Origin of the sequence: Psychrobacter sp. 16-MNA-CIBAN-0192 (assembly GCF_040309565.1) — a bacterium.
In the GTDB taxonomy this organism is placed as follows: Bacteria; Pseudomonadota; Gammaproteobacteria; order Pseudomonadales; family Moraxellaceae; genus Psychrobacter.
On the sequence record NZ_JBEOOX010000017.1, the window covers coordinates 1 to 54,258 of the forward strand.

Consider the following 54,258-nt stretch of genomic DNA (forward strand, 5'->3'; position numbering starts at 1 on the left):
CTCGGGGGTATAGTTTCGTGTTTTCATTGTCGTATTCTCTCAGAAAGTTGAGCCTCCGACAATACCGGGGCGGTTCAACCTTGGGCACGGGGTTTTTATCGGCGATTACTGCTTCAATAATGAACAATATGCCAGCAACGCTAATTGGCGCACTAGCCATTGACCACGCACAAGTTCCTGCTGTAACGCGTGAGCTGATGATTTATGCCAACGTTATTGGCAATGATCTAGGACCTAAATTCACTCCCATTGGCAGCCTTGCCACTTTGTTATGGTTGCATGTTTTGGCTGAAAAGGACTATAAAATCAGTTGGGGACAGTATATGAAGGTTGGCTTACTCATTACGCCTCCGGTGCTGTTAGTGACCTTATTGGCTTTAGTATTTTGGCTGCCAATAATAAGTGGTTAAATTGTTAATGAACAAGTAACGAATCAACCAAACAGAGTGTTTAGGATAATAAAGAAGCTTGCCGATAAATATCATTTTATCGGCAAGCTTTTTTATCTTAAAGGTACCTAACGCTTATGTTTTGCTTTAAATGGGTCTGAGAATTGTAGGATTAAAAAGTTAACCACCGATAATATAATTGCAATCTCATAACGCCCATATGCCACAGAAATACCAATAGCGGCGGTATTCCATAAACTTGCAGCCGTCGCCGTTCCTTTAACACTATCGTCACCCTTAAAAATAGCGCCACCACCAATAAAGCCCATACCCGTAATGATAGCGTACATGATTCTCGCTTCTGGCTGTGAGCCATGGTAGATATCTACAGCGACCAGCATAAAAGCACAGGATGCAATACTCACTAAAGGGAAAGTTCTGAGTCCTGCACCCTTATCTTTCATTTCACGGTTTAGGGCAATCGGTAGTGAAAGAATGAACGCAATACCTAATTGAATCAGGTGATACAACATTAGTTTTAAGCTTAAATCAAAGTCGAACATGATGAAGGGCACTCTTAGCAATTGATGTGATCATATTAAATGCTAATGATAATTCAAAGGATGATATTTACAAACAATAATTTATATATATTAGGGCTATTATCGTTTATATTTCTATATTTGGAGTAAAATGATTAGACGGGGAGAGATGCTTTTTTACGAGGGTTTAAGGGAGCCTGATTGTGAAATATATACTTATTTCTCTTTACTGCTTTATACTTATATCTTGTGTCACTATCCCTGATCAGGCTTATCATAAAATTGCTTGTGCTACGCCAATATCTTGTTCTGAAAGAGAATTAGATGCGCATATTAAGCCTGTTACCAATATGGTTATTGTGAACGGTATCTCTACCTTTCGCCAAGATCAGGTAATAGCAAAAGAGGGCGATATTATTGACCCCACCACGTTTCAGCTGCTATATCTAGAGTACGCAGAAACGGGGGAGAAGTTTGAGGGTAATAGACAGCTAGCGCTTATTAAACGAGCCATAGCAACAGCGGAAAAACCCATTTACCTGATAGTTTATATCAATAGTTGGAACAATAATGCCAGTACAATGGCGCCCAGTCCAGATGTGGTTAGTTTCCCTTATTTGCTAGCGCGGCGTAGCTTTCAGAACCCCAACATGAACGTGATAGGGGTTTATATTGGTTGGCGTGGTAAAAAATATGAGCATTTCCCAGCGACTCTTTTATCGGTTAAAGATAGAGCAAAGGCGGCTGATACTATTGGTGGGCGGGGCGAAATACGTGCTGATATCATTGCTATGGTCAATCATGTACAGCAGAGTGAACACTCTGGATATACGCTGATTGTGGGTAAATCCTTTGGTGGCAGGATATTATCTCGCGCATTTTTAGATGACTTGGCGCAGACCACCACGGTTAAACAATGGCCACTGGGTGAGCGCTCTTTGCTAGTCACTTTAAACTCTGCTATAGGCGCTGATGCCTTTGACAGAATTTATCAGAAAATGCCAGCACCTGACCCCAGTACTGGCTTAGCATTGCAGCGTCCTCTATGGATAAACCTAACTTCAAAAGATGACTGGATTACCAAAAGTATTTTTCCAAAAGCACGTTTAATTGGACAAAAACTGTCCGATTGGAGCAAAAAAAACACGATAGGGCATCACATGCCTTATATTTCTCATTCAATTACCATTGAAAGAAGCCGCCTACCTTACAGCGCTTATGAATGTACATTCATACAGGATATTTTTATGCAAGGTCCTCCGAGGGCGAGAAGTAGTGCCACCTGGTTCAGACGACCTATAAGCGACAGTAATCAAGCCAATCAAGCAAAAAGTACTGAAAAAACTCGCTGTCCCGAAACCCGATATTTATATGAAAACAAAAATGCCAAAGGAGCAGAAAGTCGCTATTGCACCACTATTTTACGACCTTTGCACCCGCATTCAGACGACACATTGGGCTATATGTGGAACTTTCAAACTGATGAGAGTGTGATAGGCTATAGTGCTGAAGAAGCGAGAGTGATAAAAAATTCAGGAAAGCATAATTCTTATGTACAAACCACACTTGGACGTATGGCAGATGATATGTTATTCACTACGCCAGAACAATAGCGCATATAATTGATTTGAAAGTAAATTATCAAAGACTGCGCAAAGGTTGTAAAGGGGTAGTAGTACAAAAGAACAAGTGCTTAATCCAATTTATAGTCACTATTATTTATGCTAATGTAGCGATGGTAATGAGTAAAAACGTAAATTATGATAAACGAATAAGATTTAACTAACATATAATGGCTGTTCACCTGATACATTAAGGGAAACCAATGGCTAGATACACCTATAATGAGAAATAAATAGCGCCGCCTCTTTGACAGAATATAGGTTGTAATGGTAAAGTACAGTGGTTTCTACGATTGTTAGATTTCATGCTCAGTCTATAAACAATTTGGGTCCGTTATAATAAGATGAAGTTAAAACGGACTTGTAATAAAGTAAATTTGCCTGTATCTTAATAAATAAATTTTTGCTGATACTGTGTTTTAGGTAATGGATAAGTCTCTATACTTTTTCAACTGAAATACAGCTCACTCACTCGTACAACCGTTTACCGCAACAAACACCATAAAAAAGAATGCAGTAAGTAGAAAAATGATAAGTCATCTGCAACTCCTTTCTTTTAACATGGTTAATTTTTAAAGCCTATAACCAATAACAAAACTGTATGAGTCAGGAAGACTCTAGCTTAAACCTGCCTATACAATTTTTATGTAAACTTTATTTACACTTAACAAGGATGTGAATCATGTCACTGCAAAACCCAATTTTTATTCCTGGTCCAACTAATATCCCTGACAGACTACGCCGCGCAATGAATGTGCCGAGTCAAGATCACCGTGCGCCTGATTTTTCAGATACATTTTTGCCTGTACTATCTGGTGTCAAAAAAGTAATTGGTACGCAAGATGGTGAAGTTCTGTTATTTACTTCTAGCGGAACAGGCGGTTGGGAAGCAGCTATTAGCAATACTCTATCACCTGGTGATAAAGTTTTAATTGCACGCTACGGTATGTTTTCGCATCGCTGGATTGATATGTGTCAACGTCACGGACTTGATGTGCAAATTGTTGAATGTCCTTGGGGTACTGGCGCACCTGCCGATAAATTTGAGGCTATCTTAAGTGCCGATACAGCGCACGAGATAAAAGCAGTTATGGTCACGCATAACGAAACAGCGACTGGGGTAATGAGTGATATTGGTGCCGTCCGTAAGGCAATGGATAGCGCCACTCATCCCGCTCTACTATTTGTAGATGGCGTTAGCTCAATTGCATCTGTACCTTTCAAGATGGATGAGTGGGGCGTCGACGTTGCTGTTGCCGGTTCACAAAAAGGCTTTATGCTTGCAACAGGTATGGCAGTATTAGGCGTTAGTCAAAAAGCTTTGAGTCATATGGATGAAGCTAAACTACCACGCACTTATTTTGACTTCCGCGATATGTTGAAAGCAAATGCCAATGGCGGCTTTCCATATACACCACCGTTAAACTTAATCTATGGTTTAAGAGAAAGTCTTGAGATGTTGTCTGAGGAAGGGCTTGAAAACGTCTATGCGCGCCATTATCGTTTGGCTGAAGGTGTACGCCAAGCCGTGAGCGCATGGGGTATGAAATTATGTGCAAAAACTCCTGATCTTTATTCTAATACGGTAAGTGCTATCTTTGTTCCTGAAGGCTTTGATAGTAATGAGCTGACCGACCATGCCTTTAATAAATATGGTATTTCTTTTGGTATCGGTTTAGGTGAAATGAATGGTAAGGCGTTTAGAATTGGTCATCTAGGTTCATTGACTGAAGTGATGGTACTATCAGGATTAGCAACTATTGAGATGGCGATGGCTGACTTGAACTATCCTATCACGCTAGGTCAAGGTGTTGCTGCTGCGCAAGAATACTTCCGCAACAATTAATCCCTAAAAAAATGAATAACCGAATAAGAACAAGTTAAGAAAAAAACCACTTAACAAATTAACAAAAACCTCTAAGGTGTATTTTTTATGATAACAAATGATGATGGATTAGTGATTCCAACTCTTGATGATATGTTAGAGGCTCATGAGCGTATCAAGCCGTATATCCATCGCACGCCTGTTTTAACCTCATCATTTTTGAACGAGATGGCTGGCTGTGAGATGTTCTTTAAGTGTGAAAACTTTCAAAAAGCAGGCGCTTTTAAAGTTCGTGGCGCATCAAACGCCGTATTTGGCTTAACTGATGAAGAAGCCAAAAATGGTGTCTGTACGCATAGCTCAGGTAACCATGCATTGTCTCTATCTTATGCAGCAGGTCAGCGCGGTGTACCTTGTAATGTGGTCATGCCTTATAGCGCACCAGAAGCCAAAAAAGCGGCAGTGCGTGGTTACGGCGGGATTATCACTGAATGCCAGCCATCAACGACTTCACGCGAAGAAGTATTTGCTAAGATTCAAGCAGAAACTGGCGGCGATTTCGTCCATCCGTATAATGACCCACGCGTAATTGCAGGGCAAGCGACTTGCTCACGTGAGTTTTTAGAGCAAATGGAAGAAAGAGGCGTGAAGCCAGATATGGTTGTTGCGCCAATCGGTGGCGGCGGTATGATATCTGGTACTTGCTTAACGTTATCGAATCTTGCGCCAGACGTTAAAATATACGCGGCTGAGCCATTAAATGCTGATGATGCTGCACGTTCATTCAAAGCAGGTCATATCATCGCTGATGATGCGCCAGATACTATTGCTGATGGCCTAAAGGTTCCATTAAAAGATTTAACGTGGCATTTTGTTAGCAACTACGTGACCGATATTTTGACAGCGACTGAAGAAGAAATCATTGCTGCAATGAAGTTAACGTGGACGCATATGAAAATCGTTATTGAGCCAAGCTGTGCTGTGCCTCTTGCGGTCATTCTAAAGAACAAAGACGTTTTTGCAGGTAAAAAAGTTGGCGTTATTATCACTGGTGGTAATGTTGATCTTGATAAGTTGCCTTGGAACTAATTGCCAGCAACTAAGTATTATTCAATAAGTTTAACTTAAGCGTTAACTAAGTATAAAAATGCGCAAGTTCAAACGCATTTTTGTACTATCAAGTACAATCAATGAAAACAAATGGAGCTTGAATATGATTACTGAAGAATTAGAAGTTGGTTTTAACGTCCCTGCTGAAGTTGGTATGGATGAAGCTGATATCCAAACTCCTTGCTTGATTTTGGATCTTGACGCTCTTGAGCGCAACGTTAAAAAGATGGGCGACTATGCTAAAGATCATGGCATGCGTCATCGTAGCCACGGTAAAATGCATAAATCAGTTGATGTACAAAAACTGCAAGAAGAAATGGGCGGCGCAGTAGGCGTATGCTGTCAGAAAGTTTCTGAAGCAGAGGTGTTTGCACGTGGCGGTATCAAAGATATCTTAGTGTCAAACCAAGTACGTGAGCCTGCTAAACTTAAGCGTCTTGCTAACTTGCCTAAACTAGGTGCAAATATTACCGTTTGTGTTGATGATGTTGATAGCGCTGCTGAGTTATCAGCTGCTGCAACTGAAGCTGGCACTGAACTGAACTGCTATATTGAAATTGACTGTGGTGCGGGTCGTTGTGGCGTAACTACCACTGAAGCTGTTGTTGAAATCGCTAAAGCAATTGATGCTGCTAAAAATATCAAGTTTACTGGTATTCAAGCATACCAAGGTGCGATGCAGCACATGGACAGCTACAGTGATCGTAAAGCTAAAACCCAAGTGGCTATCGATCAAGTACAAGAAGCTATTGATGCATTGACTGAAATCGGTCTAAAGCCAGAATTCGTTTCAGGTGGCGGTACTGGTAGTTACTATTTTGAAAGTAATTCAGGCGTTTTCAACGAATTACAGTGTGGTTCTTATGCCTTTATGGATGCCGATTACGGTCGTATCTTAGATGAAGACGGCAACCGTATTGATGCTGGTGAGTGGGAAAATGCGTTATTTATCCTAACGTCTGTAATGAGCCATGCAAAACCTGACAAAGCTATCGTTGATGCGGGCCTAAAAGCTCAGTCAGTAGATAGTGGCCTACCATTCATCTACGGTCGTGATGACGTTGAATACGTTAAGTGTTCGGATGAACATGGCGTAGTAAGTGATCCAAATGGCGTACTAAAAATCAATGAAAAACTAAAACTAGTACCAGGTCATTGTGATCCTACTTGTAATATTCATGATTTTTATATCGGTGTTCGTAACGGTAAAGTTGAAAAAGTATGGCCGGTATCTGCACGTGGTCGCGCATACTAGTCAATACAAGATTAATTAGTTTAATCTTAGCAATTTAGTTTAAAGGGGCTGTTGTAGCTTTAGCCTACAACAGCCTTTCTTATTTAAACGTCTCTAAGTTTAGAAATATTGAAGAATTTGATAATAAAAAGGAATTTACAATGAGTGAAGCAAACAGTGCTAATAATGAAGGCCTAATCATCGTATCGGAAGACGCTTGTAAGTCAGTGATTGATCGTGATTCTGCTTTTACTGCGGTTGAAAATGTTTTTGCATCAATGTCGAAGGGTGACGCGTACAACTTTCCAGTTATTCGCGAAGCTATTGGCTATGCTGATGCACTATATGGTTTTAAATCAGGTTTTGACCGTGCGGGCAAATCACTAGGTCTAAAATCAGGCGGCTACTGGCCTGGTAATGCAGCTAAAGGCTTGACCAACCATCAGTCAACCATTTTCTTGTTTAATCCAGATAATGGTAAATTACGCGCACTAGTAGGCGGTAACTATTTAACAGCGGTACGTACTGCAGCGGCATCAGCAGTATCTATCGCCCATTTAGCGCGCCAAGACAGCAAAGTTATCGGTATGGTTGGCGCAGGTCATCAGTCGACGTTCCAGCTACGTGCTGCTCTTGAACAACGTAGCTTTAAGAAGGTAGTTGCTTGGAATAAAGATCCAGAGCATTTAACTAACTTACAAGCTATCGCAGAAGAGATGAATATCCCATTCGAATCTGTTGATCGTGAGCAGTTATGTGCCGAGGCCGATGTCATCATTACTATTACCTCAGCGTTTGAGCCATTATTGATGAAAGAATGGATCAAGCCAGGTACGCACATCGCTTGTATGGGTACTGATACCGTTGGTAAGCAAGAAGTTGATCCAGCTTTAATAGCTTCTGCTACGGTATTCACTGATGAGATCGCACAGTCGATCAGTCTTGGTGAAGCCCAGCATGCCATCAAATCTGGCGCGATTAAAGAGTCTGATATTACCACGCTTGGCGATGTCATCAATGGCGATCATCCAGGTCGTAGCTCAGATGATGAAGTTACTTTGTTCGATGGTACCGGTGTTGGCTTGCAAGATTTAGCGGTTGCGTCTGCTGCTGCAAGACTTGCTGTCGAAAAAGGCGAAGCTCAGCATATTTCTTTGTAATTTTACGTGCGAGCTATTTTAAAGGTTATATAACCCAAAACTTAGCTTACATTAGCTTTTAAAATTAAAAGCAGCCAAATAAAATATTTGGCTGCTTTTTTTTATGTCTAATTAAAAAGTTGTCATACCATTTTACGCGAATACGTAAAAGCATAACGCTAACGACTTATTTAAATAACCATTAAGACGATTGCATATTTTTTCGGATAACTTTTTGCTATACAAACTTACATTAATTCACTGAAGAAAAGACGCTACTGGCTTAGTATTAGGGGTCAATATTTTATACCATTCCGCCACTAATAATACTATAAGGATTCAAAATTATGTCAGATAAGACCCTTAATGCCAATGAAAGCAATCATGAAGATAAGGCAAATAACTCAGTAGATGCTCAAAAAGACAGTCCGGTAACTCATGTAGAAGTTTTAAAAGGCGATCATGTGATCTTTGAAGAAGATGAGTCTGATAAAGAAGATAAAGAAGATAAGTCTGACAAAGAAGATAAATCTGACAAAGAAGATAAATCTGACAAAGAAGATAAATCTGATAAAGAAGACAAGTCTGATAAAGAAGACAAGTCTGATAAAGAAGACAAGTCTGACAAAGAAGATAAGTCTGATAAAGAAGATAAGTCTGATAAAGAAGATAAGTCTGATAAAGAAGATAAGTCTGATAAAGAAGATAAAGAAGATAAATCGGGTTCAACGATTAATAATATATATCAGTGGGCGACTAAACTTAAAGATGACTTAATGACTGATAAAGAAGAAAGTTCTGACTCTAAAGAAACAGATAAGCAAGGGGCAGTAGTAGCTAATATCTACCAATGGGCAACCAAGCTTAAAGACGACATTTTAGCTGAAACCTCAGGTATCACTCATGATGTATCTGAAAAAGCGTTATCTATGCTGCTTAATAAACTTCTTGATGGTGCAAACGCCGAACTTGAAGGATTAGACAAAAAAGCAGATGGCTCTGATAGTTCTTCAAATGACGGAGCCGAAGAGCGTAAAAAGGTTACGGCTAAGAAAGAGAAGTATCAGAGTATGATAGATTTATTAGACAGCTAGTTGATAAACTAAAGCCTACTTATTCTCTATTTGATCTTTATTGACCTAAGTAATCTTAATTTGCATAACCTGAATCCAATGTTAGACGTTTGCATAAAGCGCTTAATATTGGATTTTTTATTGCCTATTAGTGATTGCTTTTGTTTTCTATAGCAGCTTTATTGCTCTAAAATAGCCAAGGTATTTAAATCGTATTTGCCTGAAAAAAACTGTTGTAAGAGTTGTTCGAAAACTGAATCCTCACCTGCTACCAAGGTAAATAAAGTCAATGAAGAGTGTAGTTTTAAGTGGTCTGGCGAACCAAAAATCTGTAAAGCACTTTTGTCAGCATGCATTAACAACAGTTCAGTACATTCTAATAGCCGCTTACCAAGCACCTCATGCTGCAAATATTCCTGAGCTTGCGTCAAGTTCTGTATAGCAAAACGCCGTGCCATGCTACTGTATCCTAGCCCGTGAAGCTGCGGAAAGATAAACCACATCCAATGTGTGCGTTTTTTGCCTTGAGACAGCTCGTTAATCACTGAAGAATAAATCATGTTTTGAGCGTGGACGAAATCATCAAAGACGGCTTTATTTGATAGGCTCACTGTCTCTCTCCTTGTAAAATACGAAATGTACTGTAAGCTGCGTTTTACAATTATAATATGGGTTGACTCATTGATTTTACTAAAAGATCGCTTTTAAAACCTTTTCTTAGCTTTCTATGATTATTGCAGAGCAGCTATAAAAGGTAATCATGAAAGGTAACCACTGCAATCGATACCTTTAAACCTGCAACTTTCACTCAATTATTTATCAACTTTAAAAGATACCTATGTCCTTATTATTTCCTCGCCTGTATTCTTTTCGTCGCTGCCCCTATGCGATGCGTGCCCGTCTTGGTATTTTATTTGCCGGTTTGTCTGTAGAGCTGCGCGAAATCGTTTTAAAAAATAAGCCAGCGCCCATGTTAGCCATTAGTCCAAAAGGAACGGTACCCGTGTTACAGCTTGCGGATGGTGATGTGCTTGAAGAAAGTATAGAGATTATAATGTGGGCACTTAAGCAGCAAGATCCACACGGGTTATTAGATATCACTGTATCGCATGAAGCCAATGCATTGATTGAACAAAATGATAATAACTTTAAATATTGGCTAAATCGATATAAATATGCTGATCGTTATCTTGAGATGACTCAGACAGAATATCGAGAGCAGGGCGAAGTTTTTTTACAGATTTTGGAGACATTACTGACTAAACATACCTTTTTGCTGGGTGATAGTATAACCATTGCCGATATTTGCATTATGCCTTTTATCCGCCAGTTTGCTCATGTAAATCGCGCTGTTTTTTATAATCTTCCTTATCCACATCTGCATCTATGGCTACAAAACTGGTTGGAGCATCCATTTTTTATACAAGCAATGAGCAAGTTTACGCCATGGCAAGAGGATGATGACGTTATTATTTTTCCCTAAAACATTTTTTAAATTTGGCTTTAAATGAGAAAGGCTTTTCAACGCCTTTATTGATAGTACTTTAGAAAGTATACTGAAGCAGTAAAGTTGAGGCTAGAGGTAGAAAAGCAATATCATATTTGTGCTTATTGATACAAAAATAGAAATTATTTGCTCTGACTGCTCACTCTTAAAGCACCCTCATAAAACTGAAAAATCTGATTAAGGAAAGGCTATGCGTATCACTGCTAATTTTGATGCCGGCAATATTGAGGTTATTAGTTTAGAAGATAAAAAAGACATCCAACTGGCAATTCGTCCAGACTTTGGTGGTGAGTTTTTGCAATGGTTTAATTTTCGCTTAGAGGGTCAAGTTGGGGAGCAATATGTCCTCAATATTATGAATGCGGGTGAAGCATCATATTTAAAAGGGTGGGAGAATTATCAAGCAGTTGCCTCAATTGATCGTCAGCATTGGTTTCGTTTGCCAACCTCTTATAAAGATGGTGTATTAACCATAGTGGTGGAGTTGGCGTGCGAAATTATCCAAATTGCTTATTTTGCCCCTTACAGCTATGAGCGTCACCAAGACTTACTAGCAGCTGTGCAAACATATCCGCTAGTGAGTTTAGAGCATTTAGGGGGGACATTGGATAAGCGCGACTTAACTTTGGTAAAGATTGGAAATAGCGATGGTATTGGTGACGATAATAAACGCAATATCTGGATTATTGCGCGTCAGCATCCTGGTGAGACGATGGCTGAATGGTTAGTCGAAGGTTTGATAGATAGTTTATTAGATAGTGATAATGCCATGGCTAAATTATTATTAGAAAAGGCTAACTTTTATATTGTGCCCAACATGAATCCTGATGGTAGCGTGCGTGGGCATCTGCGCACTAATGCAGCAGGGATTAATTTAAACCGTGAATGGTCAAATCCGAGTTTAGAAAAAAGCCCTGAAGTATTTCATGTTATTAATAAAATGGAAGCGACTGGTGTGGATTTGTTTTATGATGTGCATGGTGATGAAGCCTTGCCGTTTGTATTTCTTGCCGGTTCGCAAGGGACGCCAAGCTATAATGATAGATTGGCTAAACTTCGTGATAAATTTTCGGAAGTACTAAAGCTCGCCAGTGCCGATTTTCAATCTGAAGTAGGATACGATATTGATGCACCGGGACAAGCAAATATGACGGTCGCTACCAATTGGGTTGCTGAACGTTTTGATTGCCTTGCCAATACTTTAGAGATGCCGTTTAAAGATAACGATAATGTGCCTGATGCCATTACAGGTTGGTCACCGGAGCGCTCGATTAAACTGGGAGAAGCCTCGTTGATTGCTATGCTCGCGGTCGTTGATGAATTGCGTTAATGGATAACGATATATTTGGAAAGCTTACTGATTTAAATGCTGTTTTTCTCAGCTCAATTATAAAAGACCATTGATAAATCATATCATTACAAGAATTTTGTTATAAGAACATAGAGATAAGGTATAGCATTATGGAACACAGACAGAATCCCATGGAACAAACAAAAGATGCGGTAGAGCACCGACCCGTATTTATGCCTAGGGTCAACAGTGACAATCTGGTAAAAACGGATATGGTTAGGTTTGAGCGGCACGTGGGATTTGCCAGCAAACAAAAGAAAAAATCCATTAATGATATGCATCAAGTGATTCGCAAAAAATATGGCTTTAATCATGTCTTAGAGCTATCGAGTAAGTCTGGAAATAAGTTAAGCTTTTTACTAAGTCCATTAAGCTTACAGATAACAGATGAGCACGATGGCATGCAATATAGTGTCGAAAACGCTTTTCAAGCCAGTAAGGTTTTTGAAAACGGTGGTCCTTATCTTGATCTGCTAGATACGCCGCCAAGACAAGTTAAAAAAGACGAGCGCTTAATAACTTCAGGTGAGCTGATTGGCTACAATTATTTTGGTATGGAATGGAGTGTGGAGCCAGTAACTACATTTTATGATTGGTTATATGTGAATGCTCTTAAGCAAAATCCTCAATTACATGAAGAGGTTATGCAATATCAAGCCTTTACTGACCTTGAATTCAATCCAAAGAAAACCGTCCATTGCACAGCTTATGCGCTGGCTATGTTTGTGGCGCTCAATAAACGAGGCTTACTTGATAATGTTGAAGACCCAATGACGTTTTTTGACTTGTATCATGAGTTTAAAATAAGCAATACCGCAAAGCTTTTGCAAGATAATTAGTTTATAAACCATCATAATGGACAAAGTTCTTCAATTGCCTATCAATTATTAGGCGTCAGCTATTTATTAAAAGTGCTAATAGCCTTATAATGGTTAATTGTAACAACATATTTAATAGCAATGGAATGCCGCTATATTCATTCAAATCGCGAGTGTATGCTTATTACTTTTGCAAATTTAAAACTTATAACTCTAATAATTTATTTTTTCAAATGAATTATTAGATTATAACTGTCCTAGCTGTTTTTACGCATAGAGTGATTACTAAAGTTGACTTGCTATGCTTAACCTCGGTATTTAGCATATCAACTCAGTGACGCACTACATAAGAAAAAGATGCTGATGCTATGTATGGTGCAGCACTGTACAATACAGCCCGAGCAGACTTTTTTACTCATACGCCTTTAATAAGAAGATTTAATTATGTCGAACAAACGTCCTTTATACATTCCTTTTGCTGGACCCGCACTGTTAGAAACCCCATTGTTAAATAAAGGTAGCGCTTTTTCATCAGAAGAGCGTGATAGCTTTAATCTAACCGGTTTATTACCACATACGATTGAGACGATTGAAGAACAATCATTACGCGCTTATCATCAGCTTCGCTCGTTTACCACTGATATAGACAAGCATATCTACTTGCGTAATATTCAAGATACTAATGAGACGTTATTTCATCATTTGATTGAGCAGCATATTGAGGAAGTAATGCCGCTCATATATACCCCAACGGTTGGTCAAGCTTGTGAAAAATTCTCACAAATTTATCGCCGTAAGCGTGGTTTATTTATCTCGTATCCTGAACGCCACAAAATTGATGACATGCTTCAAAATGCCACCAAACAAAAAGTAAAAGTCATTGTTGTCACTGATGGTGAGCGTATTTTAGGTCTAGGTGACCAAGGTATTGGCGGCATGGGCATTCCAATCGGTAAACTATCTTTATATACGGCTTGTGGCGGTATTAGCCCAGCTTATTGCTTACCGATTTTATTAGATGTTGGTACTAACAATCAGCAATTGCTTGACGATCCTATGTACATGGGCTGGAGAAATCCACGCATTTCTGGCGATGAATATAACGAGTTTGTAGATCTATTTATTCAAGCCGTTAAACGTCGCTGGCCAGAAGTATTACTACAGTTTGAAGATTTTGCCCAAGAGAACGCCACACCATTATTGAATAAATATCGTGATGAGCTGTGCTGCTTTAATGATGATATTCAAGGAACTGCTGCCGTTTCAGTCGGTACATTGATTGCAGCGTGTTTGAATAAAGGTCAAAAACTCAGTGAGCAAAGAATAGCATTCTTAGGTGCAGGCTCGGCTGGTTGCGGTATTGCTGAGCATATTATTCGCCAAATGCAGCGCGAAGGGTTATCAGAAGAGCAGGCGCGTAAACAGGTATTTATGGTGGATCGTTATGGCTTACTAACTGACGACATGACAGAACTGCAGGAATTCCAAGCCTCATTAGTACAAAAAAGATCGGATATTGCGAGTTGGGATAAGGGCCAAGAGCTCAGTTTATCAGAAGTGGTTAAGCAAGCAAAAATCACCGTATTGTTTGGCGTGAGCGGGCAAAAAGGTCTGTTTACCAAAGATCTAATCGAATCGTTATGTGCTAATACTGAAAATCCAATTGTATTGCCGCTGTCAAATCCAACGTCGCGTATTGAAGCCACACCGCAGGAAGTGACGAACTGGAGCAAAGGTAAAGCAATCGTAGCAACAGGTAGCCCTTTCCCTAATTCAACTTATGACGGTCAGAATTTTGAGGTTTCTCAGTGTAATAATAGCTATATCTTCCCAGGTATTGGTCTAGGCGTTTTAGCAGCACGTGCGACGAGTATCAGCGATAATATGCTGACGGCTGCTAGCCAAGCACTGGCAGATATTTCAATGGAATATGAAAAAGCACCTGGTGCCATATTGCCGCCTATTAAATACATTAGAGAGATTAGCGAAAAAATAGCCTATGCTGTTGCCCTACAAGCGGTTGAAGATAAATTAGCATTACCTGTAACGCTGGAAAATTTAGAACGTCGCTTACAGTCTAATTTCTGGTTACCTAAATACCGTAACTATCGCCGTACTTCTTTCTAATCTTAGAATATATCAATAAAAAACCGACTGTTACTGTTAAAAGTGGCAGTCGGTTTTTTATTTAATTATTATTATAGAAGAAATAGGTTTGCTGGAACCGCAACATTATAATAAGCTATTTCGAAAATCCTAGTAAGTAAAAACTTTCAAATTTTTTATATAGTTTTGGCAGCAGGAGTTATTGATGAAGTAGGGTATATAAGTGAGGTCAGTAGCCAAGGTAAGTTGTGATATAATGGCTCGATAAGCGATATTTTATAAAAGGTTTACATTATGGCTCTTATAGCTAGCGCATTACATATTTTAGTAAAAGACAAAGAGTTGGCTGACGATATTATTGCTAAGCTTAAAAAAGGCGCCCATTTTGATGTACTGGCTAAGAAACATTCAACTTGCCCATCAGGTAAAAAAGGCGGCAACTTAGGCGAGTTTAAACGAGGTCAAATGGTACCTGCATTTGATAAAGTCTGCTTCAATGGCGAACTCTTTACTCCCCATTTGGTAAAAACTAAATTCGGCTGGCATGTGGTTAAAGTGCTTTACAGGACATAAGAGTTGGAACTTGAGCTTTATATAAGCTGATTAGAACATGCTTCAAGCGCTATCCTGATGCGTATATGAGCTCGAATTTTGGCACTCACGATTTGAGCTGCAATGATTAAATCATTTATGCTCTGAAACAATTTACGATCTACTAGCAGTATCACAATTATATAAACCAAAAAACAACAGTATGGTATTTTTTATGTTTACCACTTATTTCAGGTCACTGCGCCCAGATATTCTCTAATAACAATGTGAGAGGAGAATGGTATTTTATCTAGCAATATTTAGAATAAATGGCGCAGACGACTGAATTTCTATTGCACTGTTTAGCAAAATCTACTACCATATGGGGATAATCGGAACGGTTATTCCTATATAGCTATGGTAAGTCTTGGACTCTGTGTAAAGGCTTTGTACTGACATAATAGGTTAACAGTTCAGGGAAAGATTAATCATTGGATGTATGATTTGCTATAAAAAAATGATTAGAATAAGTATCTGCTTTTAAGCTTATATTTATTGGTTGTTTTAATCAGTGTAATTTATTATTTTCATTAATAATAATTGTATGTGTATAGCTAAAACTGCTTACTGATTTGTAATGGACTAAAATCACGTATACTCGCCATTCCGCGCTTGTCTGAATTGCTCCCTGATTTGTAAGGGATTAATACTCCGGTTGTGCCTAAAAATACCATGCGTGATCAGCCATGGGTTGTAGCTTACGAAAATTGAAATGTGAATATTGACTTTGCGAGTGCTTTTTTTAGTAAAGCATAATTAGGTAAAGATGTTTGCGCGATTTTTGATAAAAGAAATAACCGCTATAATATCATCTAAAATATAATATCTATAGACTGGTGCGAACAACGCTTGGGCACCTTCACCAACTGGTGCAACCTTGTATGCGGTGCATAACTCTCAAATCAATATTTTTAACATTCAAAAAGTTCTAGTCGAAAGAGAAATTTTACGTATTTCTGGCTAACAAATTTGCAACTGGCTAAATCGTGAGATTTTAGATGAATCACAGGTCTCTGCGCCATTAGAAAAAAATAGCAGCAGTGATCGATAAACGAAATAAAAACGATTTAAACCACCGGGCTATGTCTAGCGATTTTGACGATAGTATAGCCTTTCAAGCTGCACCTGATTTAGTGTTTAAAGGAAAGTCCCAGCCAAACGGGTATACCTAAACTTTGTTCCACGATTCAAACTCAAAGGTTCAGACACTTGATTTTGCAGTACAAAACCAAAAACCACTAAGGAAGATTAATAATGTCAACAAAAAGTACTTATTACGCACCAACTGGCGGATTGCCTCCTCAAACACAATTACTATCTGATCGCGCTATCTTCACTGAAGCCTATGCGATTATCCCTAAACGTGTATTAACCGACATTGTTATTAGCTATCTACCTTTTTGGACTGGCATGCGGATGTGGGTACTTGCACGTCCACTTTCAGGTTTCTCTGAAACATTCTCACAGTATATTGTCGAAATTGAGCCTAATGGTGGCTCAGAAAAGCCTGAGCTAGATGCCAATGCCGAAGGCGTTATATTCATCGTTGAAGGCGAAATGGATATTACTATTGAAGGTGAGTCGCATCATCTTGAATCAGGTGGTTATGCATTCTTACCACCTGGCTGCAAATGGACGCTAAAAAACAATAGCGACAAGCATGTTAAATTCCATTGGATTCGTAAAGCTTATCAACATTGCGAAGGCGTTGATGTGCCTGAAGCGTTTGTAACTAGTGATCATGATGTTGAAGCCATTGAAATGCCGGGTACTGGTGGCGTATGGACAACGACTAGATTTACAGAACAGTCTGATATGCGTCATGACATGCATGTAAATATCGTTACTTTCCAACCAGGTGGCGTGATTCCATTTGATGAAACTCATGTGATGGAACACGGTTTGTATGTATTGGAAGGTAAAGCGGTCTATCACTTAAACGGTGAGTGGGTCGAAGTTGAAGCAGGTGACTTTATGTGGCTGCGCGCGTTCTGCCCACAATCTTGTTATGCTGGTGGACCTGGTCCATTCAGATACTTACTGTACAAAGACGTGAATCGTCATATGCCGTTCATCCGTCCAGTAAAATAAGACATATAGATGCATAATCGTTAATTCGAATATGTCATTTATTGCCTTTAAGACTGCGCTAGCAATTAAGTTGTTAGCGCAGTTTTTTTATGAAAAAAACAAAGTTCTTGATTTATCCTTCAACCTGCATTAATTATCATTTTAAATCACAATAGCGGTAACATTAAGTGAGAAAAAATGAATCAACTTTCTCATGTTATTTTGCAGTCTCACTAGATCGCTCTCTTATTTCCTTGCAATAAAAAAACCTACCGTGACGATAGATTTTTTTGTTTCCACTGTTTTAAATAACGATATTCTCTTGTACGCCTTCTTCCCATTTAACAATATTGTCAAAGGTAATTTCAGCTCTTCTTACCATCGCTTCCTCTGTTGCATAGCCGACGTGCGGAAGAAGTACCGTGTTCGGGGCATCTAAGATAGGATAATCTGTAGGAACAGGTGGTTCCATTTCAACTCTATCTAAACCAGCACCAGCTATGGTGCCATTGTGCAGTGACTCTGCTAATGCATCATGATCAACAATCGGTCCAATGGCGGTATTGATTAAGAATGAACTGGTTTTCATCAGTGCCAGCTTATCTTTATCAATCAAGTTTTTGGTCTCAGCGGTCAGTGGGATATGAAGGGTAACAATGTCACTTGCTTTTAAGACGTCATCTAGCGACTTATATTCTACCCCTTTATCCACCAGTTCTTGTTTTATGCTTCTGTTATAAGCAATGACCTTACAGCCATAAGCCAAACCTAAATTTGCGACGGCGCTGCCGATATCGCCAGTACCTAATATGCCTAAGGTTTTACCATTTAAATCATTCTGTCGGTAACCATTCTTAGTACCACCCTCGCGGGTTATCGCATCTAGCGGCACAATATTACGTAACAGTGCCGTTATTAGTCCAAAAGTAAGCTCTGCTACCGAGTGGGTACTATAGGCTGCGGCATTTGAAACATTAACGCCTTTCTCTTTACACTTTTCTAAATCGATATGGTTATAACCAGTAAAGGCGATTGAAATATACTTTAATTTTTCTGCAGCATCAATCACATCGCTACTTAATGGTGTATTAGCAAGTACTAAAACCTCGGCATCTTTTATTCTGTTCTTAATAGTCTCGTCATCTAATTTACCATCATTATATATCACTAATTCATGACCATTATCCGTTAAAGGTTTTGTTATTATATTGAACGATTCATCATTAATCCCTAGAGATTCTAAGATTACAATTTTCATTTTTTATCTTTCCTTAGTTTTTTTGGTTATATTTATTAGCGCTGTTAAATTAATATATAAGTGTATCATTGTTGGGTCGTTTTTTGGAGTGTCTATAGATGCCTATTAGTATTGTGAGACTAGTGGCTTATATTCGGGGCAAACGCGACTTAGTTATGGCAAGAAAGTTGCGATGTCGTCTTAAACAGCTTAAATTTATCTATATTTCTATCAGCATAAAAGATAATAACTACCGTCTTAGGCACCAACTAAAAGGAGTCGTTAGAATAATCTGTTGTTTGTCTAAAAAGCTTAATAATCTATTTTAAGGCATTTAATTTGGTGTTCTTTTATATCAATTATGGTTATGCCTGATAACAGTATATTTTTTAGAGCACCAACAAAAGCATCAATGTATATATCATTAACCTGTCGTCATGTATGCTAGGTAATCATTTTATAACTCTAATGACTTAGGTGATGTGCACTCAAAAATTGTCAGGAACTTACGCTAATTTTGAGGTCGCAGCAGTGCTTAGCTTACCAAGAAGCGTGGATATGTCACTGATGACTTTGTCACACCCCTGAATATTGTGGCGTGCTTTAAGATAGTCGGGGTTATTGTATGAAAGCGTTACCTTTGTATCAGCGCCTTCGCTAATAAGTACTTTTTGCGGTAAATCAATCGCCACATTTTGAGCGCATTGCATCAGTTTGGTGCCCGCTTTCGGATTACCAAAAAGTATCACTTCTGTTGGTCTTAACTCTAAATCAGCACCTTTAGCATTTTTTTGGTGATCAATTCTGCTAAATAGCGTTAGACCTTTTTCTTTGATAATAGATTCGAATCTATCGGCAGTTTCTTTAACTGAATAATCACTCTCTAATGTGACCAATCCATCTGCAGTGTTTACATAAGTAGCAGTCTCTTTGACTGATTGGTTATTCTGAGATGTGGGCATATTTTGTCCAAGAGTTGCACAAGAGGAGGCGAGCAATGCAAAAGTGAGGATGGGAATGATTTTAATCATAAGTTTGCCTATTGGTTAGTATTTATAATGAGTGGCACCAAATAATCATTGTGCGTAACAAAGATTGATATTGCAATGACAGAGTTATATTTGCTTGCTCAAGATAGTTTGCTCAGCAAGCTGGTTCAAATCCGCTGCGACGAAATTTGGAACGGGAACATTGGCTGCTAAGAGATTGGTATTATGTGGTCGCGTGAGAAATGCGGCATGGCAGCCAGCGGCTTGTGCGCCTATGATGCCCCAAAGGTGACAGGCAACTAAGCACAGCTCTGAGGTTTCAACAGACAATTCCTTAACAACCAGATGATAAATTTCGGGAGCAGGTTTAAATTTACCGACGCTCTTAACGCTAAAGTTATGTTCAAAGAACTTGCTCAATCCTGCCTTCTCTAATGGCGTGGGTGATGTGCTACTCGGTGAGTTGGTTAAGGTTACCAATCGAAAGCCTGCACTACGCAAGTGGGTGAGGGCGCGGATAACGTCGGGATGGGCTGGCATGTTACTCAAGCGTTGTTCTGAGCTACTGTATTGCGCGCTATTTTGTTCTGAGCCATGTGACTTCCTTTCTCGTATAGATAATGAAATAAGGGTCATGATATAGCTTGGTTGCTTAACTTTAATTGGACGGTAATGACTATTCAAGATAAGGTTGAGCAATCACTCAAATTTATGCTGTCGCGTTTATCCTACTGTCATTACTTACTCACTGGATCACGGCTTTGCAGAAACTGGAATCCATCATTGCTCGTGCCACCCTTTATAATCGACAAGACTCTTTAGATCGAGCGTTACAGCTGTTCTGGAAAAAGGGTTTTCATGCCACCTCTTTAAAGGATATAGAAAAGGCGCTCGATATGCGCCCCGGTAGTATCTATGCCGCTTTCGGTAGCAAAGATGGGCTGTTTCAAGAAGCACTGGATTACTATGCCCGTATGGCAATGGCTGAGCTAGAGCTTACCTTGAGCAAACACCGCTCGCCATTGTTGGGGTTGGCGGCTTATTTGCGTTTACTTGGCGGTCTACGCGATGAGGCATTACCGAGGCGTGCGTGTATGCTGGTCAAGAGTTTATTGGAGCTTGGTGCACGCGAGGCATCAGCTTTGCAGAAAGTTGAAGCAATGCTCGCAGGGATGGAAACATACTTTATAATCTGTTTTATCAAATCGCAGCAGCTCGGAGAGATAGACAATCAGCTAAATCCTGCCCGCCTTGGTCGAAGATTGCAAGCTGAAGTCATGGTTCTACGTGCTTTTGCTCAGCGTGAAGTTGATAGTAGCGCTGTCCATGAAGTTGCCGAAGATATGGCGTTATCTTTGGAAGCGCTTTATAAAGGTGATATAAATAACATGGCAGCAACCCATGCATAAGACACTCATTTATTCTGAAATGGCATGATTAATAAGCGCCACAATGAGGCATTTTGTTGGGCAATGGGATATTCAATTAAACCGATATCAAGTTGAGCATCGGTTTTTTTTGCGACACTTTTATAGCTACCGAAAAATTTATCCCACCAAATGACACTAAAGCCATAGTTAGAATTGGTCTCACTGACGACTTGGCTATGGTGGATACGGTGCAAAATTTGGGTCATTAATATCAGGCGCGCTGGTTTTTCAATGGCTGGTGGCAGGCGAATATTGGCATGATTGAACAATGCTAAACCATTTAACGCGATCTCAAATATGAGTACGGCTATCGCAGGCACGCCCAGTACGATAACGGCAATCAGCTTTATCAGAATACTGAGTATAATTTCAAGCGGGTGAAACCTAAGACCGGTGCTGGTATCAACATGCGCATCGGCATGATGGACACGGTGCAAACGCCACAATATAGGGACGCGATGAAACAGTCGATGTTGCCAATAAATTAAAATATCAAGCAAAACCAAACTAAGCACAATGACAATAATACTTGGCAACTCTACTAGATTAAATAAGCCAATACCGTTTTTCTGGGTATAAACTGCCACCGTAGTCAGACCAATCGGTACTGCTAGGCGGGCAATAAGCGATGAGACAAATACCAAGCCAAAATTAGCGAACCAACGCTTGCTACTTTTAATGGGCGATTGTCGTGCGGGTTTTCGCCATTCAAATAGCATCATTATCACTAAAATGCTTAAAAAGAAGCCAAGTCGCCACCATATTTCATATGTCATTGGTTGCTCCATTTATTTCAGTTTCTACGCTGATTAGATTTTGCCTTCTTGCTGTTTGAGGGTATGGTAACCGCCGTATATGCGGGTAAAAATAGTAATCGTACAGACAATAGCAAAGAGCGTCGCGAAAAAGGCAAAATGCTGCGGCCAGATGCAGAAGGCTATAAATAGCGCAATAGTTTCTGTACCTTCGGTGAGACCATTTAAGTAATAAAAGCTTTTATATTTAAACTGTGGTCTATCAATTTTAAACTTTTCAGCCGCAATAGCAAAGGCTAAAAAGCTTGAGCCCGTTCCAATAAATGTCGCTAATAATAAGGCACCAGCGATTGCGTTTTGCTCAGGATTAGCAAGGATAAATCCAAGCGGAATCGCTGCGTAAAATAAAAAGTCGAGAGTAATGTCTAAGTAGCCACCAGCGCTTGAGCTTTGCTTGGCATATCTCGCTAGCGCCCCGTCAAGTCCATCAAAAATCCGGTTTAAAACAATAGCCGCTAATGCTGCATACCAATACTCAAAGGCAAGTAATGGTAATGCCAGCAGCCCAATTAAAAACCCTACCACCGTCAGCTGATCTGCCGTTATAGAACGCTTATGCAGTAGTATCACTACTGGCGTTAACAGTGGTTTTATAATGGGAGTGAGGTACTTATCTAGCATGCTGGTTGCCTTTTTGGTTCATCTGATGGCTCTAAAACTATGGCTCTAAAATTAGGGTTCTGAAACGCCTTTTAAACAAACACTCTCTAAATGAATCACTGTGCCATTGGTTGCCTCAGCATCGCTATGGTCGTGAGTGACCATAATAGCAGGTAGATTACGATTACGAATTTGCTCAAATACCAATTGGCGTGTATCTACTCTTAGTTGGGTGTCCAGCTTGCTAAATGGCTCGTCGAGTAAAATAGCTTTCGGTTCGCTAAGAAGCAGTCGTAGTAACGCAACCCGCGCTTGTTGGCCACCAGATAGGCTATCAGGATGGCGGTTGCCCATACCCGCTAAACCCACTTGTGTCAGTGCTTCATCTATTTTTTCCAGCCGTTGTTTTTTATTGATTTTTTTACCACTTTCTTTATTAGCTTTAGACATCGCAAAGGCAATATTACCCGCAACCGATAAGTGCGAGAACAATAAGGCATCTTGGTATAGCACCCCAATGTGGCGCAAATGCGTTGGCAAATTATCAATATTTTTTTCGTTCAACCAGACTTCACCATTAGCGCTAAAGCTGCTGGCAAGTGTACCGGTTAGCCAGTTTAGTAGACTCGATTTACCACTGCCTGAAGGTCCCATAACAGTAAGTATCTCGCCGCCATTGACTCGCTCATTTAAACTAAGCAGTAACTGGTCTTGACGATAAAGCTGTAAGTTTTTTATCTGTAAAGAGGATTGCATCAAGAGTCCTATAATGTGACCTATGTTTAAAAACATGAGCTTTGAGTTCTGTTTTAAAGCCTCGCACTTTTAAAAAAGTACTTAGGTAGTATCCACGCCAGCGTAAAACCGATTAGTGGTAGCGCCATTTGGATGATGGCATAAACAGCGCTCGTGCGTCTGCTGGCGCCATTAGCAAGGGTAACTGCTTCTGTCGTTATAGTAGCTATACGTCCGTTACCCGCTAGCAAAGTTGGTAAATACTGGCCAAAACTGATCGCCAAGCCTAATGCTACTGCAATCAAGATAGGTGCAAATAGCTGTGGTAATTTAACTTGAAAAAACACTTTGCTAGGGGTAGCGCCAAGGCTTGCTGCCACATTGGCAAAACGAGGGTCTAAACGCCGGTAGCTACTCGATAGCGATAAAAACACATAAGGCAGGACAAATAATAAATGGGTAAAAGCCACGTTAAAAAACTCGGTTTGGTTATTGATCAATTGCTGTAACCATACCAAGCCAAATAAAAAGGCAATGCTGGGCACTAACAGTGGTAAGTAAATAATCAAACTGGTAAAAGGGGATATAGCTTTGTCAGTCAGCTGTTCTGATTCTAAACAGAGTAAAGTGAGCACCACAGCAAAAGTGGTCGTCATTAGACCGATAGTAATCGTATTAAAGAGTGGGCTGCCTATTTGCATAAAAGCGCTTTGAAAATGTAGTAGTACAAATTGCTCTGGTAGCGCTGCTGGAAAGCGCCAAAACCCTGCAACCGACCACATCACTAGCCCAATCAATGCCGTTACTATAAAACCGATAACCACAGTGGTGGCGACGACGGTTATTTTTTGCCAAACAGTATCGCCATAATTGCGTCGACCATTAGTGATGGACTGCTTGCATAAGTACTTTACAACCTTTTCACCAGCCAGCCAAAAGGCAAGTAAGCCAGCGGTTAGGGCAAGCTGTAATACGGCACCAGCAGAGGCTTTTATACGTAAGTTTAAATCAACATCATTAAACCAGTTCATAATGGCAACAGCAAGTGTTGGCGGGGTATTGGGACCTAATATAAGCGGCATCTCGACACTGGCGCTGGCATAGGCAAGTACGGCAAATATAGGCAGACGTAACAACGGATAAAGGTTGGGCAATACCACTTTAAAAAAAGCTGTCATTGGGTAGTAGCCTAAATTGAGCGCTACTTTGTGCTGCTGGTGTAACTTCTTGCCAAATTCAGGCTGTGCCAATACACCAAGCGCCATGAGTAATAAAAACGGCAGCTCTTTTAGCGTTAAGCCCAAAATAATGCTGATGCCATAAGCATCGTGCGGGAATATACCGTGCGGTGCCAGCTCCCAGCCAGTTAACCACGGTGAGATTATGCGAGAGAACATACCAGATGGCGCAATCAAAAAACCAACGGCAATCGAAGCTGCTGCATGTGGAATGACTAAAATAGGGCTCAGCAGACGCTCAATACGACTCAGCCACGCGCTATTAAAAAAAGCAGCCAGCATCATGAGCGTTATGACAAAGGCGAGCAAGGTACTTATTAAGCCCGCTGCTATGCTCAGGTTAACCATCTGCGCAAGCCCCGGCGTTTGCCAAAGCGCCCTAAAACCTTGCAGACCAAATGTTGTTTGCTCAAGTGCTGGCGCCCAACCAAAGGCCGGTAATAGCACACTGATTAAACCGCCCAGTACCGGCAATATAAGTAGCAGCAGTAAAAATCGCGGGCTCAATTTTACAAGCCTTGTAAAGTTATCGACCTTGTAATGCGCTATTGGTACGCTATCGGTTTCTTCACTCGCAGTTCTCTTGGATTCTTTATCGTCTGCTTTTTTATTAGGCTCGGCATTCATGGACTGACCCCATAACGCATCTGCCAGCCTTGCATAATTGCCTCAACCCAGCTGGGATGCGGCTCGCTCACTGTGCGTTTGATACTGTTAACAGGCAAAGCGCTAGGATGTGGCGTGCTGGTTTTAAATAAGGCTTGTTGCTCGGGGCTGAGCATGGATTGAACCAGCACAGTGCTATCGCCCCAGATATGAGGTTTTTGTTTGTGTGCCTGCGCGGCGGGGCTGAGTAAAAAGTTAGCAACCAACTGTGCGCCAGCTTGATGGCTGGCGTTATAAGGAATGGCGACAAAATGGGTATTGCTCAAGCTGCCGTCATCCATACCATAGCTACGAATATTTGTCGGTAAATCATAACGCTGTACCGCAGCAGGTATCTCCGGCGCTGAAAAGGTAAAGGCTAAGCTGAGTTCGGTATCGTCGACTAAGCGGCGCATCTGCGCGCCACTTTGTATAAAAGACTCGCCCTTACGCCATAAAGTCGGGTGCAACTTATCTAAAAACTGCCATAATGGCTCTAAGACTAGCGCTGTATTCTGCTCGGTCGCTGGCTGGTTCAGCTGTGCTTTACTATTTTTGACTATACTGTCAGGGCTTTGCTCGTGGAGCATGACTAAGGCATATTTCAAAAAGCTCATGCCCAAAAAGTCAGGCGGCTTAGGATAACTAAAGCGTCCAGGATGCTCAGCGCTCCAGCGTGCTAGCTCATTTAACGTGGTCGGTGGTTGATTGTTTTTTGTTTCGTCAATCGCTAAGCTATCGTAATAAAAAGTAAGCGACGCCTGACCCCATGGCGCTTCCATACCTTCAGTAGGAATACCAAAATCAAAGGTAACGGCAGGATTATTATCGGGGTCGGTAAGGGCAAAGTTTGGTAGTTTATTGGACCATTGTTTCAATAATAATGAGTGCTCGCTCATAGTGGCAAAATTAGCCCCATTTATCCATACCAAATCAACGCTACCTTGGCTGTTATTACTTGCCGATTTTTCAGCTAATACTCGGCTGACGGCTTCGCTGGTATCACTGAGTTTGACATGTACTAAATTGATATTGTATTTGGTCTTAACTTGCTTGGCTACCCATTTTAGGTAGGCATTTATCTGCGGATCACCGCCCCATGCATAAAAGTAAACCGCTTGGTTTTTACCCTGCGTTTCTATCTGCTGCCAGTACGACTGCTCTTCGATACTGGTACGGGTAATTGCCGTGCTTGCTGTGATGCCCATCCAAATACTTAAAACAATGCCAAGCATTACCCAATAAAGGCGAGATATGTTGTATCTGCGCAAAGACTTGATAACGGGCATGTAGAGTCCAGTTGTGATCTAACATTTATTTTTAAAGTTCGAGTGGCAAGGATGCTTGTTACGTTATATCGTCAAGCTAGTAAGAATACCTGTTTTATCAAACAAAGTTTTACTTAAAAACGGATTATCGCAAATTATCTCATAGATTGTCGAATGATTATCCCCGACGCCACGCATGATATTTTTCTATCCATTTTAAAACGCCTTCAGGCGCATGTGACCGTTTCCATTCACCGGCTACCGACTTGTTGCCTTCAGCCCAAGTCGGGTAGCTATGAATAGTGCCGAGTATTTTGTTAAGCCCTAAATTATGCTTCATTGCCAATACAAATTCCGCCAATAAGTCGCCTGCATGTTCAGAGACGATCGTCACCCCAAGGATTTTATCTTTGCCTTTAGGGGTAATGACCTTGATAAAGCCTTCAGTTGCGCCTTCAGTAATGGCGCGGTCTAATTCTTTAAACTCAAAACGGGTGACTTCATAGTCGATGCCTTTATCTAAGGCTTCTTGCTCATTAATGCCCACGCGCGCGACTTCTGGATCAATAAAGGTCGTCCACGGTATCACCCGATAATCAACTTTGAACTTTTTAAGATGACCAAAAAGACCATTTACAGCGGCGAACCATGCTTGATGTGAGGCTACATGAGTAAACTGATAAGGGCCAACGATATCGCCCGCAGCATAGATGTTTGGATATAAAGTCTCTAAATATTCATTGGTTACAATCGTACGATCCGTCTCGATACCCAATGCTTCAAGACCGTAACCTTCAAGGCGCGCGCTACGACCTACGGCACAAAGCAGCTCATCATATTCAATAGCAAATTCTTGTTGTTGATGCTTAACGATAATGAGTTTCTTACCACCACGTGCTTCGCAACGTATCGCTTGATGCTCGGTTAGAATATTAACACCGCTTGCTGTTAATGATTTATGTGCAAGGGTAGACACCTCAGCATCTTCTTTTTTCATCAGGCGAGCACCCCGTTCAATTTGGGTAACGCTTGAACCAAGCCTAGCAAAACTTTGTGCCAGCTCACAGCCAACCGGTCCGCCGCCGAGTACCACGAGCTTTTTTGGTGCTTCATCAAGCTGAGCAAATTTACCCCATATGGTATCGCTGGTGACATAGCCAGTGTTTTCAATACCCGGTAATGGCGGGATAAAGGGGCGTGCGCCTGTCGCGATAACGATAGTACGTGCTGTCAGTGTTTGCGTACCGCCGTCGTTAAGTTTGACTTCTACTGTCCATGGGTCAATTAATGTAGCGTAGCCTTTGATGACTTCTACTCCCAAATCGGTGTAACGCTCGACACTGTCATGCGGCGCAATGTCGTCAATCACTTTTTGTACGCGTGCCATTACTTTTTTGAATGAGAATTGTGGGATCATATTGTCCAAGCCGTAACGCTCGCCATGACGAATTTGTTCCGCAACTTTGCCACTTTTAATGACTGTTTTACTGGGTACACAGCCATAGTTTAAGCAGTCACCGCCCATTTCCCCAGCTTCGATTAAGGTGACTTTTGCTTTCACAGCCGCTGCAATATAGCTCGTCACTAAGCCGCCCGCACCTGCACCAATGACAATCATATTACGGTCGAATTTTTTAGGTTGATGATAGTTTTTATAGACTCGACGTTTTTTAAAACCATTTAAAATTACTTTAGCAATGAGTGGGAAAAGCCCTAATAATGCGAAGGATAAAAACAGATTAAGCGATAAAATACCTGACAAGCTCTCAACTTGCGCCAATTGGGTACCGGCATTTACAAACACAAAAGTACCGGCCAACATACCAATTTGGCTCACCCAGTAAAATGTCCGCGCTTTAATCGCGGTGACACCCATGAGCAGATTGATTAAAAAGAACGGGAATATCGGCACTAAACGCAAAGTAAATAAGTAAAATGCGCCTTCTTTTTTAACGCCAGCATCAATAGCCGCAAGACGTTCTGGAAAACGCTGCTGAATCGTATCACGTAGAAGATAGCGTGAAACTAAAAAGGCCAACGTGGCACCAATACTGGAGGCAAAAGAGGCAACCAATAAACCTTCAACCAAACCAAACAATGCACCTGCGGCCAAGGTCAGAATAGCCGCGCCCGGTAAGGATAGCGCAGTTACCAATACATACAGTAAGAAAAAACTACCAATAACCAAGAATGGCGCTTGTTCTTTATATTGGCTAAATTGCGCCATTGAGCCTTTCAACCCATCAAGCGTTAATAATTGGTTCAGGTCAAAATGAAAAAACAGAACGATAGCAAGTGCTGCAAGTATTAACAAAGATATCTTTTTGATCATAAAATGTCCGTTTAAGTATTACAGCAAGGCTCAGAAATTTTAGATATGGTTTGACTGGCTTTAGTCAAATATTAATCGGGCATATCAGCCAACTGCTTTAGAATGCTCATATAATTCTCAACCCCTTGCGCGCCACTAATCAGATAACGGTTGTTAAAAATAACCGCTGGCACGCTTTGAATGCCTTGTTGCTGCGAGTGTAGCTCAGCGGCGCGCACGTCTTTAGCAAAGCGTTGGTCTTTAAGTACGGCTAATGCTTCTGTACGATCCAAGCCAATCTCTGCGGCGATATCTGCCAGCACCTTACCATCAGAGATATTACGATTATTGGTAAAATGAGCGCTAAATAAAGCCTCCTTCAAATCGTGCATGCGCCCTTGCTGATCTGCCCAATGTAGCAGTTGGTGCAAATTAAAAGTATTATGTATCCGCGTGTCGTCAGTAAAGTGGAACTCAAAATCAACTTCTGCCCCTGCTGCTGTCATTCTGATTCGGCTATCGTTAGATTCTTGCGCGCTGCTGCCGTACTTCTCGATGATATGCTCGCGCAGATTTTGTCCTTCGGCTGGCATGTTCGCGTTTAGCTCAAACGGATGCCATTGAATGTCATATGCGGTATTGGTTTGCTCCAATGCCTCAGCCAGCTGTCGATAGCCGATGATACACCAAGGGCAAACGACGTCTGATACGATATCTATTTTTAATGGTTGCTGTGACAATAATTGTTCTGATGATAACGGCGCTGAATGTTCCATATAATTTCTCGTTAGCGATTGTCGATGAATTTAACTGGAAAAACTGCTGCCCGATTGACCTTTGAACAACAGCCTTTCAAACAACAGTATAAAGACCTTAGAGAAATTATGATAATCCCAAACCGGTCACATTATGAGTCAGTATTATTAGTAAGCTTTATGCCATTCGAATTTTTGGAATAGCTTGTCTATCGGAGTATTGGTCAGATGGCTAGTATGGATGATTAGCATAGTTGCTCATGCCTTTTTGCGCCGCGCCAAGCATAATTTCCAGAATCTGACGCTTAGTAAATCCCGCCTCTAAAAACGCTTGTACCGCGCTATCATCAACCTCACCACGGTTACGAATTACAGAAAGAGTAAAGTCGCGCAGTGCTTCTAGACGTGCTATTGGTAATGCGGTCTCATTACGCAAGGCGTCGGTTATCGCGTCATCTACTTTCATACTTTTAGCAATGCCGGTTTGGGCAGGCATTAATGGCAGGCGTGTTCGACATTGCTGCTTTGCCACACAACGGTGGTTTCTGCATCATCAAAACGGCTGTCCAAAAATAGCCGGTGCAGACGTTGATAGCCTTTAAGTAGTCCGGGTGCTTCTACCATCACAGCGTGTAAGTTTGGCACCAAGCAAAAAGCCTTGATAGACACATCAAGCAATGCTTGGCTGTCTGTTGGGGCGCTTTGTTTGTCGTGTCGGGTAAATTCAGTCATGCAGTCATCATTATTAGGGTAGGGTTTAGATAGTTATATTTCACAGCAAATTAAAAATTAGTTGGTAATTTGAGTGATTGCTCACATTTATTGTAAATAGTTAAGCTTAAATTTTTTAGGTTATTTAGTTTTCGCAAGTAGTTGGTTACTTTGATATGACCCCTGCTGTCAAATCCATAAATTTACCCTGCATAAGTAAAATATTTATTCGCTTATTTGTATCAGTACCAGTAAAATGCGAGACTGTTTTCTACACGAGTTTATGAGTAACCAATGATACGTTTAACTGAAATTAAATTGCCATTAAATCATGCACCTGAAGATCTAACGACTGCTATAACGACAAAACTCAAAATTTCTCCTGAGCAAATGGCGTCATTTGTGATGTTTAAACGTGGTTATGATGCTCGTAATAAAAGAAATATCCAATTAATTTATACGCTAGACATCACACTGACTGACTCGGATTTAACCAATGATTTACTGGTTCAATTTGAGTCAGACAACCATGTTAAAGCAACACCGGATACCAGCTACAAATATGTAGGTGAAGCGCCAAAAGATTTAACCGAGCGCCCTGTTGTTATTGGTTTTGGTCCTTGTGGATTAATGGCTGGACTCACCCTTGCCCAAATGGGTTTTAAACCTATTATCATTGAACGTGGTAATGAAGTAAGACAACGCACCAAAGACACCTTTGGCTTTTGGCGTCAGCGTAAATTAAACACAGAGTCAAACGTACAATTCGGTGAAGGCGGAGCAGGTACTTTTTCCGACGGCAAGTTATATAGCCAAGTGAAAGATCCCAATCATTATGGCCGTAAAGTCATGACAGAATTTGTAAAAGCTGGCGCACCAGAGGAAATCTTATTTGTTAGTAAACCACACATAGGTACTTATAAATTAGTCACCATGGTAGAAAAAATGCGTGCCGAGATCATAAAACTCGGTGGTGAAGTCCGTTTTGCTACTCGCGTAGATGACTTGCATATCACTGACTCAAAAGTAACTGGCGTGACACTTAGTAATGGCGAAATCTTAAAAACTAACCATGTTATTTTTGCTGTTGGTCATAGCGCCCGTGATACCTTCCAAATGATCTATGATAAAGGCGTGTATGTTGAAGCAAAACCTTTCTCGATTGGCTTTAGGATTGAACATAAACAGTCAGCCATAGACCAAGCACGCTTTGGTGACAATGCTGGAAACGAAATACTTGGCGCTGCAGATTATAAACTGGTTCATCATTGCAAAAATGGTCGTTCTGTTTATAGCTTCTGTATGTGTCCAGGCGGAACTGTGGTTGCCGCAACATCAGAAGAAGGCCGTGTTGTCACTAACGGCATGAGCCAATATTCAAGGAACGAGCGCAACGCCAACAGTGCTATTGTGGTAGGTATCGACCCAGAGCGAGATTACCCAAACCATCCTCTTGCTGGTATCGAATTACAAAGACAACTAGAAACTTTAGCGTTTGAATTAGGCGGCAAAGACTACAGTGCACCAGCGCAAACCATTGGTGATTTCTTAAAAGGCAAACCAGACTCAGAATTAGGCGATGTAAAACCCTCTTACACACCGGGCATTACCTTAACCGACTTAAGCAAAGCGTTACCTGACTTTGCCGTGGATGCCATACGTGAAGCCATTCCAGCGTTTAACAAAAAAATCCAAGGATTTTCATCTGACGACGGTTTACTAACTGGTGTAGAGACTAGAACATCGTCACCAATAAGTATTAAACGCAATAAAGAATTCCAGAGCATTAACACCAAAGGCTTATTTCCGGCAGGCGAGGGCGCAGGCTACGCAGGCGGCATATTATCAGCAGGGATTGATGGCATAAAAGTGGCCGAAGCTGTGGCGAAATCGATGTTGAAGATAGAGTAAGAGCGGCTTTAGGCAAACCCCAATATTAAGACCCTTACCTAGATAAAAATATGTGATTGATAAAGCTTTTTAAGCTATGAAGTATAAAGCTTGAAAGGCTTTTTTGTATTTTGAAAGTGGATAACTATTCTCATGCCTTTAATAAGTTTGGACATCCTAAAAGCATGAGCTGGTTGGCTTAATAAGCGATGCCGGATATTTTGTGTTTTGACGGTATGCTGTATGAAAATGCATCGTAAGTTATGCAATGTTATGATGCGATAAGACATCAAAAAAACCCGTGGCGTATAGGCTTATGGGGTAATTGGGGTTAGTGCGGTATAGTAATATGGTGCGCCCACCAAGACTCGAACTCGGATCGATCGCTTAGGAGGCAACTGCTCTATCCTGTTGAGCTATAGGCGCATAAGGGAGGGTTATTGTAGAAAAAAAAGGGCATAAAAGCAATTCGTTCTAGAGTAGAAAGACAGCTATCTTTGTTTGTCAAGAGTCTTTACAAGCCAATCATAATAGTCATTATCACTTCTGACCGTTACTAAGAGCATCGGTAAGCTTCACGGAAGACTCCCCTCGAGCGCGTTTATGGCTCGATGCAGGGTTAAACAGCTCATCTACACTATTTTTATAACCATCTATATCATTATAACCGTGTTTTTTTAGCACATCCTGTCCGCTACTTGAGAGCAAAAAGTTACGAAAGCTGCTCGTCATTGGATTTTCGGTCAAAATAACCCCATCAACCGCGCTGCTGCCTTTTATTGCATAATTAAAAGAGGCTAAGTGCCGCGCTTGATTATTATCATTGTTAATAGAGGGGTCGATATTATTGGGCTGACTCGTCTCTTGGGTCATACCATTGGCATTGATTTTACTGGCATTACGCTCAGCCTGAGCCACATTTAATATATTTTGTAAACGTGATAATTGTGTTTGAGATATTTTGCTATTAGCAATGACGATATCAATACTCACCATAAAATCCGAGCTGTTCTGCTGTGGATGACTCATATTAGGCAGGGTAAATAGTACCGATGGGGCAACATAGTTTACCAGTAGCTGCACGTTTGGATAGCGCTGCTCAAACTTAGCAATGACATCATTAAGCGGCACTTGCATACTATTTTCTGCTTGTATACGTAAGACACTTGCAGGCGCGCTATCGGCGTTATCTGTTGCTGACTGCTCATTTTGACTGACTGCAATAGGTAGCGGATGAGTATTTTTACGGTTGCTCTGCCATAACCAAGTAAAAATACCAATAGCGACAATAAGTAGCAATATCAGTAGACCAACCAAAATGAGTTTATAGTCTTTCATAGGGCGTTGCTTATTTTTGAGGAAATGGACAAATAGGAAGTCAAAACAGTAGTAATAATATGCAGGTAAGACTCTATAATATTTATGCATGACACACTTTATGCTCGATAAAAAGCACGTCATTCTTACATACGACACTAGATGTCGCAATATCACATACGTTACTAGCAAGCCTGTTGCGTTAATGGCACACTACAACGCTATGTCTTCTACATAGCCTAACATCGTTATATACAAGACGACGTTAATGCTAAACCATTTATTTGTGCTTTATATATTTCAAGCATGTTAATGATGATATAAATTATTAAAAGCATAAAAGGGTTGGTATTTTAGCAGAAAACTGAAAAGACCACGATGGTTAAATATTCCTGCTAACGTTGATAATTGTTATATCGTAATGTGTAGAAATTAGTTCTAGCTAACGATAGAAAAGTCGCTAATTTTCATGTTTGGCGTGTTTGTCAGTATTTGTGCTCAATGTACGCGTGTTATTATAGAATGTCGCTTATTAATAATATGTGTTTTTTACCTCTTGTTTTATTGTCCTAAGTTGATGGTCATCTATGTTTACAATTATACAATCCCACCGCACCGAAAATCTCGTTGATCAGCTTCTTGTGCAATATCAGTCCAAAAATCAGCCTATTTTTGAGCCTTTTATTGTCATTGTGCCTTCAATGGTTTTGGGCGATTGGTTGGATAAGACCATTGCCAGCCGTGCTGGTATTAGCACCTTAGTGCATACTAAATTTTGGGGTCAATATCAGTGGACATTGATGCAGGATGTGTTGAGCCGTCATAACACATATTTGTTGGAGCAGAATCCAGAAGCGGTCACTTTAAATGTGCCTGAGGTTGCGGTACTGTCGCCAACGGTGATGCAATGGCGATTGTTTGGCTATTTGACCTACTATCAAGAATCGATTATTGCAGATGAAAAACATCCAGTTAATCCACTACTGGCGTCTTTGATTGATGAGCCAAAAGAAAATGCTCAGCAAGACAATGTGCAACAAGACCTTTTACGACAGGATAAAGCGCAACAAGATGCGCGTATTTGGCAGCTGGCAAGTGATTTGGCGCGGGTGTTTAACCGCTATCTGACCCATCGTGAAGATTGGCTGGCACTATGGTCGCATAATAAGCCGCTCAATGTGAGCGAGTTGATAGCAGATAAAGATGCCTTGTCATTGCGCTTTGATAAATATGCGCGCGGCACGCCTGAGTGGTTGGTTGAGCATTATGCTGAGTTAGAAGTTGCTCAGCGCTTCTTATGGTCGCATTTATTTGCCGATGTACATCAGCACCGCGTTGTATTGGAAGAAATATTTTGGCAAGCACTAAAGTCAAATAAGGCTGGCGAGCAAAGTCAGTTACCCAAAGTCCTACGTATTTTCACCATTCAGCAATTGCCGCAGACCGAGCTTGATTTTTTGCAGCGATTGTCAAAATATATGGACATCACGCTATTACATTACAATCCATCAAAGCTGTTTTGGGCGGATATTGTTGATAAATCGTGGTTGCAACGCCAGCAGATTATTAATCCCGAAAGTGTATTCTTACGTGATTATGGGCACAGCTTGCTGTCACGTTTGGGCAAGCAGTCACGCGATACCTTTGCGATGCTTGCCAACTTGTCAGGTAATGAGCAATATCAAGATGCGCTTGTAGAGTGGCAAGATAACTTTGAGAATAGTGATGATGAGTTTGGTCTGGATTTTGATGATAGCGTCTATGAGATTGACAACATTAATAGCTCTCAAACTGTGCAAAATAGCCCAAGTTTACTTAGACGTTTGCAAAACGATGTGTTGATGCTTGATGAAAAATCTACCCAGCAAGCAACGGCTGCAAAAGTTTCACAGGAAGTAAGTAAGCAAATAGAGCTGGGCTTTGATGAAGAGCAAGAAACACCATGGTATGAAGATGAGGCATTAGAAAATAAGCGCTTTGAAAAAGACCGTTTTTGGGCAATATCTGCGCAAGATAATAGCCTAAGCATTCATTCCTGCCATAGTTTACAACGTCAGCTTGAAGTGCTGCGCATTATGATTGGGCGCTGGCTTAATGAGCCTCTCAAACTTGGCGAGAAAAAGCGTCATATATCCGATATTGTTGTTCTGCTACCTGATGTTGAGCGGCATCATGCGCTGATCAGCTCTATTTTTGTTAATGGTAAAGGTCAAGATGGTTTGACTCTGCCTGCTAAGGTGACTGGTGTTGTTGATACAGACATTCGCCAGTTATGGGAAGCCATTATTGGTTTTTATAAGCTGTTAGGCAGTCAAAGCGCCCGTTTTGAGGCGGCTGAGGTCTTGGACTGGCTGATGCTACCGCCTTTGTTTGAAAGTTTTGGGTTAACACGCGAACAAATGAGCCGTGGTTGCGATTTGTTGGTAGAGGCAGGTTTCATCCGTGGTTTTGATGAGTTACATCTCAAGCAAACCTTAGACAGTAACGACTATGATTATCGATTTAGCTTCGCTCAAGCGCTAGATAGACTAACGTTAGGTCTGGTGATGCCAGAAGCCAGTTTGAGTGACTGCTTATATCCCTTAGCTCAGGATGATTGGCCAAGCACTGCGTTGCCAGAAATGAGCTTGCCGCTGCCACAGGTGAGCCTAAACGATGCAATGATTGTTGAAGCCCTTTGCCGTATTTACATTGGCTTGGTCGCACGACGTGATGATCATACACAAAAAATGAAAGCAGAAGACTGGCTTGATCAGATTGAGCTACAAGTTATCCATCGCTACTTTGGCGATGTGGATCAAACGCGTACCATGCGCGCCATTTACAACGCAATGAATGGCTTTAAGTCAAGTCTGCGAGCCAATCGTCACTATAGGCAGTACTCTAGTGGTGATGTTGACAACAGAGAAGTAGAGCAAAGGCTGGCAGGTGTAGAGCAGTTGCCGCTAAAGCTAAGCTTTATGCTAGACAGTATCGAAGCAGAGCTTGAAAGTCAGCAGGTCAGTGCGGAGCCAACTGGGGTAATTACCTTTGGTAAATTTGGTGCATTAAGAAACGTGCCCTTTGAATTGGTAGTGATGCTTAATATGAACCTCTCTGAGTTTCCTGGGCGTGACCGTGATAACCGCTATGACTTGATAAAAGCGACTAATGCACGTCGCGGTGACAGAGTCAGTGAAGATGATGACAACGGCGCATTTTTAGATGCGCTACTGTGCGCGCGCAGTGCTTGCTGGATATTTTATAACGGTCAAAGCTTGACGGACACCCATGAGCATCTGCCAGCCAACCCAGTGAGTGAGCTATTGCAGTTTTTGCAAGGCGAAGTGCAATGGCAGGTGAACTCGCTTGAAACATTGCCTGAGAATATTGATCCCACTACCGAGAGCCTCAAGCGCTATTTGCCTAAATTAATTAAGCAGTGGCTGCTGACTGAGCATCCCGCACTGCCTTTTCATGAGAGTCTGTTTGAGACTGCAATTGAAGATGCTGATATTTCAAATCATACTTCTAAACCCAATCAGAATGCAGATATCGGTATTCAAAATAACATCCCTGTTGATATGACTGATGAATTAGACGCTATCTTAAATAAAGCCATGCGCAAAACCAAATTAGCGCAAAAAAAGCAGTTTCCGCCTGCGCCGCTTTGGCAAGCTGTGTTTGATACCTTGAAGGGTCGAGTATCTAGCGAGCATCCACAGCTGGTAGGATTGCCGACAAAAGAGCAATATGAATCTATTTCTCAGGTGCTTGGTCAAGGTTTGGGTCAGATGGGACAAGTAGACAGTCAAACTTTCTCTGTATTGATTGAGATGCTAGCGCTAGATAGTACTGCTGATGTCAGTGATAGTAGCGATATGAATGAGGCGCTCATCAAGACCCTGTCTGATACTGTATTTAACATTGGAGAGATAGACGTTGAGGGAGTATTAGCCTACCAAGTACGTCATCCTGCTAAGGCATTTTTACGTACCCAAAAGGTACATGTGGTGCAAGGCGAGGAAGCAATGGCGCATCAAGAGCCACTGTTTCTAGACAGTTTGACCACCTATCAGATTAAAGAGCATTTGATAAATAAACTGGGCAACGATGCCACCGATAAGAATGCTGACAACACGTCTAAACAAGACAGTCAAATCTTGATGTATCAAAAAATCATGCCGGCAGGTGTGGCTCGCCAAACTACATTGCCCAATCAACAACAGAAACTGCAACAGCAATGTCTAGAGTTCAAAGAGCAGCTAGCTGCTAATGGCTTTGATGAGGCTGGAGAAGATAGCGCAGGTGGTTTACAGTTACTGACTCCAACCTCTGAGCACCCTGTTCAGATAGAGCTGGCGACCATACTAAATCGTACTGACAATGAATCACTGCTTAAGTTACTACCTAAAATCATTAAGATAAAAGGCTCAGTACCAATATTAGCGCCAATATCAGTGTCGATAGATACTCATAATAGTCGCTCTCCTCTACAGGCAGGTATGTCCTACGCCGAGAAATCACCCAAACAGTGGTTAAATATATTGCCCAATTCTGCCAGTCCTAGGCATTTACTCAAGTTTTGGTTGTCACATCTGTATTGGCAAGTTGCCAGACGCACCACTGCCGAACAAGCGGCATTAAACGACGGTGTGAGCATTTGGCGCTTTAATAAATCTAATTCGCAAGTCAAAAAATATGACAAAGTAATTGCATTTAAACTAAGCCCAATTGTGTATAAAGATGCAGTAGTTGAGCTGATAAAGTGGGCAATTTTTGCCAAGCTATCGGGTCAATTACCCATTACGTTATTGCCAGAGTACGCGCTCAGTTATCTTGATAAGTGCCTAAAATCTGAAGAGAGTGAGAACGGTAGCTATTGGCCAAAACGAGCAGACTTCTCGGATTGGTTAAGACCTAGCTATCACATAGATACAATATATGATACTTGCTCGCAGCACGCCATTTGGCAGTACGTACTGCGTGACCAAGATGCGTTTAAAGCGCTATCAGCAGCGTTAACTACCTTAGCGAAGCCGCTATATGAGCCAATGTTTGCTGCACTAGATGGTCTAGATGGCTAACAAATATCAAGCTAAGAGGCTTATTTTTTAGCCGATTAATTTCATAGATAATAATAAAAAGTGTAGGCTCCTATGACTGATTTTACTGATACAAGCGATATAGTTGATATATCTATAAAGCCCTACTTATTTGATGACTACCTAGATGAGTCACATAACTCATTCGATAAGCCGAATAGTACGCTTGAAGTTGAGGATGTGAGTGACACTATGATTGAGAAAAAGGCTGATGTGATACCGGCGGTTGATGTTGAGTTGAGAGGTCGGCATCTGATCGAAGCATCAGCTGGTACTGGCAAAACTTGGACATTGACTGGCATTATGCTACGGCTGCTGATTGAAGCACGGCGTGCGCCAGAGCAAATCATTGCTACGACCTTTACTAGAGCTGCTGCAGCTGAGATGCGTCAGCGTATTCACGACCGTTTGGTAGATTTTTATCAATTATTGCAGTGGGTTAATAGCCTAAGTGCTGAACTAAATAATAAAGATGCCTTGTATCCTGATGTACTACAGGTAACGCCTGATAGTGGCAAGAACAAACAAGAGAGCAAAGGATTAAGTACGGATTTAAATACTGATATAGGCGCTGATGCATTCAATCAAGACCTTGCCTCTGATAAGCAGGCTGCTGCTACAAAGTGTGCACAGGTAAAAAAAGAGCGTGAAGACTGGTTAGTAGAGCAGGCTAAATACGCCCGCTTAGATGGCCTTATGGAAGACCCCATTAATTTGCATTTAATTGGGTTTTTGCTTGACCATGTGCACAGCTATCCCATGGTGGAGGCTATAAGACGCACTGCGTTAGTGCTAACCACGTTGGACAAACTGTTTGTAGGTACACTCGACAGTTTGGCGCAAAAGTGGTTGATTGAATACAGTAGCGAGACCGGTCATCAGCAAGGTATGGCCATTATTGAAGATAGTAGTATTGAGCAGGTGACTGACAGTATTATTCATGATGAGCTGCGGGAATTCCAAAGCAGACTGTATCATGAGCAGCCTAAGCTATATGCGCTAATGGATCAGCAAGGCAAACTGACTGCAGTTAGCGATCATAAAAAATATGTGACGCGCTCGCTTAACTTTATTTCAGCGCCGATTGATGAGGTTGTAGTCAGCAATTTTTCTTTTGAGGGCTATGAGCGGCTTATTAGTAGTATCTTTGAACGCAGCGATGAGCTTGATGCTTTTTTTAAGCCTGACGGCAAGTATTATGAGGTTCCAAAAGGTCAGTTACTAAACAACAGAGATTCTTGGCCAAAAATCATCCAAACATTAAAAAATTCTGGCCCGGCTGCGTATAAGTTTATATCAGACTCAAAAAATTATACAGGAAAGTTAATACAGGCTTTTCAGAAAACTGATGATATAGGCAAGCAGTTCTATAAGCCAAAAGATGGTGAAAGACTTAATTTAATATTTAACGAGTTACAGGTCGTTCGTGATTTCAAACGGTATATCGAAGAAAGTAAAAAGCTCGATGAGTACATCACAGCTATCTTAGCCAATCTTAATCGTCATATCGTGCTGGCGGTGCGTAATAGATTGCCAGTCGTCTTAGAAGAGCGCGGTGAGACTACCTTTAGTTTACAGATGGTACGCTTAAATCAAGCGTTGACCGGTAGGCAAGGAGAGAAGCTGGCACGTTATATTCGCCACCATTATCCGGTCGCTCTGATTGATGAGTCGCAAGACATCAATGGCGAGCAAGCCATTATGATTGAAAGCATCTATTTGCCGAAAAGCAAACGTAAACGATCAGCCACTAATAAAGACAGTCATGAGTTCTTACTGTTGGTTGGTGATCCAAAGCAGGCCATTTATGGATTTCGTGGCGGTGATGTTTCCAACTATAACTATATGAAAGCCCAGTTTGAGAAAAGCAGCCTTTGGACGCTTGATATTAATCGCCGCTCAAATGCCGGTATGATTGATGCATTAAATTGCTGGTTTGGCATGGCTGATACAACTACTGTTGAGAATAAACTGGCACAGTTAGGTAGCAGTATTTATTATCAGCATATCAAAGCGGCAAAACCGGAATATGAGCTGTCTTGGTTTAATAAGTCAGATAGGCTGGACAACGTGTTGGTTACAGAAGTGCTTTCTGCCCAACCAGTGAGCCTATTGCACCTACCTTATGACAGAGATAAGGAGCTTGAGTACGATGAGCATGAAATCACAGCGCGTCATATTGTAACCTTACTCAGTAGTGGTCAGACTTTAAAAGGTAAACCTATTCAGCCTAGTGATATCGGTGTGTTGGCGCGTACTAAAAAAGACTTAAAACGGGTTGAAGACGAGCTCGTTAAGCTTAATGTCCCAACTTTAACCACCAGTGATGACAGTATCTTTGAAACCATCATGGCAGAAGATGTGGCGGCGCTGCTGAGCGCCATGTTATACCCATATCGTCATGACATGATTAATCGGGTATTGACTAGCCATCTGTATGGTCTGAGTATCAAAGACGTCAAAGCCATGATGAAGGACCATGAGTCAGGAGTTACCGAGAGTAGTAGCTTGAGTAGTGCTAGCACGAAAGCGATTGATAATAAAAAGAGCTATCAAGGCTTTATTACTTATCTAAAACAAGGTGCTCAAAATTGGCAGCACTTTGGTGTCTTATCGGCACTGCATTACTTATTAGATAAAAATCCCGTACAGCCGCAAGGCGTTTGGCAAGCCTTAGCGTCGCATCCAGAGGGCGATCGGCATATTATGGATTTGCGTCATATGATGGATGTCTTGGCGCAGTATGGCATCGGCATGGGTGAGCACGAACTATTGGCGTGGTTTAGACAGAATATAGAGGCTGCTCCCAATAGCGATTGGGCTAAGCAATATCCGCTACCGACAGAATCTGGCGTGCAGCTTATGACCATTCACAAGTCCAAAGGGCTTGAGTTTCCTATTGTTTATGTATTGGGCATGGGTGATGCCAGTAGAAAGTCAGGCAATAAAGAAGACTATGGCTTGTATTTATATAACGCGCAACAAGCTCCTTCGATGCTAGTACAGCAATCGATAGAAAGCCAATCAACGGGAAATCAGCGCCGCTTCTCACCTGTAAAAGGCTCTGCCACCACAGAAGATTATTATACCGAAATCGAGACGAAAGAAGGCTTTGATGAGCTGCGCAGGCTTGGCTATGTGGCATTTACTCGTGCCAGTGAGCAGCTATATGTGGTGCTACGAGACCCCAAAGACAAGACGGGGTTTGACTCAAAGCCAGTTTTCTATTGGTTTGACTCACCAGAACCAAAGTTTGATTTGCCTGATAGGCTTAAAGGCACTATAGGGATGATTCGAGCGCATCATGTTAATGATTTTTATAACGGTTATCATGGCAGTAAAGATGCTAATGCAATAGGCTTAGAGGGCAACCAAACGCTTACCACTGTTAAGCCCATAACTGAGAATATCGAATATGCTGCGTTTTCAGAGGTCATGAAAACAAATTATTTTTATGGTTGGGCTAAGACCAGTTTTACGGCTTTAGCCCGTCAGCTAGATGAATCTACACAGGCGCTGGCTGTGATAGATGAACGTATGGATGATGCTTTAGATATTGATATAACAGAGTCGGCAGTATCGTTCACTAGTAAAGATTCTCTGGAACCAGTCAGTGAGTTGAGCTTCAAATCAGAGGATGATATCCGTTTTACTTTTGTCAAAGGTGCCAATGCAGGTACGTTTTTGCATGAGATATTTGAAAAAATTGATTTCAATAATAAATTGCAGTGGTCTCAGGTGATTGATAGAGCGGTTAGTAGTTATCAGTTGCCTCTGGTCTACAGTAGCGCTGAACAGCAAAGCCGATTATTACAATCAAAGAATAAAGAAGATATCCATCAAATTGATTTAGACTCAATAGATGCTACCAAACATCAAGCATTGATTGGCTGGATCGAAGAGGTGCTACAGGCGCCGTTATTGGCATCCAATCAGCCCTTACAATCTATCGATGCAAGTCAGCGATTTGCTGAATTAGAGTTTAATATGGGATTATCAGAGCGCTTTAACGCACAAGATATTAATAAACTCTTTCAGCAGTATCTACCTGATGAGGCTGACAAACACGTCAATCTTATTCCACAAAACAAAGCGCATCTGTATCGTTATCTGCGTGGTGAAATTGATTTGGTATATGAACATGCTGGCAAGTATTACGTTGTCGATTACAAAAGTAATTTTTTGGGAAATAGCCTAAGTAATTATGATGAAAATACACTTAAGCAAGCGATGTCCAAAGCAGGATATTGGCTACAGGCAGCAATTTATCAAGTAGCATTACATCGCTTCCTTGCGATGAGGATTAGTGATTATGTAGGTAATGAAGGTAAGTATCTTGGCGCTGTTGAATATGTCTTTTTGCGGGGCGTGTATGATTCAGACTCTCAAGCAGCTGTTGACTTATCGCAAAATGTTAAAGAGGCTGATAATAGCAATTCAATGCACAACGATCGCTATGGATTAGTTACTTGGGATATTCCAATTGAGTTCATTAAGGCTCTAGATGCATTATTCGGCATACCAAATTAGTAGGCTATAAATAACGACTTAAATGAAAAATAACCATGTAACCATGATAGCGATTAACTTGATAACAATAGAGACAAGTGCACTATGAGTAATAACAACAATAAAAGCAGCGCGGCAGTGAGCTTACAAGAAAGCTGGGCTAGTAATATCAGCGATTATATTTTGCTGCGCCGTCAGCAAACACATGTAGTGTATAACGTAACTGACGTAGCGGATAATATGGACAGCAAGCAAGTCGATAAAACTGAAGAAAAAGGCTTATTTATTGCTTTATTCGTTATGTTGGCCACTCATTTAGAAGAGGGGCATACCGTTTTAACCATTGAGGCAGACGAGGATGAACGTCCACTACAAGGTAAAATCAATGGTGAGTCAGTCACACTATATGCTTGGCAGCAGCAATTACTAGAGATGCTAGCAACGCCAATCTTAGCACTGATTGAAACTCAAATAGATACCCAGCAAGAGGATGACTCTACAGCTAGGTTATCATTATTTATCCTGCTAGACATCATGTTCTACAAGCGAGATCAGCTATGGGCGCAATTAGCACTGAGTAATAATGAAAAAGAGATATTGGTTAAGAGATTTGATGCGGTTGTATCATTTTACCAGTTATTGAGAAATACCAACTTAACGTCTTTTTCTGAGTTAATCGATGAGCATACTTTGTTCGCTGACGCTAATTCTAACGACAGTAAAAATAGCCTAAGCAAAAATAATCAACCTATTGTTTATCAGCTTATTAATAATCAAGAGGCTGATAAACAAAATATGATAATCACTTTTTGGTTACATCGAGCTTGGCAAGCAGAGTTTAACTTAGCGCAGCGAGTTAGTAGTATTTTAAATCAAAAAATCAAGCCTCTAGAAATATTAATGCCCGAAAATTTAAATGAGCAGCAGGTAAAAGCAATTAATGTCGCTAATAACAATGCCTTTAGCATTATTACTGGTGGTCCAGGCACAGGAAAGACCTATACTGTTGCTCAGTTAGTGATTGCGCTGCAACAAGCTGCAGAGAGTGGCGGTGGAGAGCATGGGAAAATTAGATTTAGTACTGATAGTGCTAGCCTAGCATTGGCAGCACCAACCGGTAAAGCTGCACAGCGAATGCAGGAGTCCTTACAAGCGGCTCTGGATGCAGCAGATGTGCAGCTACAGCTGCAAGAAGCCAAAACCATTCACCGCTTATTAGGCATCGGTCGAACGGGCAGACCTCGTTATAATGCAAATAATCCACTCGGTGAAGATATTATCATTGTTGATGAAGCATCTATGCTAGGGGTTGAATTAGCTAATTACCTTGTAAGTGCCGTAAAACCAGGCGCAAGGCTTATATTATTAGGGGATGCCAACCAGTTGGCAGCGGTAGATGCAGGGGCAGTATTGGCTGACTTATGCCGCATCCCATTGCTACAGCCTATACATGTAGAGCTAACAGAGAGCCGCCGATTCAGCGCCGATTCAGGTATTGGTAAGCTAGCCAATCAAATTAATAAAGCACAGGCAGATACTCAAGCTATTTGGCAATTATTAAAACAGGATGAAGCCCTAAATTTTCAATATGTAAATACCTTGCATCCAGAAACAGTTATAGATAATAAGATGCAAAATAGCCTAAGTAGTTATAAAATTATTTCAAACCTCACTTTAAACTATTATTCGTACATAAATAAGATTAAATCACTACAAGAGAATCGGATAGAAAAATCCATGCCAAAGTTAACAAAAGACACTATTAGTTCTTTAATGAACGCTTTTAATAAATTTAGAATTCTAAGTGCTGGTCATAACGGCGAGTGGGGTGATCACTACATTAACAACCATATCACTCAATGGCATCTTACTGAGCTAAAACTACCGCTAGGTCAAAACACATGGTTCCATGGTCGTCCCGTTATGGTTCTACAAAATAACTATGAGCTTGGATTGTTTAATGGTGATATCGGTTTTTGCCTCCAAACAGAAGATGAAGGAAGCAGACTTGAAGTGTTTTTTGAGAATAAAGCGCAGGGGATTAACGTCAATCTACTAAATGAAGAGGTAATCGCCACAGCATATGCGATGACCATTCACAAGTCTCAAGGGTCTGAGTTTGATCATGTCGCTATTACTTTTGACAATAGTCACGCAAGGTTACTGAGTAAAGAGCTCATTTATACAGCGATAACCCGTGCTAAAAAGCAGATTTCTATCTATAGTACAAAACATGCTTTTGAAAAAGCCGTCCAGACACCGACTGAGCGCCATACGGGTTTAGCATTACAGTTTAATTAGTATTGATTATGCTCATCAAAAAGCAATAAAAAAGCACCCACTGGGTGCTTTTTTATTGTGTTATAAATTCGACAAAGTACTGACTACATTTTGTCTTCTTTAATAGCATAGATACCAGGTAAATGACGCAAGTAGCCATGAAAGTCCATACCACAACCGTAAACATAACGATCAGCAACGTTGATACCTACAAAATCAACATTAAAATCTTTAACTTTACGATTGTGCTCTTTATTAAGCAATACGCAAGTTTCAAGCGATGCTGGCTTTTCTTTACCAAGCTCTTCAACGATGGCCTTTAAAGTAATACCTTCATCAAAGATATCATCAATTAGCAATACGTGCTCACCTTTGATATTGACATCAGGCTTAAACTTCCAATCGAGCTCATTAGTACCTTCGTTATCACGATAGCGTGATGCATGAATATAGTGCATACGGTGATAAAAGGTGAGGTGAGTGAGTAGTTGACCGGCTGGGATAAGACCACCATTCATAACAACCATTACAATAGGGTTGAGACCAACATAGTGTAGATTCAGCTGAGCAGCAAGGCGTTCATAGGCAGCAGCAACTTCAATGCTACTAATAATACACTCTGAGTTGCGCAGAGTTTTTTCAATTTCTTGATTGCTGATTTGGGTCATGGATTGCGCCTTCGATGAAAAGTGCCGCTTATTCTAGCAAATTCTAGCGCATTTGCCCAATACAACCTGCATATAGCGGTAAAATTAATCATCCATTTGTAGTAAATAAGGACGATAAAAAATGGCGAGACGGTTTAGACCGGCATCGGGTAACTGTGGTAGGAGCTTATTTAGCGCCATACTCATGCCTTTATCAATTGCAACTTTGGCAACGGGGACAGATTTGCGTTTAATCATGCCAAGTTTCAGCGTTTCCGTAAATCGAGTCATGAAATGATGCAACGATGCATCCGTCATGGTTTCGAGCGCAGTTTTAAATTTGTCTCTGTCCACTGTCTCAGGTGTAATGGCTGCAAAGCCATCGTTAATCGTCTGTGCAATCGGTTCTGATAATTTAAATCCTACTCGGCGCATACCTTTTTTATCGATAAATATACTTTGATTCTTTAAAAAGTCAAAACTTGGCAGAATATCTTCATTACTATCTTTGCCTAATAACACATTTAATAACGTCTCTGTTGTGCGCTCGATAGTAACTATAATTTTTTGCATGGCAGCTTTGCGTTCCGGGTTGGGAATGACGTCTATTAAGCTGACCAGTAAATTATCATTTAGCTCGCGGGCAATTTGCTGCGTTAATGCATTGCGATACGGGTAATAATCTTCTGTGGAATTTGACGCGATAAGCTGTTGTGCTTCATCAATCATCTGATTTAATTTATCTGATGGTAAAAAACCAAAATAATATGCCATTAAAAAACCTTTTTTATCACTATGTATTATTAATTTATCAAAATAACAGGCATCTCTTATCAGATGGCTGAATCATTTTAGTGGTGGAGTGTTGAACCAATATTTATATGTCATTGGTTATAAAAAGCGGTCAGCTTTTTGCTGTTCAATACTTTGGTTTCTTAGTGCTAATAAAGTTGATTGTAGCACGATGTTTAACGATTTAAGTGCTTACTGATCTACTTATCATCGTTTATATAGTATGAATAATAGCCAGCTGCTTAATTTTTCTTTAGCTCGTAAAAGGATACTAGGAGGATGCTTATTTGATATATAAAGTTACATTTTATGTTAAATAGATTACAATTCATAGTACTTGTTTAACGGTTTGTACCATTATTATTAACGCTATGTATCCTAAAAAGTAGCAAGAGTTATTAAGAAGAAATAGGGATAAGAGTGCGCTGAATAAGCACCTTGACGAAATCTAAGGAGAGAGAAGATGAACAGCGCTATTATATTATTACTTGGTGTTGGTGCAATGATTTTAGGATATGTTTTTTATTCAAAATTTATTGCGACCAAAATTTTGGCTTTGGATAATAGCCGACCCACGCCAGCCCATACGATGAAAGATGGGGTGGATTATGTGCCGACCAATAAGTATGTATTATGGGGACATCATTTTACATCGGTTGCTGGCGCTGCGCCAATCATTGGTCCTGCGATTGCTGTTATTTGGGGCTGGCTACCGGCGGTTCTTTGGGTGGTATTTGGCACGATATTAATGGCGGGCGTTCATGATATGTCTGCGATATGGGCAAGTATGCGTAATCGCGGACAGTCTATTGGCTCAATCGCTGGTACGGTTATGGGTACGCGTGTCCGCAGTTTGATGATGGTGGTTATCTTTTTATTATTGCTAATGGTCAATGCCGTATTTGGGGTTGCTATTGCCAATATGATGATCAAAACGCCGTCTGCTGTATTGCCTGTGTGGGGGGCATTGGTGGTTGCCTTTATTATTGGGCAGTGTATTTATCGTTATCATATGAATCTGGTTTGGGTATCTATTATTGGGGTGGGGGCATTATACGGACTGATTTATTTGGGTCCTATGTTCCCTATAGTGTTACCTGAAACGGTCTTTGGGCTGCCTGATAATGCAGTTTGGATTATTATTTTATTTGCTTATGCTGCGGTAGCGTCATTATTGCCCGTATGGATGTTGCTACAACCGCGTGATTATATTAATGGCTTGCAGCTGTTTGTTGGTTTAATTTTATTATACGCGGCTATTTTTATCTCATCACCCAATATCGTCGCGCCTGCAATCAATACTGACTTACCAATCGATACTCCGTCTATTCTGCCGCTATTGTTTGTAACCATTGCTTGTGGCGCGATTTCAGGATTCCATGGTTTGGTTGCAACGGGTACAACGTCTAAACAGATTGACAAAGAAGAAGACGCGCGTTTTGTCGGCTACTTTGGCGCACTTGGCGAAGGGATGTTGGCACTTGGAGCAATCTTGGCGGCAACGGCAGGTTTTGCGACCCTTGGCGATTGGCAGGCGGTCTACCAGAAGTTTGGCGATGGCTCCATTGGTGCCTTTATTGATGGCGGGGCTACGATATTAAATGCAGGCGTTGGTATTGATATGGTACTGTCACAAACCATGCTTACGGTCATGGCAGCATTATTTGCTGGTACGACCATGGATACAGGCGTGCGCTTGCAGCGCTATATCTTCCAAGAGTTTGGTGAGTTTTATAACCTGCCAGCTTTAACCAAAGGTGGCGTTGCCACATTATTAGCAGTAGGAAGTTGTTTATTGCTTGCATTTGGTGCCGGTGGTATTGGCGGCGAAGGTGGTATGATTATCTGGCCGCTATTTGGTACGACAAACCAATTAATGGCAGCATTAACCTTGATGGTTGTTACGGTTATCCTATTGCGTAAAGGCAAACCGGTCTGGTATACCTTAGCGCCATTATCGTTCTTGCTGGTGATGACTGTATTTGCGTTATTGATTCAGCTCAAAACCTTTTATATTGACGGTAATTGGTTGCTTATTATTATGGACATCATTATCTTGATTGCTACCATTTTAGTGACTTTTGAGAGTTTTTCGGTATTACGCCGTGAATGGTCGTTATATAAAGGTAATAATAGCGTTGAATAACAACTAACGATCGTGATTTTTTAATCAATAAATATTCAAACGCTGGCAATTGCTGGCGTTTTTTATCAGCACCAAAAATCAGAATCAAAAAATATAAAATGAGAACAAATGATGCAAAATCATGAGAGGCAAGATGCGGATAATCATAAAATAGAGCCGCTTTGGGAACGGTTTTTGGCGGGATTACATGAGTTTTATCATGCCCCTTACCGGCAGACAATGGCACGGGCAGCACGTGATGAAGAAGACTTTTTCATGCTATTAATGTTTGCAGAAAGTTTGGGTATTGATAATCCGGCTAGTTTTTATACGCTTGAATTACAGCCATTACTATTAGAGAACTTTCATGACTGGCATACGCGGATGGGGATGGATAGATGCCCATTTGACCACGTAGGGTGCTGTTAGGTATATTTACTTAAGGTGGCAATAGCAATAAAAATATTAGGAAAAAGATATGGCGCTATGTTCTATCGATGTATTGGTCTCCCAGCTGGCTACGCAACCGATTATCTTTATTGGCGGTAAGGGTGGCGTGGGCAAGACCACTACGGCAGCGGCACTTGCCAGCTATCATGCCAATCAAGGCAAAAAAACGCTGATTGTCTCAACTGACCCTGCACACAGTTTAGGTGACGTATTCAACACAACATTACACCATGAAAAAACCGCTATTAATCCGTATCTGGATGCATTAGAGCTCAATCCTGAAATTATCGTCAATAGGCACTTTGCCCAAGTTGAGCGTACCATTACAGGCTATGCTAATCCTGATATGATGCCGAAAATACGTGAGCATTTGCGACTATCAAAGTCTGCACCTGGGGCTCAAGAAGCTGCCATGCTTGAGTCGATGTGTCAGCATTTGGTGACAGCAGCGGATGCCGGTTATGCGCATATAATCTTTGATACGGCACCGACTGGACATACGTTGCGCTTATTGGTATTGCCTGAGATGATGGGCGCATGGACGGATGGGTTATTAGCGCAGCAGCGGCGACAAGCTAAGTTGCGCTCGGTTGCCACGCATTTAGACAGTCATGAAAAAGATATTATTAATCCATTTGGAAAACATCAGCCGGATCGGTGGGAGCAAGCAGTATCTGTACTAGAGCAGCGTAAAGTACTATTCAGACAAGCAGGGGCACTATTGCATGATCGCACGCAGACGGCAATTGTCTTAGTTATGACCGCTGACGTGTTGCCATTGGCAGAAACAGCGCGCGCCATCTCACAATTAGAAGAAGCTAAGCTGACGCCTGCGGCAATCGTGGTAAATCAGCTGATTAAACCCACACAAACCGACCCATTTTGGCAACAACGCGCTGATAGACAACAGCAGTTAATGAACGATATTACACACAGTTTCAGCAATTATCCTATCTATCCTGTTTATCTTCAGCAAACAGACATTCGGGGCACTGAGGCGCTAAGCAAGTTATTTAGTTAAGCGATGTAAGCAGTTAAGCAGTGCAGTTAAGCAGTTAAGCCTTTTAACGGTCTGCTATCTGCAATTTATGCGCAAGCGACCATGCGGTATCGGTACGCAGACTTTGAGCCTGGTCAGACTTACCGCTACTGAGTGACGACCACTGCGGCTTACCACGCGCTTTTTTAAGCTCACTGGGTAACTTATGAGTTGCCCATGGCGTCGTCGCATTACTATTCTTATCCTCATTACTGTCATCAATTGATGCATCGCCATGATAAAGCAGTTGCGTGGCATCCGTTGCCGCGTGTCCACGGTGACGTAGCGCATTAAGCAAATCCAGTGCTCGCGTTGCTAGCAACGTTAAGGTTGCAGGGTCGATATACAATCGCTTCACCCCTGATAGTTTGTCAGCGATACTACCCGTATTGGACAATAATCCGCCTGCAATACCGCCAATAGCAGTGCCCAGTCCTAAAGTAGTGCCAAGAGCTGCGGCATCAATGCCTAATCCGAGTAACGCGCCTGCTGCTGCGCCTGAGGTGGTACGAATACCATAACTCTTGAGCAGTTCAGGATCAAACGGATCTTGCTGGTAGGCTTTGAGCTCAAGCGGGGTGGCAGCAACAGCATTGTCGTAAAACTTATAAAGGTTCATCATATTGTGCTGCATCGCGCGTTCGCTCTGTCTGACCGCTTCTTGCATTTGCTGCAAAATAGGCAGAGGGTCATCATCCTCATTAATTTCACGCACAAAAGCGGCGACATTTAACAAAAAATCAGCAATAACGAGGGTGGCATCTTCATAAAGCTGCGCCCAATCTGCTGTACGGCGTTGCATCAATTGTTCAAGCATCTCCGCATGGGTGAGCATGGTGGCAAGATTTTGCCAAAGTCGCATCTCATCGGTAAATTCAAACGCAACCGAATCAAAGCGCGTGGAGATATGCAAGTTACGACGCGCCAGCATGGTCTGCCATGCATCAATATTGGCATCTTGGCTGTCAGTAAAATTAAAGACTGGCATGACTGGAATCGCCGCCCAAGATAAAATAGCCAGCTCGTCTTTATATTTACCCAGTACTGGCTCACGGGCATCCACCACGTATATTGCCATGTCACTTGCCAGCAACTGACGGATGACTTTTGCCTCTTGGCTATAATCGCCAAAATTATCCTTGTAATTATTATTCTCATCATAAGGATTCTGGTTGCCTGCGGCACTATCAGACGCCAAAAACTGTTGTAAGCGCTCGATACCATCACGGCGACTGGCAGTATTGTCCTCAAGCCAATCCATCAGACCAGAGGCGTCCTCTAATCCTGGTGTGTCGTATAACGATACTAATGCCTCACCGGTTTGACTGTCGATTAATTGCGCCCGTTCAACATGACGAGTCGTTGCCGCTTCGTTTTTTACCTCACCAAAATAACCATCACGTAATAGAGTACGCAAAATAGAGGTCTTGCCAGTATTGGTATGCCCAACCACTGCCAATCTTAACGGCTCACCACTGGCAAGGGTGGTTTTTGCCCGCGCAGATTTTGGGGTGACATCCAGTGGCTTATCTACAGTTTCGTCAGACAGGCTAGGGTGAGATAAACCCTGTTCTCTAGGCACTGTATCTTTATATAAATTGGGCTCAGGTAAAGGCGGCGTTTGAGATGTCGCCTTAAGCTCTTGATGGTTATTGTCCATAGTTGTTTTATTATCCTGATTAATAGTCGTTATAACCGCGTCTTAAGGAGATATTTATACGGCTGTATCTCATAGAACCTGTAAATTAGACAAAGAAATTAAGCTGACACCAAGCCAATTTTCCGTGCTGCCAATGCCGTTTGCCATTGTTGATGACGCATCATTTGCGCCGCAGAGGGCTGGGAGGCATCACTTTCTGGGCGCAGCAACTGTACGATAACACCATGTTTGGCATGGCTTGCAATATGATCTAGCTTACGCAGCGTACCACGGTCAGGGAGAGCTTGCGCATGGATACCCAGCCAGACTTGTACTGGGTGCTCGTTCAGATACGTGGTTAAGCGCGCCATATCGTCACGGTCATCGACAATACCAAAGTCTTCGATACCAAAAGTACTCAACGTCTCATCAACGCCAACTTGCCACCAGCCATCAGGAGCAGGGTACTCAAGTAGCGCGACCAGTTTTTTCCCGCTACTGACCTGAGCTTGCGGAGCAACAGGCGCCGCAACTTCAACGAAGTCGTCATTATCCACGATTTGACGCTGCCAGAAGTCCACAATTTTTTGATAATAAGGCAGTTTTATATCAAGGCGCATTTTTTTGCGGCGGAACATCAAGGCACAAAACACCCATGCCAGCGCCCGCGGCACAATGCCATACATCAGTAAACTACCAATCAATAAGCCTGCCCACTGGCGCGCAACAGACAGTGGCATCGCAGCGGTCACCAATCGACTCTGCACAATCGCAGCGTCATTGGGCACATCAAAGCCCACCATGCTCGGTAACCAGCCAAGCAGATGGGTCAAAGTAATTAATGCCTGATCCGAGAGCAGTGTCGATTCCCAGCTAAAACTGTACTGTCGCACAATCAATAGAAAAACAATCGCAAACAACATACCGGTTAAGGTAGCAAGCCAAAGCTGGTGGCTAAACCTGCCCAAATACCAGCGCATGCCACTGTGATGCAACTGCTGCTCATATAGGCTTACCGCCGCTTGTGTTACATCATCCTTACCACGTATTAAACGATTTGGGCTAACAAAATTAGCAAACCAATTTGCCGACGCCTTACCTTGGTTAACCAGACTCATCAATAACCAACCGACCAGCATCAGGGTATGAAAACCAAGTAAACAGACCAAAACATAGAAAAAATTCACCACATTGGCTTGTAACAAGGTAAACAATCCTAAAAACCCAGACACGCACCACACCACGCTCATCACAGTCATAATACCTTTGATGCGCCCATCGATCTTTCCTAAAATACGAATGAGATCTCCATTGCTATCAATCCGTGACGCACGCCGATGCAGCTTTTGAACGGGCGTACCGGTCTCTAGCTGCAGCTTTTCAGTAACCAGTAGCGGGTCTGTAGCAAAGACATGCTGATCACTTTCAAGCAAACGTACCAGTTCAGTCAATTGGTCTTGTTGTGATAACATTGTTGTTACATCCGTATTAAAGAAATGGTGAATAAGACAGGCACTCAAGACCCGTCATGCAAAAATTCTCGCCTTACTATACCGATATATTTGGCAAAAACGGCTAATTTTTATAAAATATAGTCGATTTAAGCACTATAAAATACAGTTTTTTTGCTACTAAGTCCTTATAACTACAGGAATTATTATAAAAACTGACCATTTGGTCAAAAAATCGCTGGCAGTTATTACCAATACACGCTATTCTAAAAGTAAGTTAATCACTGTAGAACCTAACCAAAATAATCAAATGCTGCAATAAAGTGGTCACAAAGCGGAAATTTGATTATGATGGCAATAGACGGTTTTGATGCTCCTGCATCAGTCAACCGTAATATCACGGATTTCTTCAGCGTTCCTATCCATAACGATTGACGATATGGGCTAAGGTTATGAAGAAGGACAAGATAAGTGCACACGCACGCTCTAATTATCATCCATTATGTTATCCTTGATAAAAATCGCCTAAGCGTATCAAGCAAAGCTGGGATGATAAGTACGAAATGTATGAGTTCAGTGTCTGAGTACTGAGGCTAGGAGAGGGCACAAGCCGCTCATAATCTCAGTCGTTGTAAAACTTAATTTGCTATAGTTCTACGTCATTCAAGATGTGTCGGTTAAGATACGTTTAAATATAACATGCAGGGAGCACACCTATCTATGGATACCAAATCCACCTCTAATCCAACTTTTGCACGACCAGAAGATGAAAATCTGGGCGTTGCTGCAAATATTGCCTATGGCTTTCAGCACGTTCTTACCATGTACGGTGGCATCATTGCAGTACCGCTGATTGTTGGGCAAGCTGCTGGACTAACGCCAGCTGAAATTGGTCTATTGATTGCTGCCTCTTTATTTATTGGT

The 54,258-nt window shown here is 41.4% G+C and carries 41 protein-coding genes and 1 tRNA gene; 22 read left to right on the forward strand and 20 right to left on the reverse strand.

What is annotated here, in order from left to right:
• The coding region (locus AAEY78_RS11290; protein WP_352339443.1) for an ArsB/NhaD family transporter at window positions 1-410 on the forward strand (410 nt) is incomplete at its 5' end.
• Window positions 411-517: 107 nt separating this feature from the next.
• Here the strand turns inward: AAEY78_RS11290 and AAEY78_RS11295 are convergent.
• Window positions 518-952, reverse strand: coding sequence for an MgtC/SapB family protein (locus AAEY78_RS11295; RefSeq protein WP_352339444.1), 435 nt, complete (start codon window positions 950-952; stop codon window positions 518-520).
• Window positions 953-1,134: 182 nt separating this feature from the next.
• On the opposite strand from AAEY78_RS11295, the gene AAEY78_RS11300 reads away from it, so the two are divergent.
• From AAEY78_RS11300 to AAEY78_RS11325, 6 genes are all read left to right on the forward strand, one after another.
• Window positions 1,135-2,544 (forward strand): hypothetical protein, encoded by a 1,410-nt coding sequence (locus AAEY78_RS11300; RefSeq protein WP_352339445.1) that lies wholly within the window; start codon window positions 1,135-1,137, stop codon window positions 2,542-2,544.
• Window positions 2,545-3,235: 691 nt separating this feature from the next.
• Window positions 3,236-4,399, forward strand: a complete 1,164-nt coding sequence (bhcA, locus tag AAEY78_RS11305) for an L-aspartate--glyoxylate aminotransferase BhcA (protein ID WP_352339446.1) — start codon at window positions 3,236-3,238, stop codon at window positions 4,397-4,399.
• 87 nt (window positions 4,400-4,486) lie between these two features.
• Window positions 4,487-5,467, forward strand: coding sequence for a beta-hydroxyaspartate dehydratase BhcB (gene bhcB, locus AAEY78_RS11310; protein ID WP_352339447.1), 981 nt, complete (start codon window positions 4,487-4,489; stop codon window positions 5,465-5,467).
• Between the two features lie 124 nt (window positions 5,468-5,591).
• On the forward strand, window positions 5,592-6,743 hold the full coding sequence (gene bhcC, locus AAEY78_RS11315) for a 3-hydroxy-D-aspartate aldolase BhcC (RefSeq protein WP_352339448.1): 1,152 nt from the start codon (window positions 5,592-5,594) through the stop codon (window positions 6,741-6,743).
• 140 nt (window positions 6,744-6,883) lie between these two features.
• Window positions 6,884-7,882 (forward strand): iminosuccinate reductase BhcD, encoded by a 999-nt coding sequence (gene bhcD / locus AAEY78_RS11320; RefSeq protein ID WP_352339449.1) that lies wholly within the window; start codon window positions 6,884-6,886, stop codon window positions 7,880-7,882.
• Window positions 7,883-8,208: 326 nt separating this feature from the next.
• Window positions 8,209-8,955, forward strand: coding sequence for a hypothetical protein (locus AAEY78_RS11325; RefSeq protein WP_352339450.1), 747 nt, complete (start codon window positions 8,209-8,211; stop codon window positions 8,953-8,955).
• A gap of 158 nt (window positions 8,956-9,113) precedes the next feature.
• Here the strand turns inward: AAEY78_RS11325 and AAEY78_RS11330 are convergent, their stop codons facing one another.
• A complete protein-coding gene (locus AAEY78_RS11330) occupies window positions 9,114-9,545 on the reverse strand; it encodes a DUF1810 domain-containing protein (RefSeq protein ID WP_352339451.1) in 432 nt (143 codons plus the stop codon).
• Window positions 9,546-9,772: 227 nt separating this feature from the next.
• Here AAEY78_RS11330 and AAEY78_RS11335 point away from each other — a divergent pair, with 227 nt between their 5' ends.
• From AAEY78_RS11335 to AAEY78_RS11360, 6 genes are all read left to right on the forward strand, one after another.
• The gene (locus AAEY78_RS11335; protein WP_352339452.1) at window positions 9,773-10,417 is read left to right on the forward strand and encodes a glutathione S-transferase; all 645 of its coding nucleotides are present in this window, start codon (window positions 9,773-9,775) and stop codon (window positions 10,415-10,417) included.
• A 214-nt stretch (window positions 10,418-10,631) separates the two neighbouring features.
• Window positions 10,632-11,771, forward strand: coding sequence for a M14 family metallopeptidase (locus AAEY78_RS11340; RefSeq protein ID WP_352339453.1), 1,140 nt, complete (start codon window positions 10,632-10,634; stop codon window positions 11,769-11,771).
• A 152-nt stretch (window positions 11,772-11,923) separates the two neighbouring features.
• The gene (locus AAEY78_RS11345) at window positions 11,924-12,631 is read left to right on the forward strand and encodes a DarT1-associated NADAR antitoxin family protein (protein WP_352339483.1); all 708 of its coding nucleotides are present in this window, start codon (window positions 11,924-11,926) and stop codon (window positions 12,629-12,631) included.
• Window positions 12,632-13,054: 423 nt separating this feature from the next.
• On the forward strand, window positions 13,055-14,737 hold the full coding sequence (locus AAEY78_RS11350; protein ID WP_352339454.1) for an NAD-dependent malic enzyme: 1,683 nt from the start codon (window positions 13,055-13,057) through the stop codon (window positions 14,735-14,737).
• 273 nt (window positions 14,738-15,010) lie between these two features.
• The gene (ppiC, locus tag AAEY78_RS11355; protein ID WP_352339455.1) at window positions 15,011-15,289 is read left to right on the forward strand and encodes a peptidylprolyl isomerase PpiC; all 279 of its coding nucleotides are present in this window, start codon (window positions 15,011-15,013) and stop codon (window positions 15,287-15,289) included.
• A 1,272-nt stretch (window positions 15,290-16,561) separates the two neighbouring features.
• Complete coding sequence (locus AAEY78_RS11360) at window positions 16,562-17,398, forward strand: bifunctional allantoicase/(S)-ureidoglycine aminohydrolase (protein ID WP_352339456.1); 837 nt, start codon at window positions 16,562-16,564, stop codon at window positions 17,396-17,398.
• A 283-nt stretch (window positions 17,399-17,681) separates the two neighbouring features.
• On the opposite strand, the gene AAEY78_RS11365 is transcribed toward AAEY78_RS11360, so the two are convergent.
• From AAEY78_RS11365 to AAEY78_RS11375, 3 genes are all read right to left on the reverse strand, one after another.
• Complete coding sequence (locus AAEY78_RS11365; RefSeq protein WP_352339457.1) at window positions 17,682-18,635, reverse strand: NAD(P)-dependent oxidoreductase; 954 nt, start codon at window positions 18,633-18,635, stop codon at window positions 17,682-17,684.
• 485 nt (window positions 18,636-19,120) lie between these two features.
• On the reverse strand, window positions 19,121-19,645 hold the full coding sequence (locus tag AAEY78_RS11370) for a DUF302 domain-containing protein (RefSeq protein WP_352339458.1): 525 nt from the start codon (window positions 19,643-19,645) through the stop codon (window positions 19,121-19,123).
• Window positions 19,646-19,729: 84 nt separating this feature from the next.
• Complete coding sequence (locus AAEY78_RS11375) at window positions 19,730-20,239, reverse strand: HAD-IA family hydrolase (protein WP_352339459.1); 510 nt, start codon at window positions 20,237-20,239, stop codon at window positions 19,730-19,732.
• Window positions 20,240-20,364: 125 nt separating this feature from the next.
• On the opposite strand from AAEY78_RS11375, the gene AAEY78_RS11380 reads away from it, so the two are divergent.
• Entirely contained in the window at window positions 20,365-21,012 is a 648-nt protein-coding gene (locus AAEY78_RS11380; RefSeq protein ID WP_352339460.1) for a TetR/AcrR family transcriptional regulator, read from the forward strand.
• A 5-nt stretch (window positions 21,013-21,017) separates the two neighbouring features.
• Here AAEY78_RS11380 and AAEY78_RS11385 read toward each other — a convergent pair whose 3' ends face one another.
• From AAEY78_RS11385 to AAEY78_RS11425, 9 genes are all read right to left on the reverse strand, one after another.
• Complete coding sequence (locus AAEY78_RS11385; protein ID WP_352339461.1) at window positions 21,018-21,809, reverse strand: sterol desaturase family protein; 792 nt, start codon at window positions 21,807-21,809, stop codon at window positions 21,018-21,020.
• Window positions 21,810-21,842: 33 nt separating this feature from the next.
• Window positions 21,843-22,469: a CDP-alcohol phosphatidyltransferase family protein gene (locus tag AAEY78_RS11390; protein WP_352339462.1), complete on the reverse strand. Its 627-nt coding sequence runs from the start codon at window positions 22,467-22,469 to the stop codon at window positions 21,843-21,845.
• A gap of 51 nt (window positions 22,470-22,520) precedes the next feature.
• The gene (locus AAEY78_RS11395; RefSeq protein ID WP_352339463.1) at window positions 22,521-23,204 is read right to left on the reverse strand and encodes an ATP-binding cassette domain-containing protein; all 684 of its coding nucleotides are present in this window, start codon (window positions 23,202-23,204) and stop codon (window positions 22,521-22,523) included.
• Between the two features lie 53 nt (window positions 23,205-23,257).
• Entirely contained in the window at window positions 23,258-25,048 is a 1,791-nt protein-coding gene (locus AAEY78_RS11400; protein ID WP_352339464.1) for an ABC transporter permease, read from the reverse strand.
• Entirely contained in the window at window positions 25,045-26,355 is a 1,311-nt protein-coding gene (locus AAEY78_RS11405; protein ID WP_352339465.1) for an ABC transporter substrate-binding protein, read from the reverse strand. The genes AAEY78_RS11400 and AAEY78_RS11405 overlap by 4 nt, the downstream gene beginning before the upstream one ends.
• A 157-nt stretch (window positions 26,356-26,512) precedes the next feature.
• Window positions 26,513-28,666, reverse strand: a complete 2,154-nt coding sequence (locus AAEY78_RS11410; RefSeq protein WP_352339466.1) for a dihydrolipoyl dehydrogenase family protein — start codon at window positions 28,664-28,666, stop codon at window positions 26,513-26,515.
• 71 nt (window positions 28,667-28,737) lie between these two features.
• Window positions 28,738-29,421, reverse strand: a complete 684-nt coding sequence (locus AAEY78_RS11415; RefSeq protein ID WP_352339467.1) for a DsbA family oxidoreductase — start codon at window positions 29,419-29,421, stop codon at window positions 28,738-28,740.
• 211 nt (window positions 29,422-29,632) lie between these two features.
• On the reverse strand, window positions 29,633-29,932 hold the full coding sequence (locus AAEY78_RS11420) for a carboxymuconolactone decarboxylase family protein (protein WP_352339468.1): 300 nt from the start codon (window positions 29,930-29,932) through the stop codon (window positions 29,633-29,635).
• Window positions 29,896-30,132, reverse strand: a complete 237-nt coding sequence (locus AAEY78_RS11425) for a hypothetical protein (RefSeq protein WP_352339469.1) — start codon at window positions 30,130-30,132, stop codon at window positions 29,896-29,898. The genes AAEY78_RS11420 and AAEY78_RS11425 overlap by 37 nt, the downstream gene beginning before the upstream one ends.
• A gap of 273 nt (window positions 30,133-30,405) precedes the next feature.
• Here AAEY78_RS11425 and AAEY78_RS11430 point away from each other — a divergent pair, with 273 nt between their 5' ends.
• The gene (locus AAEY78_RS11430; protein ID WP_352339470.1) at window positions 30,406-32,022 is read left to right on the forward strand and encodes an NAD(P)/FAD-dependent oxidoreductase; all 1,617 of its coding nucleotides are present in this window, start codon (window positions 30,406-30,408) and stop codon (window positions 32,020-32,022) included.
• 329 nt (window positions 32,023-32,351) lie between these two features.
• Here the strand turns inward: AAEY78_RS11430 and AAEY78_RS11435 are convergent.
• A tRNA-Arg gene (locus AAEY78_RS11435) sits at window positions 32,352-32,427 on the reverse strand.
• Between the two features lie 114 nt (window positions 32,428-32,541).
• Window positions 32,542-33,339 (reverse strand): hypothetical protein, encoded by a 798-nt coding sequence (locus tag AAEY78_RS11440; RefSeq protein ID WP_352339471.1) that lies wholly within the window; start codon window positions 33,337-33,339, stop codon window positions 32,542-32,544.
• A gap of 566 nt (window positions 33,340-33,905) precedes the next feature.
• Here AAEY78_RS11440 and AAEY78_RS11445 point away from each other — a divergent pair.
• The 3 genes from AAEY78_RS11445 to recD all read left to right on the forward strand — a co-directional run bounded on the left by AAEY78_RS11445 (window position 33,906) and on the right by recD (window position 45,212).
• Window positions 33,906-38,384 (forward strand): exodeoxyribonuclease V subunit gamma, encoded by a 4,479-nt coding sequence (locus AAEY78_RS11445; protein WP_352339472.1) that lies wholly within the window; start codon window positions 33,906-33,908, stop codon window positions 38,382-38,384.
• 72 nt (window positions 38,385-38,456) lie between these two features.
• Window positions 38,457-42,932 carry a UvrD-helicase domain-containing protein gene (locus AAEY78_RS11450; protein ID WP_352339473.1) on the forward strand — a complete coding sequence of 1,492 codons (4,476 nt, stop codon included), beginning with the start codon at window positions 38,457-38,459 and terminating at the stop codon, window positions 42,930-42,932.
• 84 nt (window positions 42,933-43,016) lie between these two features.
• Window positions 43,017-45,212 carry an exodeoxyribonuclease V subunit alpha gene (gene recD / locus AAEY78_RS11455; RefSeq protein WP_352339474.1) on the forward strand — a complete coding sequence of 732 codons (2,196 nt, stop codon included), beginning with the start codon at window positions 43,017-43,019 and terminating at the stop codon, window positions 45,210-45,212.
• Between the two features lie 83 nt (window positions 45,213-45,295).
• Here recD and AAEY78_RS11460 read toward each other — a convergent pair whose 3' ends face one another.
• The gene (locus AAEY78_RS11460; RefSeq protein WP_352339475.1) at window positions 45,296-45,859 is read right to left on the reverse strand and encodes a hypoxanthine-guanine phosphoribosyltransferase; all 564 of its coding nucleotides are present in this window, start codon (window positions 45,857-45,859) and stop codon (window positions 45,296-45,298) included.
• An 84-nt stretch (window positions 45,860-45,943) separates the two neighbouring features.
• Window positions 45,944-46,612, reverse strand: coding sequence for a hypothetical protein (locus AAEY78_RS11465; protein WP_352339476.1), 669 nt, complete (start codon window positions 46,610-46,612; stop codon window positions 45,944-45,946).
• Window positions 46,613-47,093: 481 nt separating this feature from the next.
• Between AAEY78_RS11465 and AAEY78_RS11470 the strand changes: the two genes are divergently transcribed.
• The 3 genes from AAEY78_RS11470 to AAEY78_RS11480 all read left to right on the forward strand — a co-directional run bounded on the left by AAEY78_RS11470 (window position 47,094) and on the right by AAEY78_RS11480 (window position 50,226).
• Complete coding sequence (locus AAEY78_RS11470; RefSeq protein WP_352339477.1) at window positions 47,094-48,776, forward strand: carbon starvation CstA family protein; 1,683 nt, start codon at window positions 47,094-47,096, stop codon at window positions 48,774-48,776.
• 108 nt (window positions 48,777-48,884) lie between these two features.
• Entirely contained in the window at window positions 48,885-49,184 is a 300-nt protein-coding gene (locus AAEY78_RS11475) for a cory-CC-star protein (protein ID WP_352339478.1), read from the forward strand.
• Window positions 49,185-49,233: 49 nt separating this feature from the next.
• Window positions 49,234-50,226 (forward strand): ArsA family ATPase, encoded by a 993-nt coding sequence (locus AAEY78_RS11480; RefSeq protein WP_352339479.1) that lies wholly within the window; start codon window positions 49,234-49,236, stop codon window positions 50,224-50,226.
• A 43-nt stretch (window positions 50,227-50,269) separates the two neighbouring features.
• Here the strand turns inward: AAEY78_RS11480 and AAEY78_RS11485 are convergent, their stop codons facing one another.
• Together AAEY78_RS11485 and AAEY78_RS11490 are read right to left on the reverse strand one after the other, a co-directional pair.
• Window positions 50,270-51,904, reverse strand: coding sequence for a DUF3482 domain-containing protein (locus AAEY78_RS11485; RefSeq protein WP_352339480.1), 1,635 nt, complete (start codon window positions 51,902-51,904; stop codon window positions 50,270-50,272).
• Between the two features lie 98 nt (window positions 51,905-52,002).
• Window positions 52,003-53,355 (reverse strand): DUF2868 domain-containing protein, encoded by a 1,353-nt coding sequence (locus AAEY78_RS11490; protein ID WP_352339481.1) that lies wholly within the window; start codon window positions 53,353-53,355, stop codon window positions 52,003-52,005.
• Window positions 53,356-54,054: 699 nt separating this feature from the next.
• Between AAEY78_RS11490 and AAEY78_RS11495 the strand changes: the two genes are divergently transcribed.
• On the forward strand, window positions 54,055-54,258 hold a 204-nt coding region (locus AAEY78_RS11495; protein ID WP_352339482.1), incomplete at its 3' end, for a solute carrier family 23 protein.

What these genes read in the sequence shown, in the direction of transcription:
- AAEY78_RS11390 (WP_352339462.1), bottom strand. Translation starts at nt 22,469, where the DNA reads ATGCTAGATAAGTACCTCACTCCCATTATAAAACCACTGTTAACGCCA.
- AAEY78_RS11375 (WP_352339459.1), bottom strand. Translation starts at nt 20,239, where the DNA reads ATGACCCTTATTTCATTATCTATACGAGAAAGGAAGTCACATGGCTCA.
- AAEY78_RS11345 (WP_352339483.1), top strand. Translation starts at nt 11,924, where the DNA reads ATGGAACAAACAAAAGATGCGGTAGAGCACCGACCCGTATTTATGCCT.
- AAEY78_RS11450 (WP_352339473.1), top strand. Translation starts at nt 38,457, where the DNA reads ATGACTGATTTTACTGATACAAGCGATATAGTTGATATATCTATAAAG.
- AAEY78_RS11365 (WP_352339457.1), bottom strand. Translation starts at nt 18,635, where the DNA reads ATGAAAATTGTAATCTTAGAATCTCTAGGGATTAATGATGAATCGTTC.
- AAEY78_RS11440 (WP_352339471.1), bottom strand. Translation starts at nt 33,339, where the DNA reads ATGAAAGACTATAAACTCATTTTGGTTGGTCTACTGATATTGCTACTT.
- AAEY78_RS11370 (WP_352339458.1), bottom strand. Translation starts at nt 19,645, where the DNA reads ATGATTAAAATCATTCCCATCCTCACTTTTGCATTGCTCGCCTCCTCT.
- AAEY78_RS11445 (WP_352339472.1), top strand. Translation starts at nt 33,906, where the DNA reads ATGTTTACAATTATACAATCCCACCGCACCGAAAATCTCGTTGATCAG.
- AAEY78_RS11425 (WP_352339469.1), bottom strand. Translation starts at nt 30,132, where the DNA reads ATGACTGAATTTACCCGACACGACAAACAAAGCGCCCCAACAGACAGC.
- AAEY78_RS11350 (WP_352339454.1), top strand. Translation starts at nt 13,055, where the DNA reads ATGTCGAACAAACGTCCTTTATACATTCCTTTTGCTGGACCCGCACTG.
- AAEY78_RS11340 (WP_352339453.1), top strand. Translation starts at nt 10,632, where the DNA reads ATGCGTATCACTGCTAATTTTGATGCCGGCAATATTGAGGTTATTAGT.
- AAEY78_RS11485 (WP_352339480.1), bottom strand. Translation starts at nt 51,904, where the DNA reads ATGGACAATAACCATCAAGAGCTTAAGGCGACATCTCAAACGCCGCCT.
- bhcB (WP_352339447.1), top strand. Translation starts at nt 4,487, where the DNA reads ATGATAACAAATGATGATGGATTAGTGATTCCAACTCTTGATGATATG.
- AAEY78_RS11405 (WP_352339465.1), bottom strand. Translation starts at nt 26,355, where the DNA reads ATGCCCGTTATCAAGTCTTTGCGCAGATACAACATATCTCGCCTTTAT.
- AAEY78_RS11475 (WP_352339478.1), top strand. Translation starts at nt 48,885, where the DNA reads ATGATGCAAAATCATGAGAGGCAAGATGCGGATAATCATAAAATAGAG.
- AAEY78_RS11430 (WP_352339470.1), top strand. Translation starts at nt 30,406, where the DNA reads ATGATACGTTTAACTGAAATTAAATTGCCATTAAATCATGCACCTGAA.
- AAEY78_RS11360 (WP_352339456.1), top strand. Translation starts at nt 16,562, where the DNA reads ATGTCAACAAAAAGTACTTATTACGCACCAACTGGCGGATTGCCTCCT.
- ppiC (WP_352339455.1), top strand. Translation starts at nt 15,011, where the DNA reads ATGGCTCTTATAGCTAGCGCATTACATATTTTAGTAAAAGACAAAGAG.
- AAEY78_RS11410 (WP_352339466.1), bottom strand. Translation starts at nt 28,666, where the DNA reads ATGATCAAAAAGATATCTTTGTTAATACTTGCAGCACTTGCTATCGTT.
- bhcA (WP_352339446.1), top strand. Translation starts at nt 3,236, where the DNA reads ATGTCACTGCAAAACCCAATTTTTATTCCTGGTCCAACTAATATCCCT.
- AAEY78_RS11480 (WP_352339479.1), top strand. Translation starts at nt 49,234, where the DNA reads ATGGCGCTATGTTCTATCGATGTATTGGTCTCCCAGCTGGCTACGCAA.
- AAEY78_RS11335 (WP_352339452.1), top strand. Translation starts at nt 9,773, where the DNA reads ATGTCCTTATTATTTCCTCGCCTGTATTCTTTTCGTCGCTGCCCCTAT.
- AAEY78_RS11415 (WP_352339467.1), bottom strand. Translation starts at nt 29,421, where the DNA reads ATGGAACATTCAGCGCCGTTATCATCAGAACAATTATTGTCACAGCAA.
- bhcC (WP_352339448.1), top strand. Translation starts at nt 5,592, where the DNA reads ATGATTACTGAAGAATTAGAAGTTGGTTTTAACGTCCCTGCTGAAGTT.
- AAEY78_RS11400 (WP_352339464.1), bottom strand. Translation starts at nt 25,048, where the DNA reads ATGAATGCCGAGCCTAATAAAAAAGCAGACGATAAAGAATCCAAGAGA.
- AAEY78_RS11470 (WP_352339477.1), top strand. Translation starts at nt 47,094, where the DNA reads ATGAACAGCGCTATTATATTATTACTTGGTGTTGGTGCAATGATTTTA.
- AAEY78_RS11465 (WP_352339476.1), bottom strand. Translation starts at nt 46,612, where the DNA reads ATGGCATATTATTTTGGTTTTTTACCATCAGATAAATTAAATCAGATG.
- AAEY78_RS11490 (WP_352339481.1), bottom strand. Translation starts at nt 53,355, where the DNA reads ATGTTATCACAACAAGACCAATTGACTGAACTGGTACGTTTGCTTGAA.
- bhcD (WP_352339449.1), top strand. Translation starts at nt 6,884, where the DNA reads ATGAGTGAAGCAAACAGTGCTAATAATGAAGGCCTAATCATCGTATCG.
- AAEY78_RS11395 (WP_352339463.1), bottom strand. Translation starts at nt 23,204, where the DNA reads ATGCAATCCTCTTTACAGATAAAAAACTTACAGCTTTATCGTCAAGAC.
- AAEY78_RS11325 (WP_352339450.1), top strand. Translation starts at nt 8,209, where the DNA reads ATGTCAGATAAGACCCTTAATGCCAATGAAAGCAATCATGAAGATAAG.
- AAEY78_RS11385 (WP_352339461.1), bottom strand. Translation starts at nt 21,809, where the DNA reads ATGACATATGAAATATGGTGGCGACTTGGCTTCTTTTTAAGCATTTTA.
- AAEY78_RS11460 (WP_352339475.1), bottom strand. Translation starts at nt 45,859, where the DNA reads ATGACCCAAATCAGCAATCAAGAAATTGAAAAAACTCTGCGCAACTCA.
- recD (WP_352339474.1), top strand. Translation starts at nt 43,017, where the DNA reads ATGAGTAATAACAACAATAAAAGCAGCGCGGCAGTGAGCTTACAAGAA.
- AAEY78_RS11295 (WP_352339444.1), bottom strand. Translation starts at nt 952, where the DNA reads ATGTTCGACTTTGATTTAAGCTTAAAACTAATGTTGTATCACCTGATT.